54 protein-coding genes, 5 tRNA genes and 1 other RNA gene (2 of these 60 running past the window's edge) are annotated in these 54,815 nt (G+C 71.3%); 32 read left to right on the top strand and 28 right to left on the bottom strand.

The window, feature by feature from the left end; genetic code table 11:
* Both ACFUO4_RS34450 and ACFUO4_RS34445 read right to left on the bottom strand, forming a co-directional pair.
* Window positions 1-20 carry the start of a maleylpyruvate isomerase family mycothiol-dependent enzyme gene (locus tag ACFUO4_RS34450; protein WP_079310183.1) on the bottom strand. Its footprint begins 778 nt before the window's first position, so only the first 20 of its 798 coding nucleotides appear in the window; it begins with the start codon at window positions 18-20; its stop codon lies beyond the left edge, outside the window.
* A 10-nt stretch (window positions 21-30) separates the two neighbouring features.
* On the bottom strand, window positions 31-678 hold the full coding sequence (locus tag ACFUO4_RS34445) for a TetR/AcrR family transcriptional regulator (RefSeq protein WP_079310182.1): 648 nt from the start codon (window positions 676-678) through the stop codon (window positions 31-33).
* A gap of 93 nt (window positions 679-771) precedes the next feature.
* Between ACFUO4_RS34445 and ACFUO4_RS34440 the strand changes: the two genes are divergently transcribed.
* Window positions 772-2,229: an MFS transporter gene (locus ACFUO4_RS34440; protein ID WP_383492167.1), complete on the top strand. Its 1,458-nt coding sequence runs from the start codon at window positions 772-774 to the stop codon at window positions 2,227-2,229.
* A gap of 219 nt (window positions 2,230-2,448) precedes the next feature.
* Here ACFUO4_RS34440 and purL read toward each other — a convergent pair whose 3' ends face one another.
* The 3 genes from purL to purS are packed head-to-tail and all read right to left on the bottom strand — an operon-like array spanning window position 2,449 to window position 5,644.
* On the bottom strand, window positions 2,449-4,707 hold the full coding sequence (gene purL / locus ACFUO4_RS34435) for a phosphoribosylformylglycinamidine synthase subunit PurL (protein ID WP_383492164.1): 2,259 nt from the start codon (window positions 4,705-4,707) through the stop codon (window positions 2,449-2,451).
* A complete protein-coding gene (gene purQ, locus ACFUO4_RS34430) occupies window positions 4,704-5,384 on the bottom strand; it encodes a phosphoribosylformylglycinamidine synthase subunit PurQ (RefSeq protein ID WP_079310179.1) in 681 nt (226 codons plus the stop codon). Before purQ ends, purL begins: the two co-directional genes overlap by 4 nt.
* The gene (gene purS / locus ACFUO4_RS34425; protein ID WP_383492161.1) at window positions 5,381-5,644 is read right to left on the bottom strand and encodes a phosphoribosylformylglycinamidine synthase subunit PurS; all 264 of its coding nucleotides are present in this window, start codon (window positions 5,642-5,644) and stop codon (window positions 5,381-5,383) included. Before purS ends, purQ begins: the two co-directional genes overlap by 4 nt.
* Window positions 5,645-5,937: 293 nt before the next feature.
* Here purS and ACFUO4_RS34420 point away from each other — a divergent pair, with 293 nt between their 5' ends.
* The 8 genes from ACFUO4_RS34420 (at window position 5,938) to ACFUO4_RS34385 (ending at window position 10,383) form a co-directional block, all read left to right on the top strand.
* Window positions 5,938-6,255 carry an Lsr2 family protein gene (locus ACFUO4_RS34420; protein WP_059194499.1) on the top strand — a complete coding sequence of 106 codons (318 nt, stop codon included), beginning with the start codon at window positions 5,938-5,940 and terminating at the stop codon, window positions 6,253-6,255.
* 123 nt (window positions 6,256-6,378) lie between these two features.
* Window positions 6,379-6,450: transfer RNA gene (locus ACFUO4_RS34415), tRNA-Gly, on the top strand.
* A gap of 80 nt (window positions 6,451-6,530) precedes the next feature.
* Window positions 6,531-6,603, top strand: a tRNA-Gly gene (locus ACFUO4_RS34410).
* Window positions 6,604-6,750: 147 nt separating this feature from the next.
* Window positions 6,751-7,677 (top strand): ABC transporter ATP-binding protein, encoded by a 927-nt coding sequence (locus ACFUO4_RS34405; protein ID WP_383492158.1) that lies wholly within the window; start codon window positions 6,751-6,753, stop codon window positions 7,675-7,677.
* Entirely contained in the window at window positions 7,674-8,453 is a 780-nt protein-coding gene (locus ACFUO4_RS34400; protein ID WP_383492155.1) for an ABC transporter permease, read from the top strand. Before ACFUO4_RS34405 ends, ACFUO4_RS34400 begins: the two co-directional genes overlap by 4 nt.
* Before the next feature lie 20 nt (window positions 8,454-8,473).
* A complete protein-coding gene (locus ACFUO4_RS34395; RefSeq protein WP_383492277.1) occupies window positions 8,474-9,682 on the top strand; it encodes a sensor histidine kinase in 1,209 nt (402 codons plus the stop codon).
* Window positions 9,679-10,287: a response regulator transcription factor gene (locus tag ACFUO4_RS34390; protein WP_079310175.1), complete on the top strand. Its 609-nt coding sequence runs from the start codon at window positions 9,679-9,681 to the stop codon at window positions 10,285-10,287. The genes ACFUO4_RS34395 and ACFUO4_RS34390 overlap by 4 nt, the downstream gene beginning before the upstream one ends.
* Window positions 10,288-10,310: 23 nt before the next feature.
* Window positions 10,311-10,383: transfer RNA gene (locus ACFUO4_RS34385), tRNA-Gly, on the top strand.
* A 46-nt stretch (window positions 10,384-10,429) separates the two neighbouring features.
* On the opposite strand, the gene ACFUO4_RS34380 is transcribed toward ACFUO4_RS34385, so the two are convergent.
* From ACFUO4_RS34380 to ffs, 6 genes are all read right to left on the bottom strand, one after another.
* A complete protein-coding gene (locus ACFUO4_RS34380) occupies window positions 10,430-11,329 on the bottom strand; it encodes a phosphoribosylaminoimidazolesuccinocarboxamide synthase (RefSeq protein WP_383492152.1) in 900 nt (299 codons plus the stop codon).
* A gap of 119 nt (window positions 11,330-11,448) precedes the next feature.
* Window positions 11,449-12,948, bottom strand: a complete 1,500-nt coding sequence (locus tag ACFUO4_RS34375) for a N,N-dimethylformamidase beta subunit family domain-containing protein (protein ID WP_383492149.1) — start codon at window positions 12,946-12,948, stop codon at window positions 11,449-11,451.
* 163 nt (window positions 12,949-13,111) lie between these two features.
* Window positions 13,112-14,854 (bottom strand): hypothetical protein, encoded by a 1,743-nt coding sequence (locus ACFUO4_RS34370; protein WP_383492274.1) that lies wholly within the window; start codon window positions 14,852-14,854, stop codon window positions 13,112-13,114.
* 338 nt (window positions 14,855-15,192) lie between these two features.
* Window positions 15,193-16,446: a phosphoribosylamine--glycine ligase gene (purD, locus tag ACFUO4_RS34365; RefSeq protein ID WP_383492146.1), complete on the bottom strand. Its 1,254-nt coding sequence runs from the start codon at window positions 16,444-16,446 to the stop codon at window positions 15,193-15,195.
* Between the two features lie 145 nt (window positions 16,447-16,591).
* Window positions 16,592-18,913: a DNA polymerase III subunit gamma and tau gene (locus tag ACFUO4_RS34360; RefSeq protein WP_383492143.1), complete on the bottom strand. Its 2,322-nt coding sequence runs from the start codon at window positions 18,911-18,913 to the stop codon at window positions 16,592-16,594.
* Between the two features lie 58 nt (window positions 18,914-18,971).
* Window positions 18,972-19,070: signal recognition particle sRNA small type (ffs, locus tag ACFUO4_RS34355), an RNA gene on the bottom strand.
* A 72-nt stretch (window positions 19,071-19,142) separates the two neighbouring features.
* Here ffs and ACFUO4_RS34350 point away from each other — a divergent pair.
* Both ACFUO4_RS34350 and ACFUO4_RS34345 read left to right on the top strand, forming a co-directional pair.
* Window positions 19,143-19,230, top strand: a tRNA-Ser gene (locus ACFUO4_RS34350).
* Window positions 19,231-19,431: 201 nt separating this feature from the next.
* Window positions 19,432-20,262 (top strand): alpha/beta fold hydrolase, encoded by an 831-nt coding sequence (locus ACFUO4_RS34345; RefSeq protein WP_079309042.1) that lies wholly within the window; start codon window positions 19,432-19,434, stop codon window positions 20,260-20,262.
* 53 nt (window positions 20,263-20,315) lie between these two features.
* Here the strand turns inward: ACFUO4_RS34345 and ACFUO4_RS34340 are convergent, their stop codons facing one another.
* The 8 genes from ACFUO4_RS34340 to ACFUO4_RS34305 all read right to left on the bottom strand — a co-directional run bounded on the left by ACFUO4_RS34340 (window position 20,316) and on the right by ACFUO4_RS34305 (window position 28,693).
* Window positions 20,316-21,662 carry a phosphatase PAP2 family protein gene (locus ACFUO4_RS34340; protein WP_079309102.1) on the bottom strand — a complete coding sequence of 449 codons (1,347 nt, stop codon included), beginning with the start codon at window positions 21,660-21,662 and terminating at the stop codon, window positions 20,316-20,318.
* Between the two features lie 253 nt (window positions 21,663-21,915).
* Window positions 21,916-22,659, bottom strand: a complete 744-nt coding sequence (locus ACFUO4_RS34335; protein ID WP_383492140.1) for an SDR family NAD(P)-dependent oxidoreductase — start codon at window positions 22,657-22,659, stop codon at window positions 21,916-21,918.
* 48 nt (window positions 22,660-22,707) lie between these two features.
* On the bottom strand, window positions 22,708-22,914 hold the full coding sequence (locus ACFUO4_RS34330; RefSeq protein ID WP_383492137.1) for a DUF4287 domain-containing protein: 207 nt from the start codon (window positions 22,912-22,914) through the stop codon (window positions 22,708-22,710).
* 80 nt (window positions 22,915-22,994) lie between these two features.
* Window positions 22,995-24,728: a copper resistance CopC/CopD family protein gene (locus ACFUO4_RS34325; protein ID WP_383492271.1), complete on the bottom strand. Its 1,734-nt coding sequence runs from the start codon at window positions 24,726-24,728 to the stop codon at window positions 22,995-22,997.
* 105 nt (window positions 24,729-24,833) lie between these two features.
* Window positions 24,834-25,592 (bottom strand): SDR family NAD(P)-dependent oxidoreductase, encoded by a 759-nt coding sequence (locus ACFUO4_RS34320; protein ID WP_383492134.1) that lies wholly within the window; start codon window positions 25,590-25,592, stop codon window positions 24,834-24,836.
* Window positions 25,589-26,056 carry a cupin domain-containing protein gene (locus ACFUO4_RS34315; protein WP_079309047.1) on the bottom strand — a complete coding sequence of 156 codons (468 nt, stop codon included), beginning with the start codon at window positions 26,054-26,056 and terminating at the stop codon, window positions 25,589-25,591. The genes ACFUO4_RS34320 and ACFUO4_RS34315 overlap by 4 nt, the downstream gene beginning before the upstream one ends.
* On the bottom strand, window positions 26,053-26,649 hold the full coding sequence (locus tag ACFUO4_RS34310; RefSeq protein WP_079309048.1) for a GNAT family N-acetyltransferase: 597 nt from the start codon (window positions 26,647-26,649) through the stop codon (window positions 26,053-26,055). Before ACFUO4_RS34310 ends, ACFUO4_RS34315 begins: the two co-directional genes overlap by 4 nt.
* On the bottom strand, window positions 26,642-28,693 hold the full coding sequence (locus ACFUO4_RS34305) for a penicillin acylase family protein (RefSeq protein WP_383492130.1): 2,052 nt from the start codon (window positions 28,691-28,693) through the stop codon (window positions 26,642-26,644). The genes ACFUO4_RS34310 and ACFUO4_RS34305 overlap by 8 nt, the downstream gene beginning before the upstream one ends.
* 77 nt (window positions 28,694-28,770) lie before the next feature.
* Between ACFUO4_RS34305 and ACFUO4_RS34300 the strand changes: the two genes are divergently transcribed.
* The 6 genes from ACFUO4_RS34300 to ACFUO4_RS34275 all read left to right on the top strand — a co-directional run bounded on the left by ACFUO4_RS34300 (window position 28,771) and on the right by ACFUO4_RS34275 (window position 32,937).
* A complete protein-coding gene (locus ACFUO4_RS34300; RefSeq protein ID WP_383492127.1) occupies window positions 28,771-29,475 on the top strand; it encodes a siderophore-interacting protein in 705 nt (234 codons plus the stop codon).
* Between the two features lie 94 nt (window positions 29,476-29,569).
* On the top strand, window positions 29,570-31,066 hold the full coding sequence (locus ACFUO4_RS34295; protein ID WP_383492125.1) for a VCBS repeat-containing protein: 1,497 nt from the start codon (window positions 29,570-29,572) through the stop codon (window positions 31,064-31,066).
* A gap of 25 nt (window positions 31,067-31,091) precedes the next feature.
* Window positions 31,092-31,685, top strand: coding sequence for an HhH-GPD-type base excision DNA repair protein (locus ACFUO4_RS34290; protein ID WP_079309103.1), 594 nt, complete (start codon window positions 31,092-31,094; stop codon window positions 31,683-31,685).
* 55 nt (window positions 31,686-31,740) lie between these two features.
* Complete coding sequence (locus ACFUO4_RS34285) at window positions 31,741-32,397, top strand: HdeD family acid-resistance protein (RefSeq protein WP_383492122.1); 657 nt, start codon at window positions 31,741-31,743, stop codon at window positions 32,395-32,397.
* 69 nt (window positions 32,398-32,466) lie between these two features.
* On the top strand, window positions 32,467-32,760 hold the full coding sequence (locus tag ACFUO4_RS34280) for a hypothetical protein (protein ID WP_383492120.1): 294 nt from the start codon (window positions 32,467-32,469) through the stop codon (window positions 32,758-32,760).
* A gap of 54 nt (window positions 32,761-32,814) precedes the next feature.
* Window positions 32,815-32,937, top strand: coding sequence for a hypothetical protein (locus ACFUO4_RS34275; protein WP_383492117.1), 123 nt, complete (start codon window positions 32,815-32,817; stop codon window positions 32,935-32,937).
* 53 nt (window positions 32,938-32,990) lie between these two features.
* Here ACFUO4_RS34275 and ACFUO4_RS34270 read toward each other — a convergent pair whose 3' ends face one another.
* Window positions 32,991-34,595: a helicase HerA-like domain-containing protein gene (locus ACFUO4_RS34270; protein WP_383492114.1), complete on the bottom strand. Its 1,605-nt coding sequence runs from the start codon at window positions 34,593-34,595 to the stop codon at window positions 32,991-32,993.
* Window positions 34,596-34,699: 104 nt separating this feature from the next.
* Here ACFUO4_RS34270 and ACFUO4_RS34265 point away from each other — a divergent pair, with 104 nt between their 5' ends.
* Together ACFUO4_RS34265 and ACFUO4_RS34260 are read left to right on the top strand one after the other, a co-directional pair.
* Window positions 34,700-34,996 carry a type II toxin-antitoxin system VapB family antitoxin gene (locus tag ACFUO4_RS34265; RefSeq protein WP_003999914.1) on the top strand — a complete coding sequence of 99 codons (297 nt, stop codon included), beginning with the start codon at window positions 34,700-34,702 and terminating at the stop codon, window positions 34,994-34,996.
* Between the two features lie 111 nt (window positions 34,997-35,107).
* On the top strand, window positions 35,108-35,749 hold the full coding sequence (locus ACFUO4_RS34260; protein WP_079309052.1) for a LytR C-terminal domain-containing protein: 642 nt from the start codon (window positions 35,108-35,110) through the stop codon (window positions 35,747-35,749).
* A 92-nt stretch (window positions 35,750-35,841) separates the two neighbouring features.
* Here ACFUO4_RS34260 and upp read toward each other — a convergent pair whose 3' ends face one another.
* Window positions 35,842-36,477 carry a uracil phosphoribosyltransferase gene (gene upp / locus ACFUO4_RS34255; protein ID WP_079309105.1) on the bottom strand — a complete coding sequence of 212 codons (636 nt, stop codon included), beginning with the start codon at window positions 36,475-36,477 and terminating at the stop codon, window positions 35,842-35,844.
* 139 nt (window positions 36,478-36,616) lie between these two features.
* Between upp and ACFUO4_RS34250 the strand changes: the two genes are divergently transcribed.
* The 9 genes from ACFUO4_RS34250 to ACFUO4_RS34210 all read left to right on the top strand — a co-directional run bounded on the left by ACFUO4_RS34250 (window position 36,617) and on the right by ACFUO4_RS34210 (window position 42,030).
* Window positions 36,617-36,799, top strand: a complete 183-nt coding sequence (locus tag ACFUO4_RS34250; RefSeq protein ID WP_079309053.1) for a hypothetical protein — start codon at window positions 36,617-36,619, stop codon at window positions 36,797-36,799.
* A 232-nt stretch (window positions 36,800-37,031) separates the two neighbouring features.
* Window positions 37,032-37,565 (top strand): hypothetical protein, encoded by a 534-nt coding sequence (locus ACFUO4_RS34245; RefSeq protein WP_079309054.1) that lies wholly within the window; start codon window positions 37,032-37,034, stop codon window positions 37,563-37,565.
* A 56-nt stretch (window positions 37,566-37,621) separates the two neighbouring features.
* Complete coding sequence (tadA, locus tag ACFUO4_RS34240; protein WP_383492268.1) at window positions 37,622-38,047, top strand: tRNA adenosine(34) deaminase TadA; 426 nt, start codon at window positions 37,622-37,624, stop codon at window positions 38,045-38,047.
* Window positions 38,048-38,102: 55 nt separating this feature from the next.
* Window positions 38,103-38,187 (top strand) — tRNA-Ser (locus ACFUO4_RS34235).
* Window positions 38,188-38,518: 331 nt separating this feature from the next.
* Window positions 38,519-38,725 carry a hypothetical protein gene (locus ACFUO4_RS34230; protein WP_383492287.1) on the top strand — a complete coding sequence of 69 codons (207 nt, stop codon included), beginning with the start codon at window positions 38,519-38,521 and terminating at the stop codon, window positions 38,723-38,725.
* 26 nt (window positions 38,726-38,751) lie between these two features.
* A complete protein-coding gene (locus ACFUO4_RS34225; RefSeq protein ID WP_383492109.1) occupies window positions 38,752-39,045 on the top strand; it encodes a Dabb family protein in 294 nt (97 codons plus the stop codon).
* Window positions 39,046-39,214: 169 nt separating this feature from the next.
* Window positions 39,215-40,099 carry an RNA polymerase sigma factor SigF gene (locus ACFUO4_RS34220; protein WP_383492106.1) on the top strand — a complete coding sequence of 295 codons (885 nt, stop codon included), beginning with the start codon at window positions 39,215-39,217 and terminating at the stop codon, window positions 40,097-40,099.
* 302 nt (window positions 40,100-40,401) lie between these two features.
* Complete coding sequence (locus tag ACFUO4_RS34215; RefSeq protein WP_079309058.1) at window positions 40,402-41,292, top strand: RNA polymerase sigma factor SigF; 891 nt, start codon at window positions 40,402-40,404, stop codon at window positions 41,290-41,292.
* Between the two features lie 39 nt (window positions 41,293-41,331).
* Window positions 41,332-42,030, top strand: coding sequence for a hypothetical protein (locus ACFUO4_RS34210; RefSeq protein WP_383492103.1), 699 nt, complete (start codon window positions 41,332-41,334; stop codon window positions 42,028-42,030).
* A 9-nt stretch (window positions 42,031-42,039) separates the two neighbouring features.
* On the opposite strand, the gene ACFUO4_RS34205 is transcribed toward ACFUO4_RS34210, so the two are convergent.
* The gene (locus ACFUO4_RS34205) at window positions 42,040-42,243 is read right to left on the bottom strand and encodes a hypothetical protein (protein ID WP_079309059.1); all 204 of its coding nucleotides are present in this window, start codon (window positions 42,241-42,243) and stop codon (window positions 42,040-42,042) included.
* 298 nt (window positions 42,244-42,541) lie between these two features.
* On the opposite strand from ACFUO4_RS34205, the gene ACFUO4_RS34200 reads away from it, so the two are divergent.
* From ACFUO4_RS34200 to ACFUO4_RS34185, 4 genes are all read left to right on the top strand, one after another.
* Window positions 42,542-43,054 (top strand): MarR family winged helix-turn-helix transcriptional regulator, encoded by a 513-nt coding sequence (locus ACFUO4_RS34200; RefSeq protein ID WP_079309060.1) that lies wholly within the window; start codon window positions 42,542-42,544, stop codon window positions 43,052-43,054.
* Window positions 43,055-43,067: 13 nt separating this feature from the next.
* Window positions 43,068-45,608, top strand: coding sequence for an MFS transporter (locus tag ACFUO4_RS34195; RefSeq protein WP_383492099.1), 2,541 nt, complete (start codon window positions 43,068-43,070; stop codon window positions 45,606-45,608).
* 86 nt (window positions 45,609-45,694) lie between these two features.
* Window positions 45,695-46,519 (top strand): YceI family protein, encoded by an 825-nt coding sequence (locus tag ACFUO4_RS34190; protein WP_383492096.1) that lies wholly within the window; start codon window positions 45,695-45,697, stop codon window positions 46,517-46,519.
* Between the two features lie 9 nt (window positions 46,520-46,528).
* On the top strand, window positions 46,529-47,002 hold the full coding sequence (locus ACFUO4_RS34185; protein ID WP_079309063.1) for a PPOX class F420-dependent oxidoreductase: 474 nt from the start codon (window positions 46,529-46,531) through the stop codon (window positions 47,000-47,002).
* On the opposite strand, the gene ACFUO4_RS34180 is transcribed toward ACFUO4_RS34185, so the two are convergent.
* The 6 genes from ACFUO4_RS34180 to ACFUO4_RS34155 all read right to left on the bottom strand — a co-directional run.
* Window positions 46,986-47,741, bottom strand: a complete 756-nt coding sequence (locus ACFUO4_RS34180; RefSeq protein ID WP_383492092.1) for a TetR/AcrR family transcriptional regulator — start codon at window positions 47,739-47,741, stop codon at window positions 46,986-46,988. The two genes, ACFUO4_RS34185 and ACFUO4_RS34180, sit on opposite strands and share 17 nt — an antisense overlap.
* Window positions 47,742-47,856: 115 nt before the next feature.
* Window positions 47,857-49,335, bottom strand: coding sequence for an MFS transporter (locus ACFUO4_RS34175; protein WP_383492089.1), 1,479 nt, complete (start codon window positions 49,333-49,335; stop codon window positions 47,857-47,859).
* 106 nt (window positions 49,336-49,441) lie between these two features.
* Window positions 49,442-51,586, bottom strand: a complete 2,145-nt coding sequence (locus ACFUO4_RS34170; RefSeq protein ID WP_383492087.1) for an ArnT family glycosyltransferase — start codon at window positions 51,584-51,586, stop codon at window positions 49,442-49,444.
* Window positions 51,583-53,010 carry a glycosyltransferase gene (locus ACFUO4_RS34165; protein ID WP_383492084.1) on the bottom strand — a complete coding sequence of 476 codons (1,428 nt, stop codon included), beginning with the start codon at window positions 53,008-53,010 and terminating at the stop codon, window positions 51,583-51,585. Before ACFUO4_RS34165 ends, ACFUO4_RS34170 begins: the two co-directional genes overlap by 4 nt.
* A 13-nt stretch (window positions 53,011-53,023) precedes the next feature.
* The gene (locus ACFUO4_RS34160) at window positions 53,024-54,619 is read right to left on the bottom strand and encodes an ATP-binding protein (RefSeq protein ID WP_383492081.1); all 1,596 of its coding nucleotides are present in this window, start codon (window positions 54,617-54,619) and stop codon (window positions 53,024-53,026) included.
* On the bottom strand, window positions 54,616-54,815 hold the 3' portion of the coding sequence (locus ACFUO4_RS34155) for a response regulator transcription factor (RefSeq protein ID WP_037711888.1). The gene runs 541 nt beyond the window's last position; 200 of the gene's 741 nt are visible here — the last part of the coding sequence; the start codon falls outside the window, past its right edge — the gene reads right to left on this strand; its stop codon occupies window positions 54,616-54,618. Before ACFUO4_RS34155 ends, ACFUO4_RS34160 begins: the two co-directional genes overlap by 4 nt.

The following is a 54,815-nucleotide window of genomic DNA, read 5'->3' as shown; positions in this document are numbered from 1 at the left end:
CGCTTCTTGGCCGGTGGCATGGGGGCCAGCCTAGGCCTGTCGGACGGCGTATCCGGCGAGGCCCCCGGCGACCAACGCGAAGGCGCGCTCGGCCCGTTCGGCGGCGTCGGCGGCGACGTCGTCCACGCTCTCACCGGCGTCGATGCGCAGGTGGTGCTCCTCGATCAGGGCCTGGCGGGCGTGGGTGAGGGTGGCGGCGGCGATCAGCGCCAGGGTGCGGTCGCCGGTCTCCTCGGTGAGCAGGTCGGCGAGTTCCAGGCCGCCCTTCTCCGCCGAGACGTAGGCCCGGTCCCGCAGCACGGGCGTCGCCATGATCACCGAGCGGATCCGGCGGGCGAAGGGCTCGGCGTTCAGGCCGATCGAGGGGTCGCGGCCGTCGATCATCTCCAGGAACTGCCGGCGGACGGCGTCCACGGCGGACTCGCCCGGCTTCCGGTCGCGCACCGCACGGGCCGGATCGGAGAAGTGGTCCTCCATGGGCTTGAAGACCAGGTCCTCCTTCGTGCCGAAGTAGTTGAAGACGGTCATCTTGGAGACCTCGGCGGCGTCGGCGATCTCCTGCACGGAGACGGCGTCGAAGCCCTTCTCGTCGAACAGTGCCACCGCGGTCCGGTAGATCCGCAGCGCCGTCTGGAGCTTCTTGCGCTCGCGCAGCCCCATGCCCTCAGCAAAAGCCATGGCAGCACCTTACCAAGCGTCGCTGTACCAAGATGAAATTTGATCCTGGATGAAACATTGACTCAGTACACGATTCTCGGGCATGGTTCTGCCATGACCGAGACCCAGCCCCAGACCATGAGCGACATCCAGCGCAAGATCGGCTTCCTCGTCTGCCTCGCCACGATCGTGCTCGCCGTCCTGGACATGCAGATCGTGTCCGCGGCGACCGTCCCGATCGTCCGGGACCTCGACCCCGCCCACGGCATCGACAAGATCCCGTGGCTGGTCAGCGCCTTCTCGCTGGCCTCGGCCGCGGTGCTGCCGCTCTACGGCAGGCTCTGCGACACCCTCGGCGCCAAGCGGGTCTTCCTCGGGGCCGTCGGCACCTTCCTGTTCGGCTCGGCGCTGTGCGGGGCCGCCCAGTCCATCGGCCAGCTGATCGCCGCCCGGGCGGTGCAGGGCATCGGCGCCGGCGGACTGATGAGCGTGACGATGGTGGTGATCGCCCAGCTCAAGGAGCCCGGCAAGGAGAAGGACAGCAAGGGCGCCGGCATGGGCGGCATCGTCGCGGGCGGCGGCATGGCGCTCGGCCCGTGGATCGGCGGGGTGCTCTCCGACCACGCGAGCTGGCGCTGGATCTTCTACGTCAACCTGCCCATCGGCATCACGGTCCTCGCCCTGTCCGCGCTCGTCCTGAAACTCCCCCGGCACACCGAGCGGCACCGCATCGACTTCCTCGGCGCGGCCCTCGCCGCCGCCTTCTCCACCACGCTGCTGCTGGTCACCGAGTGGGGCGGCAAGGAGTACGACTGGACGTCCCCGCAGGTCATCGGGCTGGCGCTGGCCTCGGCGGTCTCCCTCGCGCTGTTCCTGCGCCGCCAGCGCACCGCCGCCGAACCGATCCTGCCGCTGTCCATGTTCCGGGTCCCGGAGCTGCGCTGGGGCTTCGCCATCCAGGGGCTCGTCGGGGCGGCCATGGTCGGCTCGATGTACTACGTGATGGTCTATCTCCAGGTGGTCCGGGGCATCGCGAGCTCCTCGGCGGGCCTGTACCTCATCCCGATGGCGATCGGCATGACGGTGGTCGGCATCGCCACCGGCAAGCTCACCGAACGCGGCTGGTCCGAGCGGACGTTCGTGATCACGGGGTCCGCCGTCACCGCCGTGGCCTTCCTCCTCCTGGCCACCACCGGCACCCACACCTCACTGTGGTGGCTACGCGCCGAACTGCTCCTCGTCGGTGCCGGGTTCGGTCAGCTGATCGGCCAGCTCATCCAGCTCGTGCAGTACGCGGCACCCCGTCACCAGCTCGGGGTCGCCACGACCGGCATCCGCTTCTTCCAGACCCTCGGCACGGCCCTGGGCGCCGCCCTGTTCGGCACCCTGATCAGCAGGCTGAGCGACGGCACGGACATGACGGAGTACGTCTCCGCCATGGACGCGGTGTTCCTGTGCGGGGCGGCACTGATGGCGCTGGGGGTGGTGCTGGCATTGCGGCTGCCGAAGGCGGGGGCCGCGTCCTCAGAGCCCGTCCCCGCTCGACGTGGGGACGATCACTCGTACGTGTGATCGGCTGCGAAAGCCGCCCCGCGGCGCTGGGAAGCAGGGCGAACCGGACGCGGTGCTCGCGCCCGATGCCCGGTACGACAAGCCGCCCGCATACGGCCAGGCAGAGATCCCGGTGTACCTACTGATCGACCGCGAACGCCCGCTGAACCAGCCGTCCGAGAAGAAGGCTTCGCCCGGAAGCAGATCATCCGGGCGGGGCCTTCCTCGTCGTACGACCGGCTACGCGAGCAGCGCCGGGATCGTCTCCTCGTGGGCCTTCTTCAGCTCCTCCAGGGAGAGCGTGAACTCGCCCTGGATCTCCACGGTTTCGCCGTCGACAACGCCGATGCGGGTGACCGGCAGGCCCCGCGCACCGCACATGTCGTTGAAGCGGACCTCCTCGGAGCGCGGCACAGCGACGACCGCGCGGCCCGCCGACTCGGAGAAGAGGAAGGTGAAGGCGTCGAGCCCGTCCGGGACGACCAGACGCGCGCCCTTGCCGCCGAGCAGCGCCGACTCCACGACCGCCTGGATCAGACCGCCGTCGGAGAGGTCGTGCGCCGAGTCGATCATGCCGTCGCGGGAGGCCGAGATCAGGATCTCCGCGAGGAGGCGCTCACGCTCCAGGTCCACCTTCGGGGGCAGGCCGCCGAGGTGGTCGTGGACGACCTGGGACCAGGCCGAGCCGCCGAACTCCTCACGCGTGTCGCCGAGGAGGTAGAGCAGCTGGCCCTCCTCCTGGAAGGCGACGGGCGTGCGGCGGGCCACGTCGTCGATGACGCCGAGGACGGCCACGACCGGGGTCGGGTGGATGGCGGCCTCGCCGGTCTGGTTGTAGAGCGAGACGTTGCCGCCGGTCACCGGGGTGCCCAACTGCTGGCAGGCGTCGGCGAGACCACGGATGGCCTCCGCGAACTGCCACATCACGGCCGGGTCCTCGGGCGAGCCGAAGTTCAGGCAGTCGGAGACCGCGAGCGGCTTGGCGCCGGTGGTGGCGACGTTGCGGTAGGCCTCCGACAGCGCCAACTGGGCGCCCGCGTACGGGTCCAGCTTCGCGTAACGGCCGTTGCCGTCCGTCGCGATGGCGACGCCGAGGCCGGTCTCCTCGTCGATGCGGATCATGCCCGAGTCCTCGGGCTGGGCCAGCACCGTGTTGCCCTGCACGAAGTGGTCGTACTGGGACGTGATCCACTTCTTGGAGGCCTGGTTCGGGGACGAGACCAGCTTCAGGACCTGCTGCTTCAGCTCTTCCGACGTCGCGGGCCGCGGCAGCTTGTTGGCGTCGTCCGCCTGGAGCTCGTCCTGCCAGGACGGGCGGGCGTACGGGCGCTCGTAGACCGGGCCGTCGTGCGCGACCGTGCGCGGGTCGACGTCGACGATCTTGCCGCCGTGCCAGAAGATCTCGAGGCGGTCGCCGTCCGTGACCTCACCGATCACCGTGGCGATGACGTCCCACTTGTCGCAGATCTCCAGGAAGCGGTCGACCTTCTCCGGCTCCACGACCGCGCACATGCGTTCCTGCGACTCGCTCATGAGGATTTCCTCGGGAGAGAGGGTCGAGTCACGCAGGGGAACGTCGTCCAGGGTCACGCGCATGCCGCCGGAGCCGTTGGAGGCGAGCTCGGAGGTGGCGCAGGACAGACCGGCCGCGCCGAGGTCCTGGATGCCGACGACCAGCTTCTCCTTGAAGGCCTCCAGGGTGCACTCGATGAGGAGCTTCTCCTGGAAGGGGTCGCCGACCTGGACGGCCGGACGCTTCGAGGGCTTGGCGTCGTCGAAGGTCTCGGAGGCCAGGATCGAGGCGCCGCCGATGCCGTCGCCGCCGGTCCGGGCCCCGTACAGGATGACCTTGTTGCCCGCGCCGGACGCCTTGGCGAGGTGGATGTCCTCGTGCCGCATCACACCGATGGCACCGGCGTTGACCAGCGGGTTGCCCTGGTAGCAGGCGTCGAAGACGACCTCGCCGCCGATGTTGGGCAGGCCCAGGCAGTTGCCGTAGCCGCCGATGCCGGCGACGACACCCGGCAGGACGCGCTTGGTGTCGGGGTGGTCGGCGGCGCCGAAGCGCAGCGGGTCGACCACGGCGACCGGGCGGGCGCCCATCGCGATGATGTCGCGGACGATGCCGCCCACGCCCGTGGCCGCACCCTGGTAGGGCTCGACGTAGGAGGGGTGGTTGTGCGACTCCACCTTGAAGGTCACGGCGTAACCCTGGCCGACGTCCACGACGCCCGCGTTCTCGCCGATGCCGACGAGGAGGGCGTCGCTCTGCGGGGCCTTCTCGCCGAACTGGCGGAGGTGGACCTTGGAGGACTTGTAGGAGCAGTGCTCGGACCACATGACCGAGTACATGGCGAGCTCGGCACCGGTGGGCCGGCGGCCGAGGATCTCCACGACCCGCTCGTACTCGTCCTTCTTCAGACCGAGTTCGGCCCAGGGCAGCTCGACGTCGGGGGTCGCGGCCGCGTGCTCGACCGTGTCCAGAGGCGTCCGGCTCATGCGTTGACCAGCTTCTTGAGGATCGAGGTGAAGAAGGGGAGGCCGTCGGTGCGGCCCGACCCGATGAGCGGCTCGACGGCGTGCTCCGGGTGCGGCATGAGGCCCACGACGTTGCCGGCCTCGTTGGTGATGCCGGCGATGTCGCGCAGCGAGCCGTTCGGGTTGAAGTCGACGTACCGGAAGGCGACGCGGCCCTCGGCCTCGAGCTTGTCGAGGGTGTACTCGTCGGCGACGTACCGGCCGTCCATGTTCTTCAGCGGGATGTGGATCTCCTGGCCGGCGCTGTAGTCGACCGTCCACGCACTGGAGGTGTTCTCCACCCGCAGCTTCTGGTCGCGGCAGATGAAGTGCAGGTGGTCGTTGCCGAGCATCCCGCCCGGGAGGAGGTGGGCCTCCGTGAGGATCTGGAAGCCGTTGCAGATGCCGAGGACCGGGAGGCCGGCCTTCGCCTGCTCGATGACCGTCTCCATCACCGGCGAGAAGCGGGAGATGGCGCCGGCCCGCAGATAGTCGCCGTAGGAGAAACCACCCGGGAGGACGACCGCGTCCACCTGGTGCAGGTCCTTGTCCTTGTGCCAGAGGGCGACCGGTTCGGCGCCCGCGAGGCGGATCGCGCGCTGGGTGTCCCGGTCGTCGAGACTCCCCGGGAAAGTGACGACGCCAATACGAGCGGTCACTTCGCGGCCTCCGCGACTTCTTCCACCTTCACCGTGAAGTCCTCGATCACGGTGTTGGCGAGGAAGGATTCCGCAAGATCATGGATGCGGGCGAGCGCGGTCTCGTCGACCGGCCCGTCAACTTCCAGTTCGAAACGCTTTCCCTGACGGACGTCCGAGATGCCTTCGAAACCCAGACGCGGCAGTGCGCGCTGCACCGCCTGGCCCTGGGGGTCGAGGATCTCCGGCTTGAGCATGACGTCGACTACGACGCGTGCCACTGGCACTCCCGGTGTGTGGTGCTGAGCAAGGTTCCTGCGGGTGTCCTCCAACAGGTGTCTTCAGACTACCCGCACAAAATTTCTACGCGCGTTGACTTGTAGGAAGCTACGTGACCCCAGTCACGATCCGGTATCAGGGGCGGCGTTCACCAAAATTTCCAGGAAAGATCCGCGATCGACACCCGATACCTATTGCGCTCGGACACGCCAAAGGATTTAGTCGGGCTTCACAATGCATTGTCGGGCACTGTACAAATGAATTGGCAAAGTGCCGTACGAAGGGACCGATATTCGTGGCGCAGAAGGTCGTGGTCACTCTCTTTGACGACATCGACGGCTCGGAAGCGGCGGAAACGATCGCCTTCGGACTCGACGGCAAGTCGTACGAGATCGACCTGAATCAGGTGAATGCCGAGAAACTGCGTAAGGCCCTCGAGCCCTACGTGGAAGCAGGCCGGAAGCGTTCCCGGTCCGGCAAGGCGTACAAGCAGACCGAGGTCGCTCCCGACCCGGCGGCGGTCCGCGCCTGGGCCCAGGCGAACAAGATGGACGTGCCGGCCCGCGGCCGCATCCCCAAGAAGGTCTACGAGGCGTTCGCCGAGGCGCAGTAGCCCCGTCGACGCCCGGTCACCCGCCCCTCGGGACAACCGACTTGCGCTGCACCCCTCCTGGTCGGCTAGAGTCTGGAGCACGCCGAGGGGCGGGGACGGAAAAGCCCAGCCCACGGAGTACATGCGGGTGTAGTTCAGTAGCAGAACATCCCCCTTCCAGGGGGAAGGCGCAGTGTGCAATTCCTGTCACCCGCTCTGCATCGCCGGTCTGATCCCTCTTGTGGATCAGGTAGGATGGTGCTCGCGCCGGTCGGTGAGAGCCGATCGGATGCAATGCGAACGTAGCTCAGTTGGTAGAGCGCAACCTTGCCAAGGTTGAGGTCGCGAGTTCGAACCTCGTCGTTCGCTCTTGATGAAAGCCCCCCGGCTTCTGCCGGGGGGCTTCTTCGTGTGCGCAGTGCCTGCGGAGCACTGCCGAGTGCCTCTGACATTTGTCATCCCGAGTGATGACAGCGCGCACTCCTTCCGGGCCCGTGGCGCCGGGACGCTTGCCTCATGGACAACACGAACGTGATTGAGGTCACCGACCTGCGACGCGTCTACGGGGGCGGGTTCGAGGCGGTCCGCGGGATCAGCTTCTCCGTGGCCCGCGGCGAGGTCTTCGCCCTGCTCGGCACCAACGGGGCCGGCAAGACGTCCACGGTCGAGCTGCTGGAAGGGCTCGCGCCGCCGGCCGGGGGCCGGGTGCGGGTGCTCGGCCATGATCCCTACGCCGAGCGGGCCGCCGTACGGCCGCGGACCGGCGTGATGCTCCAGGAGGGCGGGTTCCCGTCCGAGCTCACCGTCGCCGAGACCGCGCGGATGTGGGCGGGGTGCGTGAGCGGGGCGCGGCCGCCCGTCGAGGCGCTGGAGCTCGTCGGGCTCGCGCGCCGGAGCGACGTACGTGTGAAACAGCTGTCCGGGGGCGAGCGGCGGCGGCTGGATCTCGCGCTCGCGCTGCTCGGGCGGCCCGAGGTGCTGTTCCTGGACGAGCCGACGACCGGGCTCGACGCCGAGGGCCGCCGGGACACCTGGGAACTGGTGCGGGCGCTGCGCGACGGCGGTACGACCGTGCTGCTGACCACGCACTATCTGGAGGAGGCCGAGGGCCTCGCCGACCGGCTCGCCATCCTGCACGAGGGGCGGATCGCGGTCACCGGGACCCCCGCCGAGGTGACGGCCGGGCAGCCCTCGCGGATCTCCTTCGAGCTGCCCCAGGGGTACTTCGTGGGCGATCTGCCACCACTCGGGGAGCTGGGGGTGCTCTCCCACGAGGTCGACGGGCGGGTCGTACGGCTGCGGACGCGGGAGTTGCAGCGGGTGGCCACGGAAGTGCTGGTGTGGGCGTCGGGGGCGGGGGTCGAGCTGCGGGGGCTCGATGTGCGGTCGGCCTCGCTGGAGGAGGCGTTCCTGGGGATCGCGGCTCAGGAGGTCAGGGCATGAGCGTCGTGGTCGATCGGATGGCGGCAGGCCGGGTGAAGGCCCTCGCGCGGGCCGAGCTGACCCTCTTCGGGCGCAGCAAGGGCATGATCGTCACCGCGGTGTTCGTGCCGCTGGTGCTGCCGGTGAGCGTGCGGACCGTGGCCGAGGACATGGACCTGAAGGGCACCGGGCTCGATGTCGGGACGGTGGTGCTGCCGGGGGCGATCGGGTTCTCGCTGCTGTTCGCGGTGTACTCGGCGCTGGTCGGCGTCTTCGTCGCGCGGCGCGAGGAACTCGTCCTCAAGCGGCTGCGGACGGGAGAGCTGCGGGACAGCGAGATCCTCGCCGGGACCGCGCTGCCGGCCTTGACGACGGGGTTCGTGCAGTCCCTGGTGCTGGTCGCGGCCTGCACCGCCCTGCTCGACGTCCCGGCTCCGAAGGCACCGCATCTCGCCGTCCTGGGCCTCCTGCTGGGGCTCGCGGTCAGTGCCCTGCTGGCCGCCGTCACCGCGGGTTTCACCCGGACCGTGGAGAGCGCCCAGGTCACGGCGTTGCCGCTGGTGCTGGTCGCCATGGTGGGGTCCGGGATCACCGTCCCGCTGGAGCTGCTGCCGGACCGGATGGCCTCGGTGTGCGAGCTGCTGCCGCTGACCCCGGTGATCACGCTGATCCGCGGCGGCTGGACCGGCGAGCTCAGCGTGTACGAGACGATCGGGCCGGTGCTGACCGCGCTGGCCTGGGCGGCGGCAGGGGTGTTTGCTGTAGGGCGGTGGTTCCGGTGGGAGCCGAGGCGCTGAGGTACGGGGGAAGGGTGAGCATGCCCGGGGGCTGGTGGGGGCGGAAGAGCACGCCGGCGAAGGTGGAGACGTACACGCGGTGGTCGTTCCACGCCTTCGCGCTGGCCGAGCTGGCGTCGGTCGGGCTGCCGCTCGTCGGCGGCGGGGTGCCGGGCTGGCTCGCGGCCCTGCTGCTGGTGCTGGTGGTCGGGCACGCCGTGATCTGTGCCGTGACCGCGTCCCGGACGCTGGACTGGACCCTGGGCCGGCGTGAGCAGCCCGTCCACACGCTGTGGACATTCGGCGCGCTCACCACCGTCGTCGCCGTCACGGCGATCGCCGTCGCGGAGCGCGGACCGAGCGGGGACGACGTCGACACGGCCGCGGGCTCGATCTTCGCGGTCGTCCTGATCTTCGGCGCCGGCGTGCTCGCGATGGGGCTGCCCGACCGGCGGCATGTGTACGGCGTCGTCACGGGCTTCGCGGTGGGCTCGGGTCTCCTGGCCCTCCCGATGGGGCGTTCGGGCACCGCCGCCCTGCTGACGAGCCTGGCCGTGCTGCTGGGTGCCGGGTTCCTCGCCTTCACCTCCGCCTTCTCCGCCTGGCTCCTCAACGCCTTCTACGAACTCGACGAGGCCCGCGAGACCCGCGCGCGGCTCGCCGTCGCCGAGGAACGGCTGCGGTTCGGGCGCGATCTGCACGACGTCATGGGCCGCAACCTCGCGGTGATCTCGCTGAAGAGCGAGCTCGCCGTGCAGCTGGCCCGGCGGGGACGGCCCGAGGCCGAGGAGCAGATGATCGAGGTGCAGCGCATCGCGCAGGAGTCGCAGCGCGAGGTGCGGGAGGTCGTACGCGGGTATCGGGAGGCCGACCTGGGGGTCGAACTCAGCGGAGCCCAGGGGGTGTTGGCGGCTGCCGGGATCGAGTGCACGGTCAGCGGGGAGGCGGCCGGGCTGCCGCTGGACGTGCAGTCGGCGCTCGGCTGGGTGGTCCGGGAGGCGACGACGAACGTCCTGCGGCACGGGGACGCCCGGCGGTGCACGGTGTCCGTACGGAGGTCGGAGGACGGTGTGGTGCTGACGGTGGAGAACGACGGGGCCGCCGGTCCGTCCGGACCGGGCGGGTCCGGGCTCGCCGGGCTGCGGGAGCGGCTGGCGGCGGTGGACGGGACGTTGGAGGCGGGGGCCGTGCGGGAGGGTGTGTTCCGGTTGGTGGCGCAGGTGCCGATGGTGACCGAGGTGGCCTCGTGACCGTACGGCTGTTGCTGGCCGACGACGAGCATCTGATCCGCGGGGCGCTGGCCGCGCTGCTCTCGATGGAGGACGATCTGGTGGTCGTCGCCGAGGCCGCGTCCGGGCCCGAGGCGCTGGCGATGGCCCGGGCGCACGAGCCGGATGTGGCGGTGCTCGATCTGCAGATGCCGGGGGCGGACGGTGTGAAGGTCGCCACATCGCTGCGGACCGAACTGCCCGGTTGCCGGGTGCTGATCGTGACCAGTCACGGCCGGCCCGGGCATCTGAAGCGGGCCCTTGAGGCGGGTGTGCGGGGGTTCGTCCCCAAGACGGTGAGCGCGCAGAAGCTCGCCGAGATCATCCGCACGGTGCACGACGGAAACCGTTACGTCGACCCCGAGTTGGCCGCCGACGCGATCTCCGCCGGAGACTCGCCGCTGACCGCGCGTGAGGCCGAGGTGCTGGAACTCGCCGCCGACGGGGCGCCCGTCGCGGAGATCGCCGAGCGGGCCGCGCTGTCCCAGGGGACGGTACGGAACTATCTGTCGTCGGCCGTCTCGAAGCTCGGGGCGGAGAACCGGCACACCGCCGTGCGTCTCGCGCGCGAGCGAGGTTGGGTATAGTAGGCATCGCGCTTCGGCGCAGTGCGAACGTAGCTCAGTTGGTAGAGCGCAACCTTGCCAAGGTTGAGGTCGCGAGTTCGAACCTCGTCGTTCGCTCTTGATCAAAGCCCCCCGGCTTCGGCCGGGGGGCTTTTTCATGCGGTCAGCTCCAGCTCGTGCCCGTCAGGCGCTCGTACGCCTCGATGTACTTGGCGCGCGTGCGGTCCACGACCTCCTGCGGCAGCGCGGGCGGCGGCTGCTCGCTCTTGCGGTCCCAGCCGGAGGCCGCCGAGGTCAGCCAGTCCCGCACGAACTGCTTGTCGTACGACGGCTGCGCGTGCCCCGGCTCCCACGACTCGGCCGGCCAGAAGCGGGAGGAGTCCGGGGTGAGGACCTCGTCGCCGATGACGAGGGTGCCGCCGTCGAAGCCGAACTCGAACTTGGTGTCCGCGAGCAGGATGCCCCGGTCCCGGGCGATGTCCCGGCCGCGCGTGTAGACGGCGAGGGTGGCCTGGCGCAGCTGGGCGGCGGTGTCGGCGCCGACCTGACGGGCGACCTCCTCGTACGACACGTTCTCGTCGTGCTCGCCGACCGCGGCCTTGGTGGCCGGGGTGAAGATCGGGGCGGGCAGCTCGCTGCCGTCGGACAGGCCCTCGGGGAGGGCGAGGCCGCAGACCGTACGCGACTCGTTGTACTCGACCAGGCCGGAGCCGGTGAGATAGCCGCGGGCCACGCACTCGACCGGGACCATCTGGAGCGACTTGCAGACCACCGTGCGGCCCGCCCAGTCGGCGGGGGCGCCCTCGGGGAGGTCGGTGCTGATGATGTGGTTGGGGATCAGGTCGGCGAGCTGGTCGAACCACCACAGGGAGAGCTGCGTGAGGACCCGGCCCTTGTCGGGGATCTCGGTGGGCAGCACCCAGTCGTACGCGGAGATACGGTCGCTGGCGACCATCACGAGGTCGCCCGCCTCGTTCTGGTACAGCTCGCGCACCTTGCCGGTGTGGAGATGCACCAAGCCCGGCACCTGGATCGGCTCGGGCTTTTCTACGAATCCGGACACGGTTCCTCCCCGTGGTTGAACAAAAGGGGCGCCCGAAGGGCTCGAGTAGGGCGGTGGTGGGCGACGGGCGGGCCAACGGGTCGATTGTCCCTTATAGGCGGCTGGCCTCCGACCTGGGGTCAGTCACGCTTGCAGATGCGGTCCAGGAGGTTGGCGGTGGCGCGCTGGACGCGGGGGTCCACATGGCCCGGGCGGTCCAGGGACGGGGACCAGGCGAACGTCCCCGACGCGAAGACCAAGGCGCCCGAGGGGGCGCGGTAGAGGGACGTCTCCTGGTGACGGAGGGCGCCCTCGGTGTCGGTGTACGGGGAGTGCGCGAGCAGGATGCGGTCGTCGTGGGCGGGGAGCGGGGTGCGCGGGAAGTAGCGGTCGGCCTCGCCGGCGACCAGGCCCTCGATGGCGTCGCCGTCATGGGCGCCGGTCGCCTCCCACAGCCAGTGGTCGGCGTTGCGCACGATCAGGGGGTGGGGCTCGGGGACCTGGCCCGCGTACTGGATGCCGATCAGCTCCTGCTCGGGGCGGTCGATCTCGCGCCACAGCACCGGGCGGCCGGGGCCCTTGCGCTTGCGGCAGGTCAGCAGCCGGTCGGGGACGCCCGACGGGGACGGGCCCAACTCCACCTGCCAGTACATGGTGTTGGCGGAGAGGAAGACCAGGGACGTGCCGTGGTCGCGGGCGCGCTCCACGGTGCGGCGCATGTTCGCCGACCAGTACTCGTCGTGGCCCGGGAAGACCAGACCGCGGTAGCGGGTGGGGTCGACGCGGCCGGAGTGCAGGTCGCGGGCGTCGGCGTAGGCGAGGTCGTAGCCGTAGCGCTCGGCCCAGCGGATGAAGTCGTAGGCGTGGCCCACGTGGAGGGGCAGGCCCGCGCCCGCGTAGGGGCGGTCGAAGGAGACCGTCGTCGCGGCGTCGGACTCGCCGAGGAGACGGCCCTCCTCGTCCCACGCGTGGTAGAGGCTCGCGCCGGTGCGGCCATCCTCCGGGTAGAGGTTGTACGCCTGCCACGTCACGTCCGGGAGGAGCAGGAGCAGGTCGGCCGGCTGGTCGTGGCGGACCGTGAAGGGGACGTGGGAGCGGTAGCCGTCGGCGGTGGTGAGGACGGCCACGTACGCGCCGATGCCCCAGTACGAGGGGATCTGGAGGCGCCAGCTCAGCCACCAGTGGTGACAGGAGACCGTGCGGTCCGCGGTGAGCGGCGGGGGCTGGACGATGCCGGAGAGGCGGGGGCTGGTGGTGATCTTCGCGGCGCCGTCACCGCCGTAGTGGCCGATGCGGTAGACGTCGACGCTGAACTCCTGGGGCGGGTCGACGGTGATGTGGAAGTCGATGGCCTCACCCGGGGCGACCGCGCCGGTGGAGGCGAAGCCCTTGATCTGGCGGCGGACGTCGTCGGCCGCGCGGGGGCCGCCGGCCGAGCGGGGGGTGGGGATGCGGGTGCCTCGGGCCGGTGTGGCGGGGGGCTGCTGCGGTGCGTCCACGTACCAGGGGACGACCTGGCCCGTGTCGCCGAAGTACGTCTCGCTGCCCCGGAGCCAGGGGAGGGGGCCCTGGCCGAAGGGGTCCGTCACGGCGTGCGCCAGGGCTCCCGACTCCCAGCGGCGGATCGGCTCCGGACCCATGGCTGCTCCCCTCCCTCGTACCCCCGTGTGGTTGTGCGTGTCTTATGTCGCAAGCCTTTGCCATGTGCGCGATCGGTCCCAGCACATCACATAACGCGCGCAGGCTGTCACTATTCGTTGCGAATTGGCCGAAAGTGGAATCAGGGGTTCCGATCCGGTCGCCTCAGACCAGGCGGAGCGGCTTCTCCGGGCGTATCCCTGCCTGGGTCAGCCAGTGGCGCAGGGGGACGGGGTCGCCGTCCTCGATGAGGCTGAGGACCCCGGGGGCGAGGTCCGGGGTCCGCTCTCCGTTGATGAGGAGGGTCGGGCCGTCCAGCCAGTCCAGGCCGGGGGTGGCACCGGCGGTGTCCATCGCGGCGCAGCAGACCATCGCCGTGACGTGGTCGGTGAGGAGTTCGCGGGCGGTGCGCGGGGGCTGGAGCGGGAAGAGGGGGAGGGTGGCGTCGTCCCAGGGCAGGGGCGGGGGCTGGGTGTCGGGAGCCTTTGCCTCGGGGGCCGTGGACTCCTCGCGGGCGAGCTCGGTGGTGAGGGCCGCGGCGAGGGTGTGGGTGCGCTCGCTGCCGGGTTCGGACTCGCCGTCCTCGCCTTCGACATCGACAGCGACATCGGCGGGGACGGGGGCGGCGGTGTCCGGCGGGGTGGCCAGGTAGTCCAGGACCCTCGACAGGGTGGGACCCGCCGTGGCCGGGGTGGCGGGGTCCGGGGTGTGGTGGATGCCCTGGGCGTCCAGGACGCGGTGGAGGCGGGCGGCGTCCAGGCGCCACTTCCGGTCCACGACCTCTTCCGGGTACTCCTGCCAGGTGACCGGGGCCCAGTCCGGGCCGGTTTCGGCGGGGCCGCCGTGGAACAGGCGGGCAGCGAGGAGGGAGGCCGCCTCGTCGATCGCGCCGGGTTCCTCCAGCAGGTCGCAGGCCGGGCGCTCGCCCAGGCGGGAGGCGAAGCCCTCGGCCAGCCGGTCGCGGCGGGACAGCTCCGTGAGGGCGGCCACCACTCCGGCGTCCAGCCGGGAGGGCCAGCGACCCATGCGCCAGGCGGGCAGCGCGACGCGGGTCAGAAGCCGGTCCCAGCCCGCGTACGCCAGGCCCACCTGCTCCTGCGCGACGATCCGCAGTCCGTAGTCCACCGCCTGCGCGCGCTCGGCGGCCGCGGCGGCCACCCCGCGTTCCATCAGCGCCGCGTGCTCCCGGCAGCCGCGCAGCAGCAGCCGCGCCACCCAGCCGACGCCCGCGCACACCCCGCGGGTCAGCCGGCAGCGGGCGGACGTCGAGGAGACGGCCACCGCGGCGTCCAGACCGCGCACGAAACGGCGGGCCGCGGCTATGTCCGGGTGGGCCGAGGGGCCCGTACCGGCGACGACCGGGGCGAGGACGGCGCGCAGCTCGCCCACGCGCATCCACCACAGGAACGGGGAGCCGATGACGAGGACGGGGGCGGCTGTCGTACGGCGGTGCGCGCCGCGGGCGCCGGTGAGCTCGTCACGGTCGGTCTGCGGGGGCGGGCCGTGGGCCGGGTGGGTGCGGTCCTCCAGCCAGCTGTCGCAGTCCGGGGTGAGCGCTATCGCGGAGGGGGCGGGGACGTCGAGGCGGTCGGCCAGGTCGCGGACCATGCGGTACAGGTCCGGGGCGGACTCCTCGGCGATCGGGACCGTCGGGCTCACCGCGGGGCGGGCGCGCGCGACGACCAGGGCGATGCCGGCGGCGGCGAGCAGGACGAGGGCGGCGAGCGGGGTGACGGTCCAGCGGGCGGCATGCCAGCCGGGGCCGACGAGATGGCCGGTCGTGTCGCCCGCGTACAGCACCACGGCGACCGCGGCGGGCAGCAGTGCGACGGCCAGCGCGCGGCTGCGGATGCGCAGCACGGCGAGAGCCCGGGAACGAGCGGCCTGTGCTCCTGCCTCCACACCCATACCGGTCACGACCGGAGTCGCCCCCTCCCTGCTGTCCTGGCGTTGCTCATTCCCCCACTGTGGCACCCACCACCGACATCGCAATGCCGGTGGGCCAAGTGCCGGAACGCTTGCGCCGCACCCTAGTTGGGGCCTCGGTCCCCGTCAGCCGTTAAAGACATCGGTCACTCGATGGAATGGCTTTGGGGAAAGGTGGATGACGGACAGCGATGATCAGGCCTTGGATCTTGACTTGGATTCAGTCACGTTCGGGGCGAGCGAAAGCCGCAGGCCCCGAATCCAGAGACGGATTCGGGGCCTGCTCGGTTCATCGGGTCCCGGGGTCGGGCTGCGCCGGTTCAGGCGCCGGACGCGGCCTTCGCGGCGATGTCCGTGCGGTGCTGGGAGCCGTCGAGGTGGATGCGGCCGACGGCGGTGTACGCCCGGTCGCGGGCCTCGTTCAGGTCCCTGCCGGTCGCGGTGACGGACAGGACGCGGCCGCCCGCGCTGACCACGGCGTCGCCGTCGTGCTTGGTGCCCGCGTGCAGGACGTAGGCGTGCGGGGCGTCCTCGGCGGCCACCGCGTCCAGGCCCGTGATCGGGTCGCCGGTGCGCGGGGTGCCGGGGTAGTTGTGCGAGGCGATGACCACGGTGACCGCAGCGTCCTCGCTCCAGCGCAGCGGCGGCAGGTCGGCGAGGTCACCCTTGGCGGCGGCCAGCAGCAGGCCGGCCAGCGGGGTCTTCAGGCGGGCCAGGACCACCTGGGTCTCGGGGTCGCCGAAGCGGGCGTTGAACTCGATGACGCGGACGCCGCGGCTCGTGATCGCGAGACCGGCGTAGAGGAGCCCCGAGAAGGGGGTGCCACGACGGCGCATCTCGTCGACGGTCGGCTGGAGGACGGTGTCGAGGACCTCCTCGACCAGCTTCGGGTCCGCCCACGGCAGCGGGGAGTACGCGCCCATGCCGCCGGTGTTCGGGCCCTCGTCGCCGTCCAGCGCGCGCTTGAAGTCCTGGGCGGGCTGGAGGGGGACGACGGTCTCGCCGTCGGTGACGGCGAAGAGGGAGACCTCGGGGCCGTCGAGGAACTCCTCGATGACGACGCGGTCGCAGGCGTTGGCGTGCGCCTTGGCGGCCTCCAGGTCGGACGTCACGACCACGCCCTTGCCGGCGGCGAGACCGTCGTCCTTGACGACGTACGGGGCGCCGAAGGCGTCGAGGGCCTCGTCGACCTCCTCGGGCGTCGTGCAGACGTAGGAGCGGGCGGTCGGCACTCCGGCGCCGGCCATCACGTCCTTGGCGAAGGCCTTGGAGCCCTCGAGCTGCGCGGCCTCCTTGGAGGGGCCGAAGACCGGGATGCCCAGCTCGCGCACGGCGTCGGCGACACCGGCGACGAGCGGTGCCTCCGGGCCTACGACGACCAGCTCGGCGCCGAGCTCACCGGCCAGCGCGGCGACGGCCTTGCCGTCCAGGGCGTCGACCTGGTGCAGCTCGGCGACCTCGGCGATGCCGGCGTTGCCGGGGGCGCAGTACAGCGCGGTGACGTCGGGGTCGAGGGACAGGGAGCGGCACAGGGCGTGTTCGCGGGCGCCGCTGCCGATGACGAGGACCTTCACGGGGTTCAGGGTAACCGGCGCGGGGAGTGCGGCTTTGTGCGGGTTGCTGAGGAGAGGGGCGGGAGGTGCCTGTACGTTCCTCCAACTCGCGGCCGAGGTTGCCGGGGCCGGGCTCGGTGTCCCGTGCGTCCTCGGGTTCGCCGCCCTACTCGTTCGTGAACTCCTCCATCACCGTCGCCCCCAGCTCCCGCACGATCAGTTCGCGGCCGGAGAGGGCCGACTCGTTGAGGTCTGGGTCGTCGTCCTCCGGGATGTCGTCCTCGGGGGCGACCGGGGGCGGTTCCGGGGCGGAGGGCCGGGGCGCCGGGGCGGAGGGTGCCGACGCCGGGGGTGTCGACGGGGTCGGGGTGGCGGCTGCCGCGGGGGTGGGCTGGGGGGACTGGGGGCGTTGCGCGGGGGCGGCCGGGGTGCCGTACGCGCCGGGGGCGCCGCCACCGCCGTAGCCGCCGTTGAAGTTCTGCGCGCCGCCGGTCGGCGCGGCCGCCGAGCCGCCCGACGCGTCGACGATCGCCTCGATCTTCCACTGGACGCCGAACTGTTCGCCCAGCGCCTGCTTCAGGACGTCCTCGCTGCCGCTGCTGACGAAGTTGTCACGGGCGCCGGCGTTGACGAAGCCGAGCTGGAGGGTGGTGCCGTCGAAGCCGGCCACCTGGGCGTTCTGGCTGAGCAGGATCCAGGTGAAGCGGCGGCGGTTCTTGACGGCCTCCAGGATGTTCGGCCAGAGCATGCGGGGGTCAAGGCCGCCGGCCGGGGGGGCGTAGGCCGCCGCGGCCGCGGGGGGTGCCGACTGCGGGGCGGGTGCCGGGGCCGCGGTGGGCTGGGGTGCCGCGGGGGCGCCGGCGCCCGGTGCGGCTGCGGGCTGGCCGCCGCCGCCCGCCGGGGTGGCCGTGGGCCAGCCGCCGGGGCGCCGGCCGCCACCGGCGGGGGTGGCCGTGGGCCATGCGCCGGGGGCGGGGGTACCGGTGGGGGCGGCGGGCGGGGCGACGGGCGCGGAAGCGATGGGGGGTTCCTGAGCCGTCGGCTGAACCGGCGGCGGCGCCGAGGGGGCCGTCGGCTGAGCTGCCGGAACCGGCTGCACGGGCTGCACCGGCTGCACCGGCTGGTCCGCGGGCCCTCCCGCGCCCGCGGGGCCTGCGCCTCCCCCTCCGCCTCGCACCGCCGCTCGCGCCGCCGCCGCGCCGCCGCCCGGCGGGATCGCGCCGCCGCCCGGCGGGATCGGGGCGGCCGCGGGGGCGTGGGCGTCGGGGCCGGGGACGTAGCCCATCGCGGGTGCGGCCACGCCACCGGCGGCGTGGCCACCGGAGAAGTTGACGCCTCGCTCCAGGCGGTCGAGGCGGGCCATCACCGACCGCTCGTCTCCATAGGCGGCCGGCAGCAGCACGCGGGCGCAGATCAGCTCGAGCTGCAGCCGGGGGGACGTGGCGCCCCGCATCTCCGTGAGGCCCTCGTTGACGAGGTCGGCGGCGCGGCTGAGCTCGGCCGGTCCGAAGGTGGCTGCCTGGGCCTGCATCCGTTCCAGGACGTCGGCCGGGGCGTCGATGAGCCCCGTCTCGGTGGCGTCCGGGACGGCGGCGAGGATCACGAGGTCACGGAGGCGCTCCAGCAGGTCCGCGACGAAGCGACGCGGGTCGTTGCCGCCTTCGATGATCCGGTCCACGACCTCGAAGGCGGCGGCGCCGTCACCGGTGGCGAAGGCCTCGACGACGGAGTCCAGGAGGGAGCCGTCCGTGTAGCCGAGGAGGGAGGTGGCCATGGCATAGGTCACACCCTCTTCCCGGGCGCCGGCGAGGAGCTGGTCCATGACGGACATGGAGTCACGCACGGAACCCTGACCGGCGCGGACGACGAGCGGGAGCACGCCCTCCTCGACGGGGATGTTCTCCTTGCCGCACACCTCGCCGAGGTAGTCGCGCAGGGTGCCGGGGGGCACGAGCCGGAACGGGTAGTGGTGGGTCCGCGACCGGATCGTCCCGATGACCTTCTCGGGCTCCGTGGTGGCGAAGATGAACTTGAGGTGCTCCGGGGGCTCCTCGACGACCTTCAGCAGTGCGTTGAAGCCGGCCGACGTGACCATGTGGGCCTCGTCGATGATGTAGATCTTGTACCGGCTGCTCGCGGGCCCGAAGAAGGCCTTCTCGCGCAGCTCACGGGCGTCGTCCACACCACCGTGGGACGCGGCGTCGATCTCGATGACGTCGATGGAACCCGGGCCGTTCCTGGCCAGGTCCCGGCACGACTGGCACTCGCCGCACGGGGTCGGCGTGGGACCCTGCTCACAGTTCAGACAGCGGGCCAGGATGCGCGCGCTCGTCGTCTTGCCGCAACCGCGCGGACCGCTGAACAGGTACGCGTGATTGACCCGGTTGTTCCGCAGCGCCTGCTGCAACGGGTCGGTGACATGCTCCTGCCCGATGACCTCGGCGAACGACTCCGGGCGATAGCGGCGGTACAGCGCGAGAGACGACACGCATACGAGGTTATAGGCGCCCACTGACAACCCGGCCCCGCCCGTCCGCTCCACCGGGAACGCAAGCGCCCCCCACGCACCCGCCAGAGCCGACCTACCCTTGCTGCCTTCCGGCCCTGGGGGAGTTCAGTCAGATAGCGCCGCGTGAGGGGCTGCCCAAACAGTACCCGATGGCCGGGGGTGGGAACGAGTTCGCGAGCACTCCTCAACGTCTTGTATTGTTTGCGGCGGAGGATTCGCCTAGAGGCCTAGGGCGCACGCTTGGAAAGCGTGTTGGGGGCAACCCCTCACGAGTTCGAATCTCGTATCCTCCGCCAGTGCCTCACCGGGCACGATGTCGAAGGGCCCCACCGTTCGCGGTGGGGCCCTTCGACGTTTCTGGTTGCGGATGTGGCCCGGAGAGGCAGGGCGTAATCTGGGCATTCATCCTGGACCGCGCCCGCTGGGCGTGAAGTCCCGCGTGCCTCCCGCTCATTGCTCCGTGGCTGGGGTGCGCCTGGACAAGCGGAGGATCTGCGATGGGTACAGTCACGACCGACGACGGCACCACGATCTTCTACAAGGACTGGGGTCCTCGCGACGGGGAGCCGATCGTCTTCCACCACGGGTGGCCGCTGAGCGCCGACGACTGGGACAACCAGATGTTGTTCTTCCTGGCGCAGGGCTACCGGGTCATCGCCCACGACCGCCGTGGCCACGGACGCTCCACCCAGACCGCGACCGGCCACGACATGGACACCTACGCCGCGGACGTGACCGCCCTGACCGACGCACTCGACCTGCGGGGCGCCGTGCACATCGGTCACTCCACCGGCGGTGGCGAGGTGGCCCGCTACGTCGCCCGCGCCCGGCCCGGCCGGGTCTCCAAGGCGGTCCTGGTCGGCGCGGTGCCACCGCTGATGCTGAAGACGGAGGCCAACCCGGGCGGCCTGCCGATGGAGGTCTTCGACGGCTTCCGTGCGGGCGTCGCCGCCAACCGGGCCCAGTTCTTCGTCGACATTCCCTCGGGGCCGTTCTACGGCTTCAACCGTCCCGGCGCGCAGGTGTCGCAGGGTTTGATCGACAACTGGTGGCGCCAGGGCATGATGGGCGCGGCGAACGCGCACTACGAGTGCGTCGCGGCGTTCTCCGAGACCGACTTCACCGAGGACCTGCGGCGGATCGAGGTGCCCGTCCTCGTCGCGCACGGGACCGACGACCAGGTCGTCCCGTACGACGACTCGGCACCCCTGACGGTCGAGCTCCTGAAGAACGGGACCCTCAAGACCTACGAGGGCTATCCGCACGGGATGCTGTCGACGCACCCCGAGGTCCTCAACCCGGACATCCTCGCGTTCATCCGTTCCTGACCCGCGCTCGGGCCGCCGCTGACGCTGCTCGTCAGCGGCGGCCCGCGGTCGCCTCAGGACACCGGTGCCGGTTCCCCTTCCGGTTCCGGCTGGCGTTGGGTCGGCAGGGAGATGTCCTGCCGCTCCCATGCCCTAGTGGTGCGGAGGTAGCCGTAGATGACGGAACCCATCGCCAGCAGGATCAGCGGGCCGTACAGCCACGGGAGGCGGGCCAGTTCCGTCGGGAGGAAGCGGTACGACAGGAGGAGGGCCGTGAAGATCGTCGTGCCGTAGGTGACCAGGTGGGTCGCCGAGCGGTCCCAGCCGCGGGCCTGGGCGCGCAGGGCCGCCTCGATCGTGAGCGTGAAGACCACGCCGGCCACGAGGTCGGTGCCGTAGTGCCAGCCGAAGCCGAGGGTCGCGGCGAGGGTGGCGATCAGCCAGAACGTGCCCGCCCAGCGCAGCGCGCGCGGGCCTTGGCGGGAGTGGATGAAGATCGCGGTGGCCCAGGCCGTGTGCAGGCTCGGCATGCAGTTGCGGGGGGTGAGCTCGTCGAACGGGATGGCGTGCGGGTCCGTGAGCGGGGGTGGCGTGTTCGGCCAGAAGTCGCCCACCGACCACTGCGCGGTGGCGGGCGTGTGGGTCCACAGGCCGACCGGCTGCCAGTGCTCGATGCCCGTGCCGTAGGCGAAGATCGGGCCGACCACCGGGAAGATCATGTAGATGCCCGGTCCGAGCAGGCCGATGACCAGGAAGGTGCGCACCAGGTGGTGGCGCGGGAAGCGGCGCTCGGCCGCCACGTTGCGCAGCCCGTAGAGAGAGACCAGGACGGCGGCCACGGCCAGCTGGCCGTAGACCAGGTCCAGGACGTGGGCGCCGAGCGGGCCGGTGGCCTTGAGCATGCGGCCGGCCACCCAGGACGGGTCGCCCAGGGCACGGTCGGCGACCGCCACGTACGGGTCGAGGACCATCGGGCGGGCCTTGGCGGTGATGAGCAGCCAGGTGTCGCCCGTCTTACGGCCCGCCACCAGGAGCAGCGCGAGGCCCACGCCCTTCAGCAGCAGGAGGCGTTCGGCGCCGGTGCGGCGGGTCAGCGCGATGACGCCGAAACCCAGGACGACCCACAGCGCGCCGTTGCCGAAGGGGTGGCCGCCGTGCAGGCCGCTGCCCGTCGCCCAGCGCAGCAGCAGCAGAACGGCGTCGATGCCGAGGGCGACACCGAGTGCGCGGAAGCGCTCCCGCCGGGTGAGCACCACCATCATCAGCGCCAGCGCGCCGTACAGCAGGAAGCCCGACTTGGGCGGCAGGATCACCTCCTTGACCTGGGTGGTCAGCGGTCCCGGCAGGCCGTAGTGGCGTGCAGTGATCTCCATCGCGATGAGGAAGCCGAGGGTCACCGCACCCGCCGCGGTCCACAGGATCGTCTGTGGGCGGCGCCACGCGGCGGACGTGGATCTTCGTCGTATTCGCGGGAGCGGGTGGTCCCGCGGCTCTCCAGGTATCAATGGGCCGGCCGATTTCTTGGACGTGGGTGCGGACGGGCGTGGGTGCGGGCGGATGTCGGACGGGCGTCTTGCGGTGTTGGGCCGTCGCTCATCGTAAGTTCAAAGACCCCCACCCTTCAGAGGGCCCGGCAGGGAAACCGGTTCGGGCCCGCCGCGTCCGTGCGGTCGCTCACGTCAGATTCAGGCCACCGTCCAGCACGATCACCTCGCCGGTGAGGTAGTCGCTCGCGATCAGGGAGGCCACCAGGTCGGCCACGTCGGCGGGCCGGGCGGGGCGGTGCATCGGGGCGCGTTCGCGCCAGAGTTGGTGGGCCTCGGCCCAGTCCCTCGTCATCGGGGTGTCCACGAGACCGGGCGCCACCGCGTTGACCCGGACGTCCGGGCCGAGCGCGGCGGCGAGGAGGCGGGTGACGTGGTTCAGGGCGGCCTTGCCGGCCGCGTACGGGACGGACGAGCCCTTGGGGCGCACCCCGGCGTGGCTGGTGATGTTCACCACGCTGCCGCCGCCGGGCGCCTCGCGGAGCGCCGGGAGCGCCTCCGTGCACAGCACCCAGGGCGCGATCAGGTTGACCTCCAGCAGCCGGCGCCAGTCCGCCGGGGTCGCGGCGGCCAGGTCCGCGTGCGGGATGGGCCGGCTGATGCCCGCGTTGTTCACCAGGACGTCGAGGCGGCCGAGGCGGTCGAGGGCGGTCCCGACCAGGGCCCGCGTCTCGTCCTCGACCTCCAGGTCCGCCTGTACGTACGTCCCGCCGAGCTCCGCCGCGAGGGCCTCGCCGGCATCCGTGCTGCGCCGCGAGTGCACGACGACCCGCATCCCGTCCCCGGCCAGCCGCCGGGCCACGGCCTCACCGATACCGGACGTGGAGCCGGTGACCAGGGCTACGGGACGGTCCTGTGCTGCTGCTGTTCCCATGCGGGTGGATCCTGCCATCGGCGCCCGGCGGCTCCTGCCGGGGCATGCTCACCTGCCTTCGGCCAGCGTGTGCGCCACCAGGGCGTTCGCGTGGCCGTGGCCCAGGCCGTGCTCCGTCTTGAGCCAGGTGACGAGTTGCATGTGCCGGGTCAGCGGGGAGCTGCGGATCAGCTCCACCCATTCCTCGATCGGGCGGCCGTACTTCTTCTCGATGGACGGGAAGTAGCTGGCGGGGCCCTTCACCGGTTCGGTCATGTGACTCACGTCCTTTCGTGGCGTCGGTGTCGCCCTTCATGACCGTGGCCGGTGGCGGAAGTAATCGGCGCTCGCGGGCCCTAACGGATCTCGACCTTGTTCGTCTCGCTGACCTGATCGGTCTCGGAGATCCGCACGGTCGTCCGCATCGTCCAGGTCCCGGCGATGGGCAGGTTGAAGTCGCTGGTGCCCCAGTAGCCGCCCAGGTCGGTGAGCCGGGCGTCGAGGGGGCCGATGTCCTGGGACGGCAGCGTGAAGGTCAGCCGCAGCTCGGGGACGGTCGCGAAACCGCCGTCGGCGCCGAAGACGATCGCCTGCACCTGGTTCTGGCCGACCTGGCCCGGGTCGAGGGTGATCTGCACGGTGCCGCGCCCGGCGGGGCCCATGTCGAAGGGCACGTTGGTGACCGAGGCGACGGGCAGCCCGCCGGCCGGGGCGGCCGTGCCCGCCTCCTCCGCCGCCCGCCCGGGCAGCGTGCCGGTCAGCACGGTCGTGAGGACCAGCACCACGACACCCACGGTGATCTCGACGGCCACGGACCGCCGCAGCCCCCGCCGGTACCCGTCGTCACCGGGCGGGTTCGCGACGGCTTTCTCCGGCGCGGGCAGCGGGGGCCCGCCCACCGGCTCCGGCACGCGCTCCTGCTCCCGTACGACGCTCTCGGCGCCCACCGTCACCAGCCGTGCCGTCCACTGCCGTGACAGCCCGGCCGCGCCGAGCAGCACGAGCACCGCCGCGAGCTTGAAGAGCAGCAGACGGCCGTACGACGTCCCCGTCAGCGCCGCCCAGGAGCCGAGGCCGCGCCAGGACTGGTAGACGCCGGTCACGACCAGGACGGTCACACAGGCGAAGGCGAGGCGGGAGAAGCGGGCGACCGTGGCGGCCTCGACGACGGAGGCCCGGTACAGGGTGATGACCAGGGCGGTGAGGCCGCCCAGCCAGGCCGCCATCGCGAGGACGTGCAGCACGGAGGAGGTCATCGCCACCGGCACCTGGATACCGGCGGAGGCGTGCTCACCGGCGGCCCAGGTCAGGGCGAGCGCGACGGCGAGGACACCGCCGGCGATCCGGGTGCCCTTGGCGCTCCATGCCTTGCGCACCCAGCGCAGATACAGCGCGGTGAGCGCGAGCAGTCCCAACCGGGCGAGGAGGACGAGGCCGGGGCGGGTCGTCAGCGTCCGGTCGAAGCCGTCGAGGGCCGGGGCCGTGCCCGTCTCGTACGAGGCCCGCAGCAGCAGCTGGGCGACGGTCGCGGCGGCCAGGATCCCCCAGCCCGCCCACAGCAGCCGGGGCAGGGCGGTCGCGTCCGCGGGGCGGCAGACGGCGAGGAAGACGGCCGTGCCGATGAGGAGGGCGGCGGCGAGGTAGGCCAGATAGCGGGCGATGTTGTAGAGCGTGGCCGTGGTCGGGTTCTCGACCGGGCCGGGGTCCGCGACCGCCGAGGTGGCCGAGGGCCTGCCCACGGAGAACGTGAACGCGCCCGACACCGGGTGGCTGTCCGCCGAGACGACCCGCCAGGCCACGGTGTAGGTGCCCTCGCCGAGCCCCTTCGCGGGCAGGGCCACGCGGGCGGTGTCGGAGCGGCCCGGCACATGCTCGGGCTCGCCGGTGCGGACCCGCTGGTTGTCCGGGTCCAGGACGCGGAAGGAGTCGTCGAGCAGGCCGACGGACTCGGTGAAGGTCAGGGTGAGGTGGCGGGGCGCGGACTTGAGGACGGCTCCGTCCTCGGGGTCGCCGGCGCGGAGGGCGGCGTGGGCCGACGCGGGTCCCGCGCCGCCGAAGAGGAGCAGGACCAGCACGGTGCCCAGCAGCACCAGCCCTTGAAATCGCCGCCGTCCTCGGCCACCGTCACGCTCCACGTCCGTACCCCACTCCGTCCCGCCGCTCCGGGAGAGGTACGTACGCGAGCCGCGGAACGCTCACCAGGTCGGGCGCGCCGACACCCCGCCGTCGACGACCAGGTCCTGCCCGGTGATCCAGGAGGCGAGCGGGGAGGCGAGGAAGGCGCAGGCGTCGCCGATGTCCTCGGGGCGGCCCAACCGGCCCAGCGGGGCCGCCTGTTCCCAGCGCCGCACGCCCTCCGGCCAGGCCTCGGCCAGCCCGTCCCGGTCGATCAGGCCCGGGGAGACGGTGTTGACGCGGATGCCGCGCGGCCCGTACTCCAGGGCGGCGGAGCGCGCGTGCATGACGACGGCGGCCTTCGCGGCGGAGTAGTGGGCGTGCCCGGCGGCGGGGGCGTGTGCCTCGATCGAGGCGATGTGCGTGACGGACCCGCCCCCGTGCATCGCCTCGGCCGCCGCCTGCGTGCACGCGAACACGCTCGACAGGTTGGCGTCGACGACCTCCCGCCACTCCTCGGCGGTCATCCCGGGCAGCCCCTGCACCGGCTGCACTCCCGCGTTGTTGACCAGCGCGTCCAACCGCCCGCCACCCCACTCGGCGGCCTCCCGCACCAGCCGCCGGCACTCCCCCTCGTCCCGCAGATCGGCCCGCAGGACGACGGCCCGGGCCCCCGACTCGCGGGCCCGCGCCGCCACTTCCTCCGCCGCCGCCACGGACGTACGGCAGTGCACCGCGACCGCCGCCGCGCCCCGCTCGGCGAACCGCAGCGCGATACCGCGCCCGATCCCGCCGCCCGCGCCGGTGACGAGGGCGACCTGTCCTTCGAGGAGTCTCATGGACGGCACAGTCCCGCGATCCGGTCGGCCTCCGCCGGATAACGCGCCAGCAGCGTGTCCAGGTCGCCGTGCTCGTACCCCTCGTAGGTGAACCCCGGTGCCATCGTGCACCCGAAGAACGTCCAGGCGCCGAGGCTGCGGCCGCCCATCCAGGTGCCGGCGGGGACGGTCAGCTGCACCGCCTGTCCGGCGAGGACGTCCGGGCCGAGAACCGCCGTGCGGGACGTGCCGTCGGGGGCGAGCAGGAGGAGCTCGAGGGGGTCGCCGAGGTAGAAGTGCCAGATCTCGTCGGCGGGCAGGCGGTGCAGGGCCGAGTGGTCGTCCGCGGTGAGGAGGGCGACGATGGCCGTGCCCTCCGGGGTGCCGTCCGCGCGCTCGGGGCCCTCCCAGGTGCGGCGGAACAGGCCTCCTTCGCGCGGGATCGGTTCCAGTCCGTAGTGGGCGACGAGGTCATCCGGGGTCACCCGGGGAACACTACCTCCCGGTGCAGGAACGCCAGTTGGGCGTGCTTCTCGGGCAGGTACACGTCCGGGAGGTCGATCTCCGGCAGCACGACCCGCTCCCCCGCCACGAACCCCATGCGCAGGAAGCGGGCGATCGCCTTGTCGTTGCGCACGTCGGGATCGACCACCACCCGCCGCCGGTCCAGGCCGATCAGGACGTACGAGGCCACGGCGCCCAGCAGCGCCGTGGACCAGCCGGGGCGCGGCCCCGCGGTGGTGTCGGCGGGCGCGAGGAGCAGGTGGACGCCGATGTCGCCGGGCTCGGCGGCGTAGCACTCACTGACCCGGTCGGCCTCGGGCTCGTAGGTCTGGAGCAGGCCGACCGGTTCGCCGTCCTTCTCGATGAGGTAGGCGTGGTGGGTGTCGAGGGTGTCCATGTGGGCGTAGATGCCGGCCACTTGGGCCTCGGTGAGGCCGTTCATGCCCCAGAACACGGCGCGTTCCTCTCGGACCCAGCCGTGCACCAGCCCGGCGTCGGCCTTGGCGTCGAGCGGGCGGATGGCGACGGTGCCGAAGCCGTCGACGTCCTGCGTGTGCACGTACCGGTCAGACATCGATCTCCTTGCTGAGCTGTTCGAAGTCGGTGACGACCGGGACCAGGTCGCCGCCGAGCCACAGGGGCTGTTGATCACGGTGGTGGGGCGAGCCGGGCACCCCGGAGGCGCCGAACGGCACCACCCAGCGGCTGTCCGCACGCCGGGCCAGGTCCCAGACGTACCGGGCGGCGGGTCCGCGCGCGGCCAGGTCGGTGAGGCCGGGGACGGCGGAGGTGCACAGCACGCAGTCGTGGTCGCCGGAGAGGCCGGGGCCGTCGAAGGCGGGATCGGGCACCGCCCGCCAGGGGAACAGCCGGTGGCTCTCCCCCCAGGTCTTCACCGGGCCCGCCGCCGCGACTTCCTCGACGGCCGCACGCACCTCCGCCGGCCGGTCGATGCCGTACAGCTCCTCGGCCCGCAGGAGGTGTTCGAGCGCGTAGCCGATGCGCGGGGTGAGCCCGAGCCAGGGGAGGAGGACCTCCGGGTAGGCGGGTGGGGTGGTGAGCGCGGCGAAGGCGGGGTGCGCGGCGAGGCGTCGTACGAGTGCGGAGCGCACCGCCGCGAACAGTGCGGCGGCCGAACTGTCCGCGTCCATACGGCGGTTCCAGGCAAGGAGGGTCGCCCTGAGCCCGGTGGCCGCCGGGCTCAGGTCCGGCAGAGCCGCCAGGTGGTCCAACAGGGGCCCTGCGGAGCCGAGATGGGTGTCCATGTGGATCGCCGGCATGTCGGCGGCCGTCCACTTCTCCTTCTCCGCGAGCAGCTCGGCGATGCGGTCGGCCCGGTGCGGCGGCGCGAACTCGACGCCGAGCGGTGCGGCCGGGCCGCGCTGGTTGGCCATCACGGCGACGCCGTCGGTGAGACCGGTGCGGGGCATGTCGTGCCAGCCGGTCCACTCGTGCCCGGCCTCCCAGGCGGGCACCACCCGGGTGCGGTTGGCGGCGGACCGTACCGGCACCCGGCCCGCGACCCGGTGCAGCAGCCCGCCCTCGGTGTCGGCGGCCTGCACCACGTTGACCGGCTCGGCCCACTGGTCGAACGCCCGGTCCACGTCGGCGACCCGGCGGGCGCGCAGAAGGGGGAGGAGGGTGCTGAAGCCCAGGTCGCCGGTCACGCGGGGCGGGGTGCGCAGGCTGAGGGCGAGCGGGGTGCCGTCGTCGAGGCCCTCGGGGCCGCCCGCGATCACCGGGCCGCGCGCGGTCTCGATGACCTCGACCTCGACCGGCTCCTCGCCCGCGATCTCGATGGTCTCGGTGTGCCGGGTCGCGCGCCGCCAACTCCCGTCGGGGTCAAGGGCTTCGACGCCCGCCCCGGTGCGGCGCAGCTTCTCGCTGTAGAGGTCCTGGTAGTCGGCCATGGCGTTGGTGATGGCCCAGGCGACCGTGCCGGTGTGGCCGAAGTGGGCGATGCCGGGGACGCCGGGGACGGCGAGTCCGACGACGTCGAACTCCGGGCAGGAGAGGTGGATCTGCTGGTAGACGCCGGGGTCCTCGATGAAGCGGTGCGGGTCGCCGGCGATGACGGCCCGTCCGGTCACGGTCCGCTCGCCGCTGACCAGCCAGCCGTTGCTGCCGGAGGTGCCGGGGCCGTCGGTGGCGAACAGTCCGACGGCCGCCTCGCCGAGGTGCTTCATCGCCTCGGTACGCCAGAGCTTCGCCGGGAAGCCTGCGAAGAGGATGTGGGTGGCGAGCCAGATGCCGAGCGGGGTCCAGGGCTCCCAGCGGCCGGGGGTCCCGAGCGGGAGGTCCGCGCCGGTGAGGCCGTCGTTGACGCCGTCGACGTACGCCCGTACCCAGTCGGCCGTCTCGGGGTCGTTCACGGAGAGGTCGGCGAAGCAGCGTCTCGCGGTGTCGTCGAGCCGGGCGCGGCGGACGAAGCGGTCCCAGGGGAGGGCGTCGACGCCGAGGACGGCGGCCGAGGTGCCGCGGGCGCGGTGCCGTTCGACCTCCAGCTGCCAGGCGCGGTCGCGGGCGGTGACCAGGCCCTGGGCCCGGGCGAGTGCGCGCACGCCGTCCGCCCGCAGATGCGGGATGCCCCAGGCGTCTCGGTAGATCTCGGCGCTCACTCTGCAGCTCTCCCGTGCTTTAGGTTAGGCTCACCTAAGTATTCGTGGTGGAATCGTACGCGAGGGGTGAAGAAGCGATGGGGCAGGGGCACGGCTGGGAGGGCGCGGTCCTCAAACTGCTGCGCGCGAAGGACTTCGTCCTCACGGTGACCGGCGCCGAGGACGTCACCCCGCACTACCGGCGGCTGCACCTGACCGACGGCGGTCTGCTCGCCGCAACCGGCGTGCACCCGACGATGTGGGTCCGGCTGTGGTTCTCCGCCGCCGGCAAGCCGCACCAGCGGGCGTACACCCTCGTCGACCCGGACCCGGCGGCCGGCACCTTCAGCCTGGAGTTCGCCCTGCACGAGGGCGTGGCCAGCGACTGGGCGCGCGCGGCGAAGCCCGGCGACACGATCGAGGCCACGGTCCACGGCACGGCCTTCGAACACCCCGACCCTGCCCCGACCCACGTCTTCGCGATCGGCGACCCGGCCTCACTGCCCGCGATCAACTCCCTCCTGGCGGCCCTGGACTCCTCCCCGGCGACGATCTGGTTCGAGGGCGCCCCCGACGGCCTCCCGTTCCGCACGGACGCGTCCCGCCATGACGTCCGTTCGGGCGACGACCTCATCATCCGGGTGAAGACCGACCTCCCGGACCTCCTCGAGTCCCACCCGGACGCCTACGTCTGGATCGCCTGCGACACCCGCACGACCCGCACCCTCTCCGGGTACGTCCGCAAGGAACTGGGCGTACCGAAGGACCGGATGCACGCGCTGGGCTACTGGCGGGCGGCCTAGGGCCTGTCCTGGCCGCGCATTTTGGCGTGAGCACAACCATTCGCGGGGCTCGTGTGTCGAGAGGGGCGTCCGTCGTGCGAGTCAAGGAGTCCCGTTGCGCAGAGCAGCCGCGGCAGCCGCCGTGCTCACCGCGTCCGTCGCTGTCACGCTCACCCCGCTGACGTCATCGGCCGCAGCCCCCTACAAGGGCGCCAACACCGCGGTCGTCCAGGACGACTTCAACGGTGACGGATACCGGGACCTCGCGGTCGGAGCGCCGTACGCGGCCAACGGCGGCGTGGAGGAGAACGGTTCGGTCGTCGTGCTGTACGGCGGCTCGGGCTCGGGGGTGAACGTCACCCGCCGGGCCGTCATCACCCAGGCGACGCCCGGTGTTCCGGGTGACGCCGAGGCGTGGGACCACTTCGGCTCCGCGGTGACCAGCGCGGACCTCGACCGGGACGGGTACGCGGACCTGATCGTGGGCGCGTCCGACGAGACCGTCGGCACCAAGGACTCGCGGGGCGCGGTGACCGTCGTATGGGGCGGGCCGACCGGCCTGAAGGGCGGGGCGAGTCTGACCGTACCCGCCGGCTACGGGGACGGCAGGACGTACTGCGGCTTCGGAATGTCGCTGGCCACAGCGGACATGAACGGCGACGGCAACCCCGAACTGGCCGTCGGCTCCCGCTGCGAGGCCGCCACCTACACCGGCCCCTTCACCCGCACCGGAAAGGCCGCCGGCACGGTCCGCGACGACTTCTTCGGCGAAACCCGCGGCGTGGTGGCGGGCGACACCGACGGCGACGGCCTGGCCGAGCTGTACTGGCTGCCCGGCCCCTCGGACGACGACCTGCGCGGATCGGTGTACGTCTACAAGGGCGCCCGCGGCCCCAACGCCGTCCCGGCGACGAACCGGCCCACCGAACTCCCCTACGCCGACGGCCACGCCGGCGCCATCGGCGACATCAACGGCGACGGCTACGGCGACCTCGTCACCGGCATCTCCTACGACGACTCCATGTCCGGCGGCCCCGCCGGCTGGGCCCGCCCCGGCGGCGAGATCCAGGTCCTCTACGGCAGCCCCCAGGGCATCACCGCCGACCAGAAGCCGAAGGTCTACCACCAGGACACGGCCGGCGTCCCCGGCGCCGCGGAGAACGGCGACCGGTTCGGCCAGTCGCTCAGCATCGGCGACGTCAACGGCGACCGATACGCCGACGTCCTGGTCGGCGTCCCGAGCGAGGCGGTCGGCTCGCGCAAGCTGGCCGGCACCGCCGTGCTCCTGCGCGGCTCCGCCACCGGCCTGACCACCGCCGACGCGGCCGCATACACCCAGGACACCGCGGGCGTCCCAGGCGCCGTCGAGACCGGCGACCAGTTCGGTGCCGCCGTGCACCTGGCCGACCTCAACAAGGACGGCAAGGCCGAGACGGTCGTCGGGGTGCCGACCGAGAACAGCGACGGCTGTGTCTGGGTGGCCCGCGGCTCCGCGTCGGGTCCCGTCCTGAGCGGTTCGGTCAACGTGAGCGGCAAGAGCGTCGGCATCGGCGTACGGAACGTGAAGGGCTACTTCGGCGCCGCCCTGCCCGGTCCTCACGTGGAGCTCTAGCGCGCCCCGGGGCATGATCGGGGTCATGGACGTCACCCTGCACCTCGCCCAGGACCCCGAGGCCGACGCACTCCTCGGGCGTTCCCCGCTCGCCGCGCTCGTCGGGATGCTGCTGGACCAGCAGGTCCCGATGGAGTGGGCGTTCAAGGGGCCGCGGACGATCGCGGACCGCCTCGGCGGCGACGACCTCGACGCCCACGAGATCGCTGCCCAGGATCCGGAGGCCTTCGCGGCCCTGCTCTCCGAGAAGCCGGCGGTCCACCGCTACCCGGGCTCCATGGCCAAGCGCGTCCAGCAGCTGTGCCAGTACCTCGTCGAGCACTACGACGGGAACGCCGAGCTGATCTGGAAGGGCGTGACGGACGGGCGGGAGCTGCTGCGCCGCCTGGAGGAACTCCCCGGGTTCGGCAAGCAGAAGGCGCAGATCTTCCTGGCACTGCTGGGCAAGCAGCTGGGCGTCACCCCGAAGGGCTGGCGGGAGGCCGCGGGCGCCTACGGCGAGGCGAAGTCCTTCCGGTCCGTCGCCGACATCACGGGCCCCGAGTCGCTGACCAAAGTGCGGGCGCACAAGCAGGAGATGAAGGCGGCGGCCAAGGCGGCGAAGGCCGCCAAGAAGTAACCCGGTCGGCTCAGCCCGCCTCGCAGGGCGGCCGTCCGCGGTCCAAGCATGGACCATGACCGAGGCACCGAGCGGCTCCTCCTGGAGCCCGGAGTACGACGACCGCAAGGTCCACGCCCAGCGGCGGACCGCCGAGCCGGAACCCCCCTTCGAGGGCCCCCTCCACGCGCTGTCCAAGGCTGCCTGGCAGGTGGTCCTGATCACCGGGATCGCCTCGCTGATCCTGGGCGTCCTGGTGCTGGTCTGGCCGGGTTCCACGCTCCTCGCCACCGGCATCCTCTTCGGCGTCTACCTCGTCGTCAGCGGCGTCTTCCAGCTCGTCTCCGCCTTCGGCACCCACAAGACCACCGGCCTGCGCGTCCTCGCCTTCATCAGCGGCGCCCTGTCGATCCTGCTGGGCCTGTTCTGCTTCCGCGGCCCCATGCAGTCGATCCTGCTGCTCGCCCTGTGGATCGGCATCGGCTGGCTGATCCGCGGCATCACCCAGACCCTGGCCGCCGCCTCCGACCCGTCGATGCCCGCCCGCGGCTGGCAGGTCTTCCTCGGGATCCTCACCTTCGTCGCCGGCGTCGTCCTCATCGACTCCCCCTTCGAGTCGGTCGCCGTCCTCACCGTGGTCGGCGGGATCTGGCTGGTCGTCGTGGGTGTCGTCGAGATCGTCACGGCGGTACGGATGCGGGGGCGGGCCGCTCAGGTGCCGCGCGAGGTGTGAGTCACCCGTGCGGGCGGATCTGACGGGCGACGCGATGCACCGCGTACGCCCCGGGGCAGACCAGCAGTCATGAGCAGCAGCAGAACCTGGCTCCGCGCCTTCGTCCTGCTGCTCGCGCTGCTCGTGCCGGCCACACCCGCCGGGGCGCCCGCCGCCGCACCGGTCGCGGTCGGGGAGATCGCCGAGTACGACGTGCTCGACACCGTTCTGCGCCCGGCCGACCGGCGTCCCGTCGCCCCGCTGCGCCCCGCGCCCCGCGTCGAGCCGCCCTCCCCCGTCGTCCCGGAGGGCAGCCCGCTCCCGGCGTCGCCGCACCCCTCGTATCGTCTGCTCGCCCTCCGCACGGTGGTCCTGCGCTGCTGACCGGCCCTCGCGACCGAGGCCCTTTCAGCAACGAACACAAGGAGCACGACCACCATGTCCGTCGACCCGTACGCCGTCCTGCGCGCCCTCCTGCGCGCGGAAGCCGCCCGCAGCGCGCCCAAGCCACCGGTCAGCCGGGAAGAGAAGCCGCCGGTGAAGGAAGGGAAGCGCGGCTGAGCCAGTGGCGGAGGCGGGGCCTACGGGTAACCGGGCCACCGGGATTACCGGGGTTACCGCCTCCGCTTGGCCGTGCCGAAGATCGAGCGGGTGATCTCACGGCCGATCTGGGTGCCGAGGGAGCGGGCCAGGGACTTGAACATGCCGCTGCCGACTACCTGTTCGACGACGGAGGGCTCTTCTTTCGGCGCTTTCGGCGCTTTCGGCGCGGTCTTCCGGGGCGGGGCCGTCTGCATCTCGTCCGGGCCCTTCGCGCCGCGGGACGCGTTCAGCTTCTCGTACGCCGATTCTCTGTCCACAGCCTGTGCGTAACGTCCGTGCAGCGGCGAGGCCTTGACCACCTCGTCCAGGGCGGTGGGCTCGATCGGGCCCATCAGGGACTCGGGGGCGCGCAGCCGGGTCGCGGCGACCGGGGTCGGGGCGCCCTTCTCGCTGAGGACCGTCACCACGGCCTCACCCGTGCCGAGCCCGGTGAGCAGCTCCTCCAGGTCGTACGCGGAGTCGGGGAACGTCTTCACCGTCGCCTTCAGCGCCTTCTGGTCGTCCGGCGTGAAGGCCCGCAGCGCGTGCTGGACGCGATTGCCCAACTGGGCGAGGACATCGGACGGTACGTCCTTCGGGGTCTGCGTCACGAAGAAGACGCCGACCCCTTTCGAGCGAATCAGCCGGACGGTCTGCGTGATGGAGTCGAGGAACGCCTTCGAGGCGTCGTGGAAGAGCAGATGCGCCTCGTCGAAGAAGAAGACGAGCTTCGGCTTGTCCGCGTCCCCGACCTCGGGCAGATCGTGGAAGAGGTCCGCGAGGAGCCACATCAGGAACGTCGAGAACAACGCCGGTTTGTCCTGTACGGCGGGCAGCTCGAGGACGGAGACGATGCCGCGCCCGTCGGACGCCGTGCGCATCAGGTCCGCGGTGTCGAACTCCGGCTCGCCGAAGAAGCCGGCCATGCCCTGCGCCTCGAAGGCGGTGAGGGAGCGCAGGATCACGCCCGCCGTGGCGGTGGACAGGCCGCCGATGTTCTTCAGCTCGGGCTTGCCCACGTCCGAGGTCAGGAAGGTGACGACGGCCCTGAGGTCCTTCAGGTCGACGAGTTCGAGCCCTTTCTGATCGGCATAGTGGAAGATCAGGCCGAGCGACTGCTCCTGGGTCTGGTTGAGCTGGAGCACCTTGGAGAGCAGCAGCGGGCCGAAGTCGGTGATCGTGGCCCGCACGGGGATGCCGTGGCCGATGCCGCCGAGGGCGTAGAACTCGGCCGGGAAGCCGGTCGCCGCCCACTGCTGATGGACGTCCCGCGCGCGTTCCTGGACTTTCTCGTTCGGCTGCCCCGGCGCCGAGATCCCGGACCCGTCCCCCTTGATGTCCGCCAGGAACACCGGCACGCCCTGCGCGGAGAGCTGCTCGGCGATCAGCTGGAGCGTCTTGGTCTTGCCGGTGCCGGTGGCGCCCGCGACGAGTCCGTGCCGGTTCAGCATCGGCAGCGGAATCCTGACCTGCGCGTCCGGCAGACACACCCCGTCCCACAGCAGCGCGCCGAGATCGAGGGCGGGCCCGGCGAAGGCGTACCCGGAGGCGATCTCCAGGGCCTCCTCCGGAAGCGCGGGGGCACTGCCCGGCGCCTCGGGAGCGGTGGCCGGCGGCATGGTTTCGCTGTCACTCATCTCAGGCACCTGTTCCGGTTTGCCCCCGTTCATGGCATCTTTTCCAGCATCACACTCCGTCGCCATGGCTGCGCCCGGAAGGTCTTGACCGGTAGGCTTTCCGTGTGATCTTCAAGCGCATCGGAAACGGCCGGCCGTACCCCGACCACGGCCGGGAAAGCACCCGGCAGTGGGCGGACGTCGCGCCGCGCCCGGTCCGCCTCGATCAGTTGGTGACGACCAAGGGCCAGCTCGACCTGGAAACCCTGCTCGCCGAGGACTCCACGTTCTACGGCGACCTCTTCGCGCACGTCGTGAAGTGGCAGGGCGACCTGTACCTCGAGGACGGCCTGCACCGCGCGGTGCGAGCGGCGCTCCAGCAGCGCCAGGTGCTGCACGCGCGTGTGCTGGAACTGGATTAGGACAGGCCCCGAGTGACGACCCTGTGAAGGGTTGGCCCTTTCGGGTTCTCCTGGCCGGTATCCAATGATCATTTAGTAGGCATCGCCGCCGCGGCGCACTACGCTGCGCCCATGAGCATGCTGACTCCCCCAGGCATGGGCGGCAAGTACCGGATCACGGGGGACAAATACCCACGCATGCGCCGCCCCCGGCGGCGCGGCAGGCTCGTGGTCGCGCTGGTGGCGTCCGTCGCCGCGCTCGGTCTGGTCGGCTGGGGCACGTTGCAGCTCATCGGCATCTTCACGGGCAACGACGAGAAGGCGTCCGCGGCGGGCCCCAAGGCGGACTGCGCGACGAAGGCGTCCCCCTCAGCCTCGGCGACCGCCTCCGCTTATCCGAAGCCGTCCCAGATCACCGTCAACGTCTTCAACGCCACGCCCCGCGCGGGGCTCGCCAAGGAGACGGCCGACGCGCTGAAGAAGCGCGGCTTCAAGATCGGCGACGTGGGCAACGCGACCAAGGAGTTCGACAAGAAGGTCAAGGGCGCCGGAATACTGCTGGGCCGTACGTCGGCCATGAGCACGTCGCTGGAGGTGCTGGGCACGCAGGTGGCGGGGGCCGAGGCACGGGCGGACGGGCGCAAGGGTGCCGACGTGGACCTCGTCATCGGCACGGGGTTCAAGTCGCTGACGAAGAAGGCGGACGCGGACAAGGCGCTGGCCGCGCTGGGGAAGCCGCAGCCTGCGCCTAGTTCTTCGAAGAAGGCGTGTTGAGCGACGCCATTTCGCCGTAGGGGTGCGGTTGTACGGCGACTGCGCCTCGGTTGTGGCTGGTCGCGCAGTTCCCCGCGCCCCTTCAGGGCGTTTTACTCAGCGGCGCCGTAGAGGCGGTCGCCCGCATCCCCCAGGCCCGGCACGATGTAGCCGTGCTCGTTCAGGTGGTCGTCGACCGCCGCCGTCACCACCGTCACCGGCGTCCCCGCCAGCTCGCGCTCCATCAGCTCCACGCCCTCGGGGGCGGCCAGCAGCACCACGGCCGTCACGTCGTCCGCGCCGCGCTTGATGAGCTCGCGGATCGCCGCGACCAGCGTGCCGCCCGTCGCCAGCATCGGGTCGAGGACGTACACCTGGCGCCCGGAGAGGTCCTCCGGCATGCGCGAGGCGTACGTCGACGCCTCCAGCGTCTCCTCGTTGCGGATCATGCCCAGGAAGCCCACCTCGGCGGTCGGCAGCAGCCGGACCATGCCGTCGAGCATGCCGAGGCCGGCGCGCAGGATCGGCACGACCAGGGGGCGCGGGTAGGACAGCTTCACGCCGGTGGTCGCGGCCACCGGCGTGTTGATGTCGACCTGCTCGGTGCGCACGTCGCGCGTGGCCTCGTAGGCGAGGAGGGTGACCAGCTCGTCGGCGAGACGGCGGAAGGTCGCGGAGTCGGTGCGCTGGTCGCGCAGCGTGGTGAGCTTGTGGGCGACCAGGGGGTGGTCGACGACGTGGAGACGCATGTCCACAACAGTAACCGGGCCCGCTGGGCCCGGCGTCCCGGCGATCCCCAAACCCCCAGAGGGCACCATTCACCCGTGCGCTGGCATCAAACCGCCCGTCGGAGGGAAAGTGGGAGGGACGTGACGGGGTGGTGTGCCTATGCCAGTGCCTGTGCCGGAGCAGGAGCCACAACAGGAGACCGACGCCGAGCGCCGCAGGCGGCGCGCCCAGTTCCTGCGCGATCTCGCCGAGGCCCGGGAGCTGCGGGACCGCGTCCAGCCGCGGCGCGCCAAGGCGGCACGGCTGCGCCACGCCATGCGCATGCGCACCTTCCGCTGGTAGGCCTTGAGGCGTTCTTGGACCGCCTGATGCGTGCGCCACGCCGGGAGCCGCGTACGATCCCGCTGGTGGACGATCAAAACGGGCGGACACAGGGAGCCGAAGACGTCCCCTGATCGCTCCGTTTCTGCCACGATTCCGAGTGGGTGGGGCTCGGAGCCAAAGCCTCCCCGCCCGCAGACCTCCGCCGGGGGGACCCCCAACCGGCACGCCTATGACCAGTGGGAGAGTCACGGTGTACTTCGCCGCACTGCTCGCGCGCACCGAAGACGGGTGGGAAGCGAGCGACACAGAGCTCGACGATGTGGAGACCCTGTCGGATCTGGCCGAACTGGCCCGTGAAGCCTCGCCCGAGGACGACACGGTGCTGGTTCTCATCGAGCAGGAGGACGCCTGGTTCGGCGTCGTCCGGATCGACGGCGAGGACGACCCCCGTATCTATGTCTCGGACGCCGCCGCCGCTGCCCGCAGCAGTTACGGCGAGATCCTGCTCACCGATGAACTGCTCGGAAGGGAGCCCGGCGAAGACGAAGCCGACCTGGACGCCCTCGACCTCGACGGCACCGAGGACGGCGAGGACGAGGACGAGGACGACGACAGCGAGGGCGGCGGCTCCGCCGAGGCCGTGCCGCACGGCCCGGTCGGCGACCCCGAGATCCTCGACGACCTGGGTGTCAGCCAGAAGGAACTGAAGGCCCTGTCGGAGGACGCGCTCACCGAGATCGCCGAGGCCCTGGGCGCCTCGGAGGTCCTGGAGACCGTCCGCTGACCGGGAGCGTCCCCGTGGGGTCCCCGGACCCGGTACGCGACCGCTGGCGGGCCGCGATGCGGCTCGCCCTGGACGAGGCGGGCAAGGCGGGTGCGGACGTGCCCGTGGGGGCGGTCGTACTGGCCCCGGACGGCACCACCGTCCTCGGCGCCGGCCACAACGAACGCGAGGCGGTCGGCGACCCGACCGCCCACGCGGAGGTCCTCGCGATCCGCCGGGCGGCGGCGGAGCTCGGCGAGTGGCGGCTGACCGGCTGCACGCTGGTCGTCACCCTCGAACCCTGCACGATGTGCGCGGGCGCCCTCGTGCAGTCCCGGGTGGACCGGGTCGTCTACGGCGCCCGCGACGAGAAGGCCGGCGCGGCCAGCTCCCTCTGGGACGTCGTCCGCGACCGCCGCCTCAACCACCGCCCCGAGGTGATCGAGGGCGTCCTGGCCGAGGAGTGCGCGGCGCTTCTCACCGCGTTCTTCCGCTCCCGCTGAGGGGCCCCGGATACCGATTTCAGAGCACGCCCCACCTTGCTGTAAGGTCTCCCTCGGTAGCGTGTCCGAGCGGCCGAAGGAGCTCGCCTCGAAAGCGAGTGTGGCGCAAGTCACCGAGGGTTCAAATCCCTCCGCTACCGCTTGAGAAGGGCCCCGTCGAAAGACGGGGCCCTTCGTGCATGCGGAGGCAGGAAACCGGGAGGGGAAGGACGGGGGAAGCGGCATTCGGGGGGACAGCCGCTTCCCCCGACGGGGTCCGGACCCGCAAGTACGCGCCGCTTCGGGGGAAGCCATGACGCGCACCCCGCAGTGGGGACCGGCCCGCCCGGAGATTCCTGCCAGATCCGCCGGGCTCCCTTCCATCCTGTGCGCCGGATCGGTTCCGGCGCACAGGCAAAGGGCCTGAGTCCGCGGGCCGTTGGTCCTTAAATAGGACGTGAAGTTACACTCGCCGCCGGCACACCAGTCCCAATGAGCAGCTCAGTCACGGGGGAGGCCGCGATGGCGGTGAATTCGAAGAAGGCCGCCGTCTATCTGCTCGTGGTCTTCGTGCTGTACGTGATCATCACGGACCCGGCCAAGGCCGCCGACTACGTCCAGATAGGGTTCGAGGGCATATCGGACGCCGCCAAGGCGATCGGCGACTTCTTCACCTGGCTCGCCGACGGGGCGCAGTAGCCGTAACGCCGTACCCAGGAGTGCTCATGATCCGCCATCTCGTCCTCTTCAAGCTCAACGACGGTGTCGAGCGCGACGACCCGCGCGTCAAGGAGGGCGTCGAGGCCTTCCGGGCGCTGGAGGGGAAGATCGACGAGATCCGGTTCTGGGAACTGGGGTGGAACCTCAGCGACCGGCCCATCGCCTACGACTTCGCCATCAACTCGGGGTTCGAGGACGTGGATGCGCTGCGGCGCTATGTCGAGCACCCGGAGCACCAGGCGGGGGTGGGGCTCTGGAAGGAGTTCGCCACCTGGGTGATCGCGGACTACGCGTACTGAGCCCCACCTCGTTCGGCCCCTCGTCGGAACGGCGGGGGGCTTTTGTGCGTCTTCTGCCTCAACTCTTCCCTCAACACGGTGTTATGGGGTGCTTGCACACAGTGCACATGTCTTGTGATGCTATGACCGCTTTTGACGGATGAGTTGACCGATGTAGACCGATGAAGAGGTGGCGTTGACCGTGTCGGCCAGTACTGCGCCGCCCCAGGAGGAGGCGCCGGTTCAGACCCCCGCGCCGGTCCAGACCCCCGCGCCCGTCCAGCCCCCGGCGCCCGCCACCCCCCAGCGCAGCCGCGGAGCGGACACCCGGGCGCTCACCCAGGTGCTCTTCGGCCAGCTCAAGGGGCTCCAGCCGGGCACGCCGGAGCACAACCGGGTGCGCGGGGCGCTCATCGAGGCCAACCTCCCGCTCGTGCGGTACGCGGCCGCCCGGTTCCGCTCCCGCAACGAGCCGATGGAGGACGTCGTCCAGGTCGGCACCATCGGGCTCATCAACGCCATCGACCGCTTCGACCCGGACCGCGGTGTGCAGTTCCCGACGTTCGCAATGCCGACGGTCGTCGGCGAGATCAAGCGGTACTTCCGGGACAACGTACGGACCGTGCACGTGCCGCGCCGGCTGCACGAGCTGTGGGTGCAGGTCAACAGCGCGACGGAGGACCTGACCACGGCCTTCGGACGCACCCCCACCACCGCCGAGATCGCCGAGCGGCTGCGCATCGGCGAGGACGAGGTGCTGTCCTGCATCGAGGCCGGGCGGTCATACCACGCGACCTCGCTGGAGGCCGCCCAGGAGGGCGACGGGCTGCCGGGGCTGCTGGACCGGCTCGGCTACGAGGACCCCGCCCTGGACGGCGTGGAGCACCGGGATCTCGTACGGCATCTGCTGGTGCAACTGCCCGAGCGGGAACAGCGGATTCTGCTTCTGCGGTACTACAGCAATCTCACCCAGTCGCAGATCAGCGCGGAACTCGGCGTCTCCCAGATGCATGTCTCGCGGCTACTCGCGCGTAGCTTCCAGCGGTTGCGGTCCGCGAATCGCATCGAGGCCTGAGGCTGGAGCTCCGGTCGGGAATCGGATGAGGCCCAACCGAATGCACAAGCGATAGATCACCTTCGCGAGCGAATCGCTCACCTGCACGGATCCCGACAGTTCTGCGCCGAAAAACCGTCAGACCCCCTTTATCCAGGGCGTATTCACGTCTCGCATGTCGACATGTCACTACAGCGTGTTGCCGACATGTGACATTCTGCCGGAAGCGCGTTTGCCGGGGCTTCGGCTCCGGTATTCAGGTGAAGGCTGACGTTCTCGACGGAACGCCCGCCGCGACCGTCCCGCGACCCAGAGGGGGTGGCATGTCCGCAGACCAGGGCAGCTCGAAGGTGCTCACGCTCACGAAGAGCGAGTCCGCGCCCGCGCTCGACGACGTAACCGCTGTCGAGGCCGCGCCGGCCCCGGCTCTCCCGGCCCCCGTGGCCTCGGGAGCCATCGACACCCGCACCCTGTCCCGCTCCCTCTTCCTGCGGCTCGCCGCACTCGACGAGAACAGCCCCGAGCGTGCCTACGTCCGGGACACCCTGATCGAGCTCAACCTCCCGCTGGTGCGGTACGCGGCCGCCCGGTTCCGCTCGCGCAACGAGCCGATGGAGGACATCGTCCAGGTCGGCACCATCGGCCTGATCAAGGCGATCGACCGCTTCGACTGCGAACGGGGCGTGGAGTTCCCGACGTTCGCGATGCCGACGGTCGTCGGTGAGATCAAGCGGTTCTTCCGCGACACCTCGTGGTCGGTGCGGGTCCCGCGCCGCCTCCAGGAGCTGCGGCTCGCCCTCACCAAGGCCAGCGACGAGCTCTCGCAGAAGCTCGACCGCTCTCCGACCGTCGCCGAACTCGCCGCGGTTCTCGGGGTGTCGGAGGAGGACGTCGTCGACGGCCTCGCGGTCGGCAACGCCTACACCGCCTCCTCGCTGGACTCCCCGGCCCCGGAGGACGACGGCGGCGAGGGCTCCCTCGCGGACCGCCTCGGCTACGAGGACACCGCCCTGGAGGGCGTCGAGTACCGCGAGTCCCTGAAGCCGCTGCTCGCCAAACTGCCGCCCCGCGAGCGGCAGATCATCATGCTGCGCTTCTTCGCCAACATGACCCAGTCGCAGATCGGCGAGGAGGTCGGCATCTCCCAGATGCACGTCTCCCGGCTGCTGACCCGGACCCTGGCGCAGCTGCGGGAAGGTCTCATCTCCGACTGAGGTCTTCATAATTGACGGGGTGTCAGCCACCATGGCCCGATGCTCCGTACGACACCGGGCACGACAGCGAACACGACACCGCGTACGACATGGACGTATGGCCGTCGAGGCGCCCTGATCGGCGCATCGGCGGCCGTCGTCTGTCTGGGCGCGGTGCTGGCCGGCTGCGGGAGCGCCGGTGACGGTTACACGGCGGTCGGCCCGGCGGGCGGCACGTCCTCGCCCGGGAAGCCGACGGGGAGTGTGCGGGTGGTGCCGCTCGAGAGCGGGGCGCCGGGCCCGAGCGTCGGCAACTCTCCTGCACACACGGTCAGTTCACCGGCGGCCCCGGAACTCCCGGCGCCGAGCGCCCGTCCGTCTCGCGGCACCAAGTCCGGTCGTACGGCGTCCGGTTCACCGTCCCCGACGCCGTCCCCCAGTCGTACGACCGCGCCCGCCGCCCTCGGCTGGGACGCTCCCGTGCGGGCGGCCACCGACCGGCGGTGGTGCGAGGACGTGACGCTCGTCTTCCACAACTCCGGGGGCACCGCGGTCCGTTCGGGAACCGTGCGGTTCGGGACGCACATCATCGGGGCGCTCGGGGTCGACTGGGCGACCGTCGAGTCGGAGGTGGGGCTTCCGGCGCCGGTCGAGGGCGGCGCGCGGAAGGAGCGGACGTGGACGGTGTGCGTCGAGGCATGGCGGGTGCCGCTCGGCATGCACATCGAGACGCGGGACGTCGACGTCCGCTGGAAGTGACCTCGGGGACTACTTGAGCGCCAGCCAGGCCACCGCCGCGACGATCGCCACGGCGACGACGACGCCGATGATCAGGCCGATGCGGGGGCCGGAGGAGGTGGGGGCGGCGGCCGCCTGCCGGCGGCCCTGCGGGCCCTCGTCGACGAACGCGCGGAACATCTGGGTGCTGCCGGCGGGGTCGTAGTTGCCCTGGGGGTCCTGGGGGTTAGCCATGGGGCGAGAGACTAGCGAATGAGGCGGGGCGGCCCAAGTGGGGGGCTCATCGTTCATTGCCGGGTGCGGCGCCACTGGGGCTGGTCGCGCCCCGCGGCGGAGCCGCAGATTGATACGGCCCCGCGCCCCTGGGTGACCGAGGTCAGACTGCGATCGCCTCCACCGCCGTTTCACCTGGCCATTTACGCTCGCAATACTTGCCTTTGCCAAGTTTTTATGTCGCGCCCACCCCGTTTTATTTGCCTGTAGCAACCAATCGCTCCTATGGTTGCCCCAAGCAACGAATACGGGAGGTGGCATGGCCGGGCAGCCGCAGTACGAGGAGCTGATGCGCCAGTTCAGCGCCTTCGGTGCCGTGAAGCGGGAGATGGGGCGGATCCTGCCGTCCGACTGCCCGAGCGGCTCCGCCGCCGTGCTGACGCTGCTCGCCCGTCACGGGGACATGCGCATGAGCAAGCTCTCGGAGCTGCTCGCCGTGGACATGTCGGTGACCAGCCGGCACGCGGCACACCTCGCCGAGCGCGGCTGGATCCGCCGCTCCCCCGACCCGACGGACAAGCGCGGCCGCATCCTGCACCTCACCCCGGCCGGCCTGGCCCGGCTCGACGAGCTGTCGGAGCGGACCTGCCGGATGCTCGCCGAGCGGCTGAGCGACTGGAGCGACGACGAGGTGGCCCAGTTGAGCGGGCTCATGGCCCGGCTCCGGGCGAGCTTCGACGACTGCCGCGGCACCCCTCACGTATCCGAAGCCGTAGACGTATCCGCGGACACGACGTCCGTGGAGACCACCCGTACACCCGCGAACACTTAAGAGAAGGAAGCCCATGGCAACGACCACACCAGCCGGTGTGCGGGCTCATGCCAAGCACGGGGGAGGCGCCGAGCATGCCCCGATGACGCACCGGCAGATCATGGAGGCGCTCTCCGGGCTGCTGCTCGGGATGTTCGTGGCGATCCTGTCGTCCACGATCGTCTCGAACGCCCTCCCGGAGATCATCGGTGACCTCGGCGGCGGCCAGTCCGCCTACACCTGGGTCGTCACCGCCGCCCTGCTGTCGATGACGGCCTCCACTCCCCTGTGGGGCAAGCTCGCCGACCTCTACAGCAAGAAGGCGCTCGTCCAGATAGCGCTCGTCATCTACGTGCTGGGATCAGCCGCCGCCGGACTCTCGCAGAACGCCGGGATGCTGATCACCTTCCGCGTGGTCCAGGGCATCGGTGTCGGCGGGCTCTCCGCCCTCGCGCAGATCGTGATGGCGGCGATGATCTCCCCGCGCGAGCGCGGCCGTTACTCCGGCTACCTCGGCGCGACCTTCGCCGTCGCCACCGTCGGCGGCCCGCTGCTCGGCGGTGTCATCACCGACACCTCGTGGCTCGGCTGGCGCTGGTGCTTCTACGTCGGTGTGCCCTTCGCCGTGATCGCGCTGATCGTGCTGCAGAAGACCCTGCACCTGCCGGTCGTGAAGCGGGACGTGAAGGTCGACTGGGCCGGCGCGTTCTTCGTCGCGGCGGCCGTGTCGCTGCTGCTGATCTGGGTCACCTTCGCCGGTGACAAGTACGACTGGATCTCCTGGCAGACCTACGCCATGGTCGGCGGGTCGATCGCGCTCGGTCTGATCTTCGTGCTGGTGGAGTCCAAGGCCTCCGAACCCCTCATCCCGCTGCGGCTGTTCCGCAACCCGACCATCACGCTGTCGTCGATCGCGTCGATGTTCGTCGGCACCGCGATGTTCTCCGGCACGGTCTTCTTCGCCCAGTACTTCCAGCTGGCCCGCGACAAGTCCCCGACGATGTCCGGCGTGCTGACCATCCCGATGATCGGCGGTCTGTTCGTCTCCTCCACCGTCTCCGGGCAGTTCATCACCCGCACAGGCCGCTGGAAGGCCTGGCTGGTCAGCGGTGGCGTGCTCATCACGGCGGGCCTCGGCCTGCTCGGCACCATCCGCTACGACACGGACTACTGGAAGACCGCGATCTTCATGGCCCTGCTGGGGCTCGGCATCGGCATGATGATGCAGAACCTGGTGCTGTGCACGCAGAACCAGGTCGAGCCCAAGGACCTCGGTTCGGCGTCCTCCACGGTCACCTTCTTCCGGTCCCTCGGCGGTGCGATGGGCGTCTCGGTGCTCGGTGCCGTGATGGCCGACAAGATCACCGACTACGTCAAGGACGGCCTGACCGACCTCGGCCCGAAGTACGCCTCCCTCGCCTCCGGTTCGAGCGGCTCCAGCGAGATCCCGGACATGGACAAGCTGCCCGCGCCGCTGCGCACGGTCATGGAGAGCGCGTACGGCCACGGCATCGCGGACGTGTTCCTGATCGCCGCGTGCCTGGCCGCGGCGGCCTTCCTGATCACGCTGTTCATCAAGGAGGTCCCGCTGAAGACCAAGGGCGCGATGGCCCAGGCGGCGTCCGAGGCCGAGTCGGGGGCCGGGTCCGAGGCCGAGCCCGGGGCCGGGTCCGAGGCGGCTGCGGCGGAGGCCGCGGCTCCGGCGCCGGTGACCGAGGAGCGGGTGCCCAGCTGGGCCACCGCCGAGCCGGTCTCCGACGGCACGCAGCGGCTCGCCGCCGTGGCGACCGTCGAGGCCCCGGCCGCACCGTCCGGCGGCATCCCGGTCCGCGGTCACGTCCGCGGCGCCGAGAGCGCGCCCGTCCCGCAGGCCGCGGTCACGCTGATCTCGCTCGCGGGACGCCAGCTGGGCCGGTCGGTGACGCAGGCGGACGGTTCGTACGGGGTGGAGGCGCCCAGCGTCGGCTCGTACGTCCTGATCGCCGCCGCGGACGGCTTCCAGCCGCAGGCGTCCACCGTCGTGGTGGGCGGCGAGCCGGTGGCGTACGACATCCTGCTCAGCGGCACGAGCGGGCTGAGCGGGGTCGTGCGGGCCTCGGACGGCGCGCTGCCGGTGAAGGACGCCATGGTCATCGTGACCGACGTCCGCGGGGATCTGCTGGCCACCGGGACCACCGGTGAGCAGGGCGAGTTCGGCTTCGCCGAGCTGGTGCCGGGTGCCGTGACCGTCGCGGTGAACGCCGCCGGGTACCGGCCGCGCGCACTGCCCGTCGAGGTCGGCGGCACGGGTGTCACCCGCATCGAGGTGGAGCTGGACTCCGGCGCCCAGGTCCAGGGCGTCGTGCGGGCGCCGCACGGTCCGCTGGCCGACGCGCGGGTGACCCTCGTGGACGCGGCCGGGAACGTGGTCGGCACCGCGACCACCGGGTCGGACGGGGCGTACGCCTTCACCGACCTGGACGGCGGAGAGTACACGGTCATCGCGACGGGCTACCCGCCGGTCGCGACGGCCCTGACGGTGGCCGGCCGGGGGACCGACGGCCATGACATAGAGCTCGCGCACCCCGGCGAGTGAGTCACTGAGAACCCCGGCCCGTGGAGCGCGTTTCGAGCGGAGGCGCGCCCCACGGGCCGGACCTGTGTGAGGAGAGAAGAGCTGAGATGGGACTGACCGCGAGGATCCGTACCCGGGACGGATGGGCCGTGTCGCACGCGGTCGTCACGGTGACGGACATGACCGGCACGCAGGTGCTGCGTGTCGAGGCCGACGAGGAGGGCACGGTACGCGACCCCGCGCCGCTGGCGCCCGGCGCGTACACGGTCATCGTCACCGCCGTCGGGTACGCGCCCGCCGCGTCGAGCGCCCTCGTCACGGCGAGCGGCCGGGCCGAGGTCGGCACGGTCACCCTGGCCCGGCAGGGCGGTACCGAGCTGCCGCCGCCGGGTCCGTGGACCATCGACCCGGTGCACTCCAGCGTCGGCGCGGTGGCCCAGCACCTGGGCATCTCCAGCGTGCACGGCCGCTTCACGGACTTCGCCGGCACCATCGAGATCGCGCCGGACGACGTCACCAAGTCCCGGGTGGAGGCGGTGATCCGGGCCGCGTCCATCGACACGGGGAACGCGATGCGCGACGGTCATCTGAAGTCCGCCGACTTCCTGGACGTCGAGGTGCACCCCGAGATCACCTACCGGTCGACGGGGATCTCGCTCGCGGGCGCCGACCGCTGGACGGTCCACGGGGGGCTGGGCATGCACGGTGTCGTACGGCCGGTCGACCTGGACCTCGCCTACCTCGGCACCGGCGCCGACCCGTGGGGCGGGACACGGGCGGCGTTCCGGGCGACGACCGAGCTGCGGCGGGACGACTTCGCGATGAACTACAACCAGGTCGTGCAGGCGGGGATCGCGGCGATCGGTACGACGCTGAAGGTGGAGCTCGACATCCAGGCGGTGCAAGGGGAGTCCCTGCCTCCGCAGGCCTAGGCTGGGGCCATGGCACCGAGTATCGCTACCAACACCCGTGTTTCCCTCGACGAGTTGCTGGACTTCGTACGACCCCGGCACCGGGCCCTGCTGCTCACGCGGCGGAGCGACGGCAGCCCGCAGGCGTCCCCGCTGACGTGCGGGGTCGACGACTCCGGGCGGATCGTCGTCTCCACGTACCCGGAGCGGGCCAAGACGCGCAACGCCAAGCGGGACGAGCGGGTCAGCGTCGTCGTGCTGAGCGACGACTGGAACGGGCCGTGGGTCCAGATCGACGGCACCGCCGAGGTCATCGACTCGCCCGACTCCGTCGAGCCGCTCGTGGAGTACTACCGGAACATCGCCGGGGAGCACCCGGACTGGGACGAGTACCGGGCCGCGATGCTGAAGCAGGGCAAGTCGATCATCAGGGTCACGCCGGAGAAGTGGGGGCCGGTGGCGACGGGGGGCTTTCCGGCCCGTCTCGTCACGCCGGACGCCTGACCATCGCCTCGATCCCCGCGATCAGCAGGTCCAGGGCGAAGTCGAAGTCCCGCTCCCACATCTCCTCGATCGTGTCGCCGCCCCGCGCCGCCATGATGTCCTCCGCCTCCTTGACGAGGTCGGCGGTCTGCGGGGCCTGGCTCACCGCGCTCATCGCCTCGCGGAAGTACTCGTCGGGGGTCATGCCCACCTGGGCGGAACGGGCGTTGAACTGGCCCTCGATCGTGCCGAAGCCGTACACGAACTGGAAGACCGAGGAGATCGCGGCCGCCAGACCGTGCGCGGGCAGGCCGGTGCTGCGGATGACGCGGTGGATGACCCGGGAGAAGGCCAGGCTGTTCGGGCCGATGTTGAGGAACGTGCCCACCAGCGGGGAGATCCAGGGGTGCCGGACCAGCAGGGAACGGTAGCCCCGGGCCAGCGCGCGCAGTTCGTCCCGCCAGTCCCCGCCGTCCGCCTCCGGGGCGGGGAGGTCCAGTTCGCCGAAGGCGGCGTCGAGGGCGAGTTCGAGAAGGTCGTCCTTGGTGTCGACGTACCAGTAGACGGACATCGCGGTGACGTTCAGCTCGGCGGCGAGCCGCCGCATGGAGAACTTGGCCAGCCCTTCGCTGTCGAGGAGCCGGACGGTGGCGGAGGTGATGCGGTCGCGGTCGAGCCCGGTGGGCTGACCGCCCCGCCGCGCCTTACCGCCCTCCAGCCACACACTGGTACGCGCAGCCCGCTGGCCGGCTTTCTCCATGGCGCACCTTCCTGGCTGTACAAACGCCGCCCACTTTAAGCGCCCCGTCAGGGGCACGGGGAACCGCGCGAGCAACCACGACGGCCCGCAGTCGCAATCCAGCCGTACCCCCGAGCTACGGGGCGCCCTCTCCCCGCTCAGCCCGCCTCAACAACGCAGCGGCAACCAGCCCACCGGCCAACACCGCCACCGCCCCCACCAGCAAACTGCTCTCCAGCCCAGAAGAGAACGCATCCGTGAGACGAACCCGCTCCGCCACCGACCCCGCCCCGGCCAGCGCCGCCGGCAACGACTCCGCCGCGAACTGCGACGTCAGCACCGCGCCGAGCACCGCCACCCCCAACCCCTGCCCGAACTCCGCCACCGTCCCGTTGATGCCCGCCCCGATCCCCGCCTTCTCCGGCGGAATGGAGCTCATGATGGCGTGCGCCATCGCCGGGTTGGCGATCGCCGCCCCCGCCCCGATGAGCAGCAGCCCGATCAGCGTCCCGGCGTAACCGCCGGAGGCGACCGTCGCGATGGACGCCAGACCGGCCGCCATCAGCGCCATGCCCACGCCGATGGCGGCCGGGTTCCCCAGCTTCGTCGCCCCTTTCGCCGCCAGACCCGAGAAGTTGAGGACGACGATCGACAGGGCGAGCGGCGCGGTGCGCAGACCGGCCTCCAGGGGGCCGTAACCGAGGACGAACTGCATGTGCTGGGTGAGCAGGAAGAGCGAGCCGCCCATGCCGAAGGTGATCAGCACGGCGCCCGCGATGGCGCCCGTGAAGCGGCGGTTCTTGAAGAAGTGCAGGTCGAGCATGGGGTGTTCGATACGGCCCTCCCAGTAGGCGAACCCGCCCAGGACGCCCACCGCGACGGCCGCCGGCAGCAGCACCCGGCCCGATGTCCAGCCGTGTTCCGGCCCGGAGATGATGGCGAAGACGAGCGACGCCATACCGATGGTCGACAGCAGCGCGCCCAGCAGGTCCGGGCGGTCACCGCGCGGGTTCTTCGACTCGGGCACCAGCGTCACCGTGGCCGTCAACCCCACCGCCGCGACCGGCAGGTTGATCAGGAAGATCGCGCCCCACCAGAAGTGGTCCAGCATGAACCCGCCGAGCAGCGGACCGCACGCGAACCCGAGGGCGTTGACGGCGGCCCAGATGCCGATGGCCTTGGCGTGCTCCTCGGGCGCGAAGATCTGCATCACGACGGCGAGGGTGGTGGTCAGCAGCAGGGCGCCGCCGACGCCCATCCCGGCCCGCGCCGCGATCAACTGGCCCGTGCTGTCGGCCAGTCCGGCGACCAGCGAGCCGATGCCGAACAGGCTCAGGCCGGCGATCAGCATCTTCTTGCGGCCGTAGCGGTCGGCGGCGCTGCCCGCGGTGAGCAGCAGCCCGGACTGCACCAGGGAGTACGCGTTGATCATCCACTGGATGTCCGAGGTGGCCGCGCCCAGCTCGCGGGTGAGCGAGGGGATCGCGACGTTCAGGACGGTGTTGTCGAGGACGACGGTGAGCTGGGCGAGGCAGATGACGCCGAGGATGAGCCAGCGCTGGGGGTGGCCTTGGAGCACGGTGGCGGGGGCAGGTGCGGGAGCTGAGGCTGACATGCTGTACACCGTAGAACGACTCCTATACGCCGTACAACGCAATTTCTCGCCGTACGACGAAAAGGGCGGCGACCACCGCGGTCGCCGCCCCCTGTCGTTGCCTGCGTCAGCTGCTCGCCTTCTGCGTCAGGTCGTAGAAGGTCGACGAACCCACCGTCACCTTCTTGAAGTTGGCCTCGACCCAGGAGGTGATCTGTGAGGACGTGCCGCTGCTGCTGCCGCTCATGCCGCCGCCGGAACCGGACGAGATGAAGTAGTGGATCTTGCCGTCCTCGACGTACTGCTTGAACTGGGCCAGCGTCGGGGACGGGTCGGTGCCGTTGAAGCCGCCGATCGCCATCACCGGGTCACCGGTGGAGAGCTGGTAACTCGCCGCGTTCTGGGCGCCGATGGCCGCCGCGACCCAGGTGTAGTCGTCCGAGTTGGCTTCCAGGAGCTTCTTGGCCTCGTCGGAGACGGTCGCGCCGTTGAGGAGGCCGCCGACGCCACCGCCACCGCCGCCGCCCATGCCACCGCCGTCGCCGCCCGCGCCGCCCGGCATGCCGCCGTTCTGCTGGTTCTGGGTGCTGCCGTTGCCGTTCTGCTGGTTCTGGGTGCCGCCGTTGCCGTTCTGCTGGTTCTGGGTGCCGCCGTTGCCGTTCTGCTGGTTCTGACCCGGCATGCGGCCGCCGTTCGGGAAGCCGCCACCGCCACCAGGGCCACCGCCCCGGCCGCCCATCGTGCTCGCGCCGGCCGGACCCGCCGTCACGATGGAGCCGGTGTGGCCCTCCTGGAGCGTGCTGATCGTGTACGCGGTCGGGCCGGCGAGGGAGGCCACCAGGCCCAGGGACGCCGCCGCGAGGGCGAGCCGGCGGTTGATCCGGCCCGCGAAGATCAGGCCGAGCGCGGCGGTCAGACCGCCGATCAGGACCAGCCACTTCAGCCAGGGCAGGTAGTCGGAGGTGCGGTTGAGGAGGACGTAGCTCCAGGCGGCCGCCGCCACGACCGACGCAGCCAGCGTGATCGACGCCCACAGCTCGGCGCGCTTCTCCCACAGCAGCCCGGCACCCATGCCGATCACGGCCGCCATGTAGGGCGCGAGGGCGACGGTGTAGTACTGGTGGAAGATGCCCGCCATGTAGCTGAAGACGACCATGGTGATGACCAGCGAGCCGCCCCAGACCAGGAACGAACCGCGGGTGACGGACGTCCTGCGGGCCTTGCGCGTCGCCCACAGGCCCGCGACCAGCAGGATCAGGGCCGCCGGGAGCAGCCAGGAGATCTGGCCGCCGATCTCGGAGTTGAACATCCGGTCCCAGCCGGTCTCGCCCCACTGGCCGCCGCTGTTGCCGCCACCGCCGCCGACGCTGCCGGTCTCGTCGCCGTTGAGGCGGCCGAGTCCGTTGTAGCCGAAGGTCAGTTCAAGGAAGGAGTTGTTCTGCGAGCCGCCGATGTAGGGGCGGGAAGAGGCGGGCCACAGTTCGACGATCGCGACCCACCAGCCGCCGGAGACGATCAACGCGGCCGTCGCGGCGGCCAGTTGGCCGAGTCGCTTCTTCAGCGACACCGGTGCGCAGACCGCGTAGACGATCGCGAGCGGCGGCAGGATCAGGAAGGCCTGGAGGGTCTTGGCGAGGAAGGCGAAGCCGATCGCCACGCCCGCCCACACCAGCCACTTCGTCCGGCCGTCCTCCAGGGCACGGACCACGAAATAGCAGGCCACGGCCATCAGCAGGGCCAGCATCGCGTCCGGGTTGTTGAACCGGAACATCAGCGCCGCGACGGGGGTGAGGGCGAGCACGGCGCCCGCGATCAGACCGGCCGCCGGGCTGAAGCGGCGGCGCACGGAGGCGTAGACGACGGCGACCGAGCCGATGCCCATCAGGACCTCGGGCATCAGGATCGCCCAGGAGCTGAGCCCGAAGATCCGCACCGACAGCGCCATCGGCCACAGCGAGGCCGGCGGCTTGTCGACGGTGATGGCGTTGGACGCGTCGAGCGAGCCGAAGAAGAACGCCTTCCAGGACTGGCTGCCTGCCTGGACGGCCGCGGAGTAGAAGGAGTTGGCGTAGCCGGAGGAGCTCAGGTTCCAGAAGTAGAGGGCGGCGGTGGCGAGCAGCAGGGCCCAGAAGGCCGGGCGCGCCCAGCGCGGGTCCTCGGGCCGGCCGCGCCACAGTCTGCGGGCGAAGGGCTGCTTGGGTTCACCGGCCTCGGGGGCGGGCGGCGCCGCGGGAGCCGAGGGCTCCTGCACGGCCGTACTGGTGATGGTCATCGGGCGTCCCTCGGGTCGGTGTCGGTCGGGCGCACCGGCTGCAACTGCAGGGTGGCGTCCCCCCAGGTGCGGTCCGCGGCTGCACCGGCGCGGAACCGGTCGTCGTACGTGAAGTGGTGGCCGCCCGCGCGCACCGGCAGAGGCGGCTGCGGGGCGGGCGTGTGGCCCGCGACCACCGTCGACTCACGGCGGTCGGGGAACACCCAGGCGCGGAAGAGCAGGAAGCGCAGCACGGTCGCCGCGAGGTTGGCGGCGATCAGGACCGCCAGCTCGGTGGAGTGCGCGGGGTTGCCGCCGGCCGCGTCGAGGGCGGCGAGCGAGCCGCTGGTCAGGGCGAGGCCGATGCCGAAGACGACGAGGCCCTGCGCCTGGTGCCGGACGGCACCGCCGCTGCCGCGCACGCCGAAGGTGAGCCTGCGGTTGGCCGCCGTGTTGGCGACGGCGGAGACCAGCAGCGCGAGGGCGTTGGCGACCTGCGAGCCGGAGAAGGTCCGGAAGCCGCTGTAGAGGAGGAGATAGAAGAGGGTCGACAGACCGCCCACGACACAGAACCCGACGAGCTGGCGGGCCAGTCCCTTCGGTACGTCCTTGATCTCGCGGTCGCGCGGGTCGTCGCCGAAGGGACGCGCGATCCGGTCCAGCGGCAGCGAGCCGGTGGCCAGCGCCTTGCCGACCCGCCACACCCCCTTCAGGTCCTCGGTCGCCGTCCTGACGATGTGGACGGTGGAGTCGGGGTCGTCGACCCAGTCGACCGGCACCTCATGGATCCTGAGCCCCGCGCGCTCGGCGATGACCAGCATCTCGGTGTCGAAGAACCAGCCGGTGTCCTCAACCATCGGCAGCAGCGCCTGCGCCACGTCGCGCCGGATGGCCTTGAAGCCGCACTGCGCGTCCGAGAAGCGGGCCTGGAGCGAGCCGCGCAGGATGAGGTTGTACGAGCGGCTGATGAACTCCCGCTTGGGGCCGCGCACCACTCGGGACGAGCGGGCGAGGCGGGATCCGATCGCCAGGTCGGAGTGGCCCGAGATCAGCGGGGCCACCAGCGGGAGCAGGGCGTTGAGGTCGGTGGACAGGTCCACGTCCATGTAGGCGAGGATCGGCGCGTCCGAGGCGGACCACACGGCGCGCAGGGCGCGGCCGCGGCCCTTCTGCTCCAGTCGGAAGGCCCGGACCTCGGCGATCTCCGCCTCCAGCCGCTGGGACACCTGCGGGGTGGTGTCCGTCGACGCGTTGTCCGCGATCGTGATGCGGAAGGCGTACGGGAAGGTGCGCGTGAGGTGCTCGTGCAGTCTGCGCACACACGGCTGGAGGTCCTTCTCCTCGTTGTAGACGGGGATCACTACGTCCAGGACAGGCGTACCGGCGTCTGTGGCCGGGAGGTGCTCCCGCGCCGGCAGAGTGCCGGGAGAAGAGTCGGTTCGCATGAACCGACTGTCGTCAAGTGCCCTGTTGCACCCATGTGCCGGCACTGTGCTGTGCCTGTGAGTGCGATTGCCAGTTCGTTTCGGGCGCCGGGCGGGGCAGTGCGGGGGCGAGCGCGGGCAGGTGGACCGTGAACACGGTCCGCCCCGGCACGCTGTCCACGGTCACGGCACCGCCGTGCGCGGTCGCCACGGCCTGCACGATGGCGAGCCCGAGCCCGGTGGACCCGGAGGCGCGGGAGCGCGACGAGTCGCCGCGCGCGAAGCGTTCGAAGACGTGCGGCAGCAAGTCCGGTGGAATCCCCTGGCCGTTGTCCTCGACGTCCACGCACATCCACGGGCCGCGCCGCTGGAGGCGGGCGGTGATGGTGGTGCCGGGGGCGGTGTGCTTGCGGGCGTTGCCGAGCAGATTGACGAGTACCTGTTGGATCCGGGCGGCGTCCGCGGCGACGAGCGCGGGCTCGTCGGGCAGGTCCAGCCGCCAGTTGTGCTCCATGCCGGCGGCGCGGGAGTCGCTGACGGTGTCGACGACGAGAGGGATGAGGTCGGTCTGCTCGAACTGAAGCGGCCGCCCGGCGTCGAGCCGCGCGAGCAGCAGCAGATCCTCCACCAGCAACGTCATCCGCCCCGCCTCGGACTCGATGCGTCCGAGCGCGTGGCGGGTGTCGGGGCCGATCTGCTCTCTGCCGCGTCTGGTGAGCTCGGCGTAGCCGCGGATGGAGGCGAGGGGGGTTCTGAGCTCATGACTGGCGTCGGCGACGAACTGGCGGACCCGCATCTCGCTCTGCTGGCGGGAGTGCAACGCAGCGTGGACGTGGTCCAGCATCCGGTTGAGCGCGACGCCCACCTTGCCGACCTCGGTGTTCGGGTCGCACTCCGACTCCGGCACCCGCTCGCTGAGGTTCACCTCGCCGGTGTGGAGGGGGAGTTCGGAGACCCGGGTGGCCGTCCCGGCGACCCGGCGGAGGGGGCGGGTGGCCACGCCGACGATGACGGTACCGGCGATACCGGCGGCGACCAGGCCGGCGGCGGTGACGCTGGCTTCTACGGCTATGAGGGTGTTGAGGGTGTTGTTGACTTCCTTGGTGGGCAGGCCCACGTAGTAGTCGCCCCTGTCGCCGGAGGCGTACCGGACGAGGTACTCACCGAGGCCGGGAAGGTCCACGGTGTGCAGCTTCTGGTCCTGGGAGACCTCGTTCAGCGCCTCGATCGCCGCGTCGCTCAGTGGGTCCCCGGACCGGGTGTAGGGATCCTCGTTCCCCACCAGGGCATCAGTGATGACGCCCTTCTGAACCGTGGCCGCGATACTGCTCTGCTGCGGCCCCTTGGTGACCAGATCCGTGAGCGAGCTCGGGGTGCTCCCGGGGCCGCCCGTGCCTTTGGTCGACTGGCCCGGCGGAGCGCCCATACCGGAAGCCCGCATCGCGGCCTCTCCGACCTTGGTGCCCAGCTGCTCATACAGATGCGACCGCAACGCCAACGTCGTCACGGTCCCGATCACCGCACACACCACGGCGATCAGCACAACCGACGCGACGACGAGCCGCGCCCGCAGCGTACGCGGCTTACCCAGTCGCTTCCTCTGCGCACGCGGCCGTCGTCGTCCGCTCATGACGCCGCGGGCTTGATCAGGTAACCGGCCCCACGCCGGGTGTGGATCATCGGCTCGCGACCGGCGTCGATCTTGCGGCGCAGGTAGGAGATGTACAGCTCGACGACGTTGGCCTGGCCGCCGAAGTCGTAGGACCACACGCGGTCCAGGATCTGCGCCTTGCTGAGCACGCGCCGCGGGTTGCGCATCAGGAAGC

The sequence above is a fragment of the Streptomyces sp. NPDC057280 genome, from assembly GCF_042668605.1.
Classification (GTDB): Bacteria; Actinomycetota; Actinomycetes; order Streptomycetales; family Streptomycetaceae; genus Streptomyces.
This window is presented reverse-complemented; position numbering and strand designations above follow the sequence as displayed.

What these genes read in the sequence shown, in the direction of transcription:
- ACFUO4_RS34445 (WP_079310182.1), bottom strand. Translation starts at nt 678, where the DNA reads ATGGCTTTTGCTGAGGGCATGGGGCTGCGCGAGCGCAAGAAGCTCCAG.
- ACFUO4_RS34440 (WP_383492167.1), top strand. Translation starts at nt 772, where the DNA reads ATGACCGAGACCCAGCCCCAGACCATGAGCGACATCCAGCGCAAGATC.
- purL (WP_383492164.1), bottom strand. Translation starts at nt 4,707, where the DNA reads ATGAGCCGGACGCCTCTGGACACGGTCGAGCACGCGGCCGCGACCCCC.
- ACFUO4_RS34405 (WP_383492158.1), top strand. Translation starts at nt 6,751, where the DNA reads ATGGACAACACGAACGTGATTGAGGTCACCGACCTGCGACGCGTCTAC.
- ACFUO4_RS34400 (WP_383492155.1), top strand. Translation starts at nt 7,674, where the DNA reads ATGAGCGTCGTGGTCGATCGGATGGCGGCAGGCCGGGTGAAGGCCCTC.
- ACFUO4_RS34395 (WP_383492277.1), top strand. Translation starts at nt 8,474, where the DNA reads ATGCCCGGGGGCTGGTGGGGGCGGAAGAGCACGCCGGCGAAGGTGGAG.
- ACFUO4_RS34375 (WP_383492149.1), bottom strand. Translation starts at nt 12,948, where the DNA reads ATGGGTCCGGAGCCGATCCGCCGCTGGGAGTCGGGAGCCCTGGCGCAC.
- ACFUO4_RS34370 (WP_383492274.1), bottom strand. Translation starts at nt 14,854, where the DNA reads ATGGGTGTGGAGGCAGGAGCACAGGCCGCTCGTTCCCGGGCTCTCGCC.
- ACFUO4_RS34345 (WP_079309042.1), top strand. Translation starts at nt 19,432, where the DNA reads ATGGGTACAGTCACGACCGACGACGGCACCACGATCTTCTACAAGGAC.
- ACFUO4_RS34335 (WP_383492140.1), bottom strand. Translation starts at nt 22,659, where the DNA reads ATGGGAACAGCAGCAGCACAGGACCGTCCCGTAGCCCTGGTCACCGGC.
- ACFUO4_RS34330 (WP_383492137.1), bottom strand. Translation starts at nt 22,914, where the DNA reads ATGACCGAACCGGTGAAGGGCCCCGCCAGCTACTTCCCGTCCATCGAG.
- ACFUO4_RS34320 (WP_383492134.1), bottom strand. Translation starts at nt 25,592, where the DNA reads ATGAGACTCCTCGAAGGACAGGTCGCCCTCGTCACCGGCGCGGGCGGC.
- ACFUO4_RS34310 (WP_079309048.1), bottom strand. Translation starts at nt 26,649, where the DNA reads ATGTCTGACCGGTACGTGCACACGCAGGACGTCGACGGCTTCGGCACC.
- ACFUO4_RS34300 (WP_383492127.1), top strand. Translation starts at nt 28,771, where the DNA reads ATGGGGCAGGGGCACGGCTGGGAGGGCGCGGTCCTCAAACTGCTGCGC.
- ACFUO4_RS34290 (WP_079309103.1), top strand. Translation starts at nt 31,092, where the DNA reads ATGGACGTCACCCTGCACCTCGCCCAGGACCCCGAGGCCGACGCACTC.
- ACFUO4_RS34285 (WP_383492122.1), top strand. Translation starts at nt 31,741, where the DNA reads ATGACCGAGGCACCGAGCGGCTCCTCCTGGAGCCCGGAGTACGACGAC.
- ACFUO4_RS34280 (WP_383492120.1), top strand. Translation starts at nt 32,467, where the DNA reads ATGAGCAGCAGCAGAACCTGGCTCCGCGCCTTCGTCCTGCTGCTCGCG.
- ACFUO4_RS34275 (WP_383492117.1), top strand. Translation starts at nt 32,815, where the DNA reads ATGTCCGTCGACCCGTACGCCGTCCTGCGCGCCCTCCTGCGCGCGGAA.
- ACFUO4_RS34270 (WP_383492114.1), bottom strand. Translation starts at nt 34,595, where the DNA reads ATGAGTGACAGCGAAACCATGCCGCCGGCCACCGCTCCCGAGGCGCCG.
- ACFUO4_RS34260 (WP_079309052.1), top strand. Translation starts at nt 35,108, where the DNA reads ATGAGCATGCTGACTCCCCCAGGCATGGGCGGCAAGTACCGGATCACG.
- upp (WP_079309105.1), bottom strand. Translation starts at nt 36,477, where the DNA reads ATGCGTCTCCACGTCGTCGACCACCCCCTGGTCGCCCACAAGCTCACC.
- ACFUO4_RS34250 (WP_079309053.1), top strand. Translation starts at nt 36,617, where the DNA reads ATGCCAGTGCCTGTGCCGGAGCAGGAGCCACAACAGGAGACCGACGCC.
- tadA (WP_383492268.1), top strand. Translation starts at nt 37,622, where the DNA reads ATGCGGCTCGCCCTGGACGAGGCGGGCAAGGCGGGTGCGGACGTGCCC.
- ACFUO4_RS34230 (WP_383492287.1), top strand. Translation starts at nt 38,519, where the DNA reads ATGAGCAGCTCAGTCACGGGGGAGGCCGCGATGGCGGTGAATTCGAAG.
- ACFUO4_RS34225 (WP_383492109.1), top strand. Translation starts at nt 38,752, where the DNA reads ATGATCCGCCATCTCGTCCTCTTCAAGCTCAACGACGGTGTCGAGCGC.
- ACFUO4_RS34215 (WP_079309058.1), top strand. Translation starts at nt 40,402, where the DNA reads ATGTCCGCAGACCAGGGCAGCTCGAAGGTGCTCACGCTCACGAAGAGC.
- ACFUO4_RS34210 (WP_383492103.1), top strand. Translation starts at nt 41,332, where the DNA reads ATGCTCCGTACGACACCGGGCACGACAGCGAACACGACACCGCGTACG.
- ACFUO4_RS34205 (WP_079309059.1), bottom strand. Translation starts at nt 42,243, where the DNA reads ATGGCTAACCCCCAGGACCCCCAGGGCAACTACGACCCCGCCGGCAGC.
- ACFUO4_RS34200 (WP_079309060.1), top strand. Translation starts at nt 42,542, where the DNA reads ATGGCCGGGCAGCCGCAGTACGAGGAGCTGATGCGCCAGTTCAGCGCC.
- ACFUO4_RS34195 (WP_383492099.1), top strand. Translation starts at nt 43,068, where the DNA reads ATGGCAACGACCACACCAGCCGGTGTGCGGGCTCATGCCAAGCACGGG.
- ACFUO4_RS34190 (WP_383492096.1), top strand. Translation starts at nt 45,695, where the DNA reads ATGGGACTGACCGCGAGGATCCGTACCCGGGACGGATGGGCCGTGTCG.
- ACFUO4_RS34185 (WP_079309063.1), top strand. Translation starts at nt 46,529, where the DNA reads ATGGCACCGAGTATCGCTACCAACACCCGTGTTTCCCTCGACGAGTTG.
- ACFUO4_RS34180 (WP_383492092.1), bottom strand. Translation starts at nt 47,741, where the DNA reads ATGGAGAAAGCCGGCCAGCGGGCTGCGCGTACCAGTGTGTGGCTGGAG.
- ACFUO4_RS34175 (WP_383492089.1), bottom strand. Translation starts at nt 49,335, where the DNA reads ATGTCAGCCTCAGCTCCCGCACCTGCCCCCGCCACCGTGCTCCAAGGC.
- ACFUO4_RS34170 (WP_383492087.1), bottom strand. Translation starts at nt 51,586, where the DNA reads ATGACCATCACCAGTACGGCCGTGCAGGAGCCCTCGGCTCCCGCGGCG.
- ACFUO4_RS34165 (WP_383492084.1), bottom strand. Translation starts at nt 53,010, where the DNA reads ATGCGAACCGACTCTTCTCCCGGCACTCTGCCGGCGCGGGAGCACCTC.
- ACFUO4_RS34160 (WP_383492081.1), bottom strand. Translation starts at nt 54,619, where the DNA reads ATGAGCGGACGACGACGGCCGCGTGCGCAGAGGAAGCGACTGGGTAAG.